This window comes from Pseudomonas sp. LAMO17WK12:I5 (assembly GCF_900215165.1).
GTDB classification, from domain to species: domain Bacteria; phylum Pseudomonadota; class Gammaproteobacteria; order Pseudomonadales; family Pseudomonadaceae; genus Aquipseudomonas; species Aquipseudomonas putida_A.
The window spans coordinates 1-56561 of record NZ_OBDS01000001.1 but is presented as its reverse complement, the minus strand read 5'-3'; the positions used below and the strand labels follow the sequence as shown (position 1 = coordinate 56561).

Annotated in this window: 50 protein-coding genes, 5 tRNA genes and 1 riboswitch (1 of these 56 running past the window's edge); of the genes, 38 read left to right on the top strand and 17 right to left on the bottom strand. The window is 59.0% G+C overall.

The window, feature by feature from the left end; all coding sequences use genetic code 11:
• Nucleotides 1-171, bottom strand: the 5' portion of a protein-coding gene (locus CRO59_RS00280; RefSeq protein ID WP_097085848.1) for a helix-turn-helix domain-containing protein. Its footprint begins 597 nt before the window's first position; the window shows 171 of its 768 coding nt (coding positions 1-171); the start codon lies at nt 169-171; its stop codon lies beyond the left edge, outside the window.
• A 112-nt stretch (nt 172-283) separates the two neighbouring features.
• Between CRO59_RS00280 and CRO59_RS00275 the strand changes: the two genes are divergently transcribed.
• Nucleotides 284-1099, top strand: coding sequence for a sulfite exporter TauE/SafE family protein (locus CRO59_RS00275; RefSeq protein WP_097085846.1), 816 nt, complete (start codon nt 284-286; stop codon nt 1097-1099).
• A gap of 63 nt (nt 1100-1162) precedes the next feature.
• On the top strand, nt 1163-2299 hold the full coding sequence (locus CRO59_RS00270; RefSeq protein WP_097085844.1) for a hypothetical protein: 1137 nt from the start codon (nt 1163-1165) through the stop codon (nt 2297-2299).
• Nucleotides 2300-2302: 3 nt separating this feature from the next.
• Here the strand turns inward: CRO59_RS00270 and CRO59_RS00265 are convergent, their stop codons facing one another.
• From CRO59_RS00265 to CRO59_RS00245, 5 genes are all read right to left on the bottom strand, one after another.
• The gene (locus CRO59_RS00265; protein ID WP_097085842.1) at nt 2303-3286 is read right to left on the bottom strand and encodes a hypothetical protein; all 984 of its coding nucleotides are present in this window, start codon (nt 3284-3286) and stop codon (nt 2303-2305) included.
• Nucleotides 3287-3599: 313 nt separating this feature from the next.
• Nucleotides 3600-4313 (bottom strand): HNH endonuclease, encoded by a 714-nt coding sequence (locus tag CRO59_RS00260; protein WP_097085841.1) that lies wholly within the window; start codon nt 4311-4313, stop codon nt 3600-3602.
• A gap of 113 nt (nt 4314-4426) precedes the next feature.
• Entirely contained in the window at nt 4427-4960 is a 534-nt protein-coding gene (locus tag CRO59_RS00255; RefSeq protein ID WP_097085839.1) for a Bro-N domain-containing protein, read from the bottom strand.
• A gap of 346 nt (nt 4961-5306) precedes the next feature.
• A complete protein-coding gene (locus tag CRO59_RS00250; protein ID WP_003227292.1) occupies nt 5307-6557 on the bottom strand; it encodes a ribonucleotide-diphosphate reductase subunit beta in 1251 nt (416 codons plus the stop codon).
• 553 nt (nt 6558-7110) lie between these two features.
• The gene (locus CRO59_RS00245; RefSeq protein ID WP_027612631.1) at nt 7111-7371 is read right to left on the bottom strand and encodes a DUF2790 domain-containing protein; all 261 of its coding nucleotides are present in this window, start codon (nt 7369-7371) and stop codon (nt 7111-7113) included.
• Between the two features lie 475 nt (nt 7372-7846).
• Between CRO59_RS00245 and acs the strand changes: the two genes are divergently transcribed.
• From acs to argR, 7 genes are all read left to right on the top strand, one after another.
• A complete protein-coding gene (gene acs / locus CRO59_RS00240; RefSeq protein ID WP_007963105.1) occupies nt 7847-9802 on the top strand; it encodes an acetate--CoA ligase in 1956 nt (651 codons plus the stop codon).
• A gap of 725 nt (nt 9803-10527) precedes the next feature.
• Nucleotides 10528-11301: an ABC transporter substrate-binding protein gene (locus CRO59_RS00235; protein ID WP_027612633.1), complete on the top strand. Its 774-nt coding sequence runs from the start codon at nt 10528-10530 to the stop codon at nt 11299-11301.
• A 91-nt stretch (nt 11302-11392) separates the two neighbouring features.
• Entirely contained in the window at nt 11393-12082 is a 690-nt protein-coding gene (locus CRO59_RS00230; RefSeq protein WP_003227287.1) for an ABC transporter permease, read from the top strand.
• The gene (locus tag CRO59_RS00225) at nt 12079-12777 is read left to right on the top strand and encodes an ABC transporter permease (protein WP_097085837.1); all 699 of its coding nucleotides are present in this window, start codon (nt 12079-12081) and stop codon (nt 12775-12777) included. The genes CRO59_RS00230 and CRO59_RS00225 overlap by 4 nt, the downstream gene beginning before the upstream one ends.
• A gap of 1 nt (nt 12778) precedes the next feature.
• Nucleotides 12779-13891, top strand: a complete 1113-nt coding sequence (locus CRO59_RS00220; protein WP_097085834.1) for a M14 family metallopeptidase — start codon at nt 12779-12781, stop codon at nt 13889-13891.
• A gap of 27 nt (nt 13892-13918) precedes the next feature.
• On the top strand, nt 13919-14683 hold the full coding sequence (locus tag CRO59_RS00215) for an ABC transporter ATP-binding protein (protein ID WP_003227281.1): 765 nt from the start codon (nt 13919-13921) through the stop codon (nt 14681-14683).
• Between the two features lie 243 nt (nt 14684-14926).
• Nucleotides 14927-15919 (top strand): transcriptional regulator ArgR, encoded by a 993-nt coding sequence (argR, locus tag CRO59_RS00210; RefSeq protein WP_027612635.1) that lies wholly within the window; start codon nt 14927-14929, stop codon nt 15917-15919.
• A gap of 26 nt (nt 15920-15945) precedes the next feature.
• On the opposite strand, the gene CRO59_RS00205 is transcribed toward argR, so the two are convergent.
• Nucleotides 15946-20991, bottom strand: a complete 5046-nt coding sequence (locus CRO59_RS00205) for a dermonecrotic toxin domain-containing protein (RefSeq protein WP_097085832.1) — start codon at nt 20989-20991, stop codon at nt 15946-15948.
• A gap of 309 nt (nt 20992-21300) precedes the next feature.
• On the opposite strand from CRO59_RS00205, the gene CRO59_RS00200 reads away from it, so the two are divergent.
• The 7 genes from CRO59_RS00200 to astE all read left to right on the top strand — a co-directional run bounded on the left by CRO59_RS00200 (nt 21301) and on the right by astE (nt 29141).
• On the top strand, nt 21301-22521 hold the full coding sequence (locus tag CRO59_RS00200) for an aspartate aminotransferase family protein (protein ID WP_097085830.1): 1221 nt from the start codon (nt 21301-21303) through the stop codon (nt 22519-22521).
• Between the two features lie 201 nt (nt 22522-22722).
• The gene (gene aruF, locus CRO59_RS00195) at nt 22723-23742 is read left to right on the top strand and encodes an arginine/ornithine succinyltransferase subunit alpha (RefSeq protein ID WP_025112905.1); all 1020 of its coding nucleotides are present in this window, start codon (nt 22723-22725) and stop codon (nt 23740-23742) included.
• 51 nt (nt 23743-23793) lie between these two features.
• Nucleotides 23794-24819 carry an arginine N-succinyltransferase gene (astA, locus tag CRO59_RS00190; protein ID WP_027612638.1) on the top strand — a complete coding sequence of 342 codons (1026 nt, stop codon included), beginning with the start codon at nt 23794-23796 and terminating at the stop codon, nt 24817-24819.
• Nucleotides 24816-26285, top strand: a complete 1470-nt coding sequence (astD, locus tag CRO59_RS00185) for a succinylglutamate-semialdehyde dehydrogenase (protein WP_177408926.1) — start codon at nt 24816-24818, stop codon at nt 26283-26285. The genes astA and astD overlap by 4 nt, the downstream gene beginning before the upstream one ends.
• Nucleotides 26286-26423: 138 nt before the next feature.
• The gene (gene astB, locus CRO59_RS00180) at nt 26424-27770 is read left to right on the top strand and encodes an N-succinylarginine dihydrolase (RefSeq protein ID WP_027612640.1); all 1347 of its coding nucleotides are present in this window, start codon (nt 26424-26426) and stop codon (nt 27768-27770) included.
• A 57-nt stretch (nt 27771-27827) separates the two neighbouring features.
• A complete protein-coding gene (locus CRO59_RS00175) occupies nt 27828-28118 on the top strand; it encodes a hypothetical protein (protein ID WP_027612641.1) in 291 nt (96 codons plus the stop codon).
• A 12-nt stretch (nt 28119-28130) separates the two neighbouring features.
• Nucleotides 28131-29141 carry a succinylglutamate desuccinylase gene (gene astE / locus CRO59_RS00170; RefSeq protein WP_097085825.1) on the top strand — a complete coding sequence of 337 codons (1011 nt, stop codon included), beginning with the start codon at nt 28131-28133 and terminating at the stop codon, nt 29139-29141.
• Between the two features lie 150 nt (nt 29142-29291).
• Here the strand turns inward: astE and CRO59_RS00165 are convergent, their stop codons facing one another.
• A complete protein-coding gene (locus tag CRO59_RS00165; protein ID WP_047599675.1) occupies nt 29292-29801 on the bottom strand; it encodes a 6,7-dimethyl-8-ribityllumazine synthase in 510 nt (169 codons plus the stop codon).
• 101 nt (nt 29802-29902) lie between these two features.
• Nucleotides 29903-30074, bottom strand: a riboswitch (FMN riboswitch).
• A gap of 275 nt (nt 30075-30349) precedes the next feature.
• On the opposite strand from CRO59_RS00165, the gene ltaE reads away from it, so the two are divergent.
• The 8 genes from ltaE (at nt 30350) to CRO59_RS00125 (ending at nt 36462) form a co-directional block, all read left to right on the top strand.
• Complete coding sequence (gene ltaE / locus CRO59_RS00160; protein WP_097085823.1) at nt 30350-31354, top strand: low-specificity L-threonine aldolase; 1005 nt, start codon at nt 30350-30352, stop codon at nt 31352-31354.
• Nucleotides 31355-31500: 146 nt separating this feature from the next.
• Nucleotides 31501-34119, top strand: a complete 2619-nt coding sequence (gene alaS / locus CRO59_RS00155) for an alanine--tRNA ligase (protein WP_097085821.1) — start codon at nt 31501-31503, stop codon at nt 34117-34119.
• 90 nt (nt 34120-34209) lie between these two features.
• On the top strand, nt 34210-35451 hold the full coding sequence (locus CRO59_RS00150; protein WP_025112914.1) for an aspartate kinase: 1242 nt from the start codon (nt 34210-34212) through the stop codon (nt 35449-35451).
• 188 nt (nt 35452-35639) lie between these two features.
• Entirely contained in the window at nt 35640-35828 is a 189-nt protein-coding gene (gene csrA / locus CRO59_RS00145) for a carbon storage regulator CsrA (RefSeq protein WP_002554426.1), read from the top strand.
• A gap of 62 nt (nt 35829-35890) precedes the next feature.
• Nucleotides 35891-35981 (top strand) — tRNA-Ser (locus CRO59_RS00140).
• Between the two features lie 107 nt (nt 35982-36088).
• A tRNA-Arg gene (locus CRO59_RS00135) sits at nt 36089-36165 on the top strand.
• A 71-nt stretch (nt 36166-36236) separates the two neighbouring features.
• Nucleotides 36237-36313 (top strand) — tRNA-Arg (locus CRO59_RS00130).
• Between the two features lie 72 nt (nt 36314-36385).
• Nucleotides 36386-36462: transfer RNA gene (locus tag CRO59_RS00125), tRNA-Arg, on the top strand.
• A gap of 18 nt (nt 36463-36480) precedes the next feature.
• Here CRO59_RS00125 and CRO59_RS00120 read toward each other — a convergent pair.
• Nucleotides 36481-36999 carry a cell envelope protein SmpA gene (locus CRO59_RS00120; protein ID WP_097085819.1) on the bottom strand — a complete coding sequence of 173 codons (519 nt, stop codon included), beginning with the start codon at nt 36997-36999 and terminating at the stop codon, nt 36481-36483.
• A 321-nt stretch (nt 37000-37320) separates the two neighbouring features.
• On the opposite strand from CRO59_RS00120, the gene mgtE reads away from it, so the two are divergent.
• Nucleotides 37321-38763, top strand: a complete 1443-nt coding sequence (gene mgtE / locus CRO59_RS00115; protein ID WP_027612263.1) for a magnesium transporter — start codon at nt 37321-37323, stop codon at nt 38761-38763.
• A 128-nt stretch (nt 38764-38891) separates the two neighbouring features.
• Here mgtE and CRO59_RS00110 read toward each other — a convergent pair whose 3' ends face one another.
• The gene (locus tag CRO59_RS00110; RefSeq protein WP_003178899.1) at nt 38892-39218 is read right to left on the bottom strand and encodes an Arc family DNA-binding protein; all 327 of its coding nucleotides are present in this window, start codon (nt 39216-39218) and stop codon (nt 38892-38894) included.
• A 388-nt stretch (nt 39219-39606) separates the two neighbouring features.
• Here CRO59_RS00110 and phnN point away from each other — a divergent pair, with 388 nt between their 5' ends.
• Complete coding sequence (gene phnN / locus CRO59_RS00105) at nt 39607-40176, top strand: phosphonate metabolism protein/1,5-bisphosphokinase (PRPP-forming) PhnN (RefSeq protein WP_097085817.1); 570 nt, start codon at nt 39607-39609, stop codon at nt 40174-40176.
• On the opposite strand, the gene CRO59_RS00100 is transcribed toward phnN, so the two are convergent.
• Nucleotides 40151-40330 (bottom strand): PA3371 family protein, encoded by a 180-nt coding sequence (locus tag CRO59_RS00100; protein ID WP_097085814.1) that lies wholly within the window; start codon nt 40328-40330, stop codon nt 40151-40153. The genes phnN and CRO59_RS00100 overlap by 26 nt on opposite strands.
• 20 nt (nt 40331-40350) lie before the next feature.
• Entirely contained in the window at nt 40351-40581 is a 231-nt protein-coding gene (locus CRO59_RS00095) for a hypothetical protein (RefSeq protein WP_097085812.1), read from the bottom strand.
• A gap of 294 nt (nt 40582-40875) precedes the next feature.
• Here CRO59_RS00095 and CRO59_RS00085 point away from each other — a divergent pair.
• Nucleotides 40876-40952: transfer RNA gene (locus CRO59_RS00085), tRNA-Arg, on the top strand.
• An 83-nt stretch (nt 40953-41035) separates the two neighbouring features.
• On the opposite strand, the gene CRO59_RS00080 is transcribed toward CRO59_RS00085, so the two are convergent.
• Nucleotides 41036-42379, bottom strand: a complete 1344-nt coding sequence (locus tag CRO59_RS00080) for a lysozyme inhibitor LprI family protein (RefSeq protein ID WP_256578324.1) — start codon at nt 42377-42379, stop codon at nt 41036-41038.
• 236 nt (nt 42380-42615) lie between these two features.
• On the opposite strand from CRO59_RS00080, the gene CRO59_RS00075 reads away from it, so the two are divergent.
• From CRO59_RS00075 to CRO59_RS00060, 4 genes are all read left to right on the top strand, one after another.
• Nucleotides 42616-44220 carry a tetratricopeptide repeat-containing response regulator gene (locus CRO59_RS00075; RefSeq protein ID WP_047295822.1) on the top strand — a complete coding sequence of 535 codons (1605 nt, stop codon included), beginning with the start codon at nt 42616-42618 and terminating at the stop codon, nt 44218-44220.
• Nucleotides 44217-44909 carry a sensor histidine kinase KdpD gene (locus CRO59_RS00070; RefSeq protein WP_097085806.1) on the top strand — a complete coding sequence of 231 codons (693 nt, stop codon included), beginning with the start codon at nt 44217-44219 and terminating at the stop codon, nt 44907-44909. The genes CRO59_RS00075 and CRO59_RS00070 overlap by 4 nt, the downstream gene beginning before the upstream one ends.
• A gap of 200 nt (nt 44910-45109) precedes the next feature.
• Nucleotides 45110-46351, top strand: coding sequence for a glutamine synthetase family protein (locus CRO59_RS00065; RefSeq protein ID WP_177408924.1), 1242 nt, complete (start codon nt 45110-45112; stop codon nt 46349-46351).
• Nucleotides 46352-46420: 69 nt separating this feature from the next.
• A complete protein-coding gene (locus CRO59_RS00060; RefSeq protein ID WP_097085801.1) occupies nt 46421-47797 on the top strand; it encodes an MFS transporter in 1377 nt (458 codons plus the stop codon).
• Nucleotides 47798-47975: 178 nt separating this feature from the next.
• On the opposite strand, the gene CRO59_RS00055 is transcribed toward CRO59_RS00060, so the two are convergent.
• From CRO59_RS00055 to flgA, 4 genes are all read right to left on the bottom strand, one after another.
• Nucleotides 47976-48722, bottom strand: coding sequence for a flagellar brake protein (locus CRO59_RS00055; protein ID WP_027612274.1), 747 nt, complete (start codon nt 48720-48722; stop codon nt 47976-47978).
• 92 nt (nt 48723-48814) lie between these two features.
• The gene (locus CRO59_RS00050) at nt 48815-49282 is read right to left on the bottom strand and encodes a flagella synthesis protein FlgN (protein ID WP_007963060.1); all 468 of its coding nucleotides are present in this window, start codon (nt 49280-49282) and stop codon (nt 48815-48817) included.
• 48 nt (nt 49283-49330) lie between these two features.
• Nucleotides 49331-49657: a flagellar biosynthesis anti-sigma factor FlgM gene (flgM, locus tag CRO59_RS00045; protein WP_007917589.1), complete on the bottom strand. Its 327-nt coding sequence runs from the start codon at nt 49655-49657 to the stop codon at nt 49331-49333.
• 160 nt (nt 49658-49817) lie between these two features.
• Nucleotides 49818-50579: a flagellar basal body P-ring formation chaperone FlgA gene (gene flgA, locus CRO59_RS00040; protein ID WP_027612276.1), complete on the bottom strand. Its 762-nt coding sequence runs from the start codon at nt 50577-50579 to the stop codon at nt 49818-49820.
• 82 nt (nt 50580-50661) lie between these two features.
• On the opposite strand from flgA, the gene CRO59_RS00035 reads away from it, so the two are divergent.
• The 7 genes from CRO59_RS00035 to CRO59_RS29095 form a co-directional block, all read left to right on the top strand.
• Nucleotides 50662-51594, top strand: a complete 933-nt coding sequence (locus CRO59_RS00035) for a chemotaxis protein CheV (protein ID WP_041074300.1) — start codon at nt 50662-50664, stop codon at nt 51592-51594.
• A 46-nt stretch (nt 51595-51640) separates the two neighbouring features.
• On the top strand, nt 51641-52468 hold the full coding sequence (gene cheR, locus CRO59_RS00030; RefSeq protein WP_007963053.1) for a protein-glutamate O-methyltransferase CheR: 828 nt from the start codon (nt 51641-51643) through the stop codon (nt 52466-52468).
• A gap of 366 nt (nt 52469-52834) precedes the next feature.
• Nucleotides 52835-53242: a flagellar basal body rod protein FlgB gene (flgB, locus tag CRO59_RS00025; protein ID WP_007917581.1), complete on the top strand. Its 408-nt coding sequence runs from the start codon at nt 52835-52837 to the stop codon at nt 53240-53242.
• Between the two features lie 3 nt (nt 53243-53245).
• Nucleotides 53246-53689, top strand: a complete 444-nt coding sequence (gene flgC, locus CRO59_RS00020; RefSeq protein WP_003227217.1) for a flagellar basal body rod protein FlgC — start codon at nt 53246-53248, stop codon at nt 53687-53689.
• A 15-nt stretch (nt 53690-53704) separates the two neighbouring features.
• Nucleotides 53705-54433, top strand: a complete 729-nt coding sequence (gene flgD / locus CRO59_RS00015) for a flagellar hook assembly protein FlgD (RefSeq protein ID WP_097085799.1) — start codon at nt 53705-53707, stop codon at nt 54431-54433.
• A gap of 30 nt (nt 54434-54463) precedes the next feature.
• A complete protein-coding gene (flgE, locus tag CRO59_RS00010; RefSeq protein ID WP_097085783.1) occupies nt 54464-55795 on the top strand; it encodes a flagellar hook protein FlgE in 1332 nt (443 codons plus the stop codon).
• Nucleotides 55796-56056: 261 nt separating this feature from the next.
• Nucleotides 56057-56561, top strand: a 505-nt coding sequence (locus CRO59_RS29095) for a calcium-binding protein (protein WP_143503294.1), incomplete at its 3' end; no start/stop codon positions are given.

Below are 56561 nucleotides of genomic sequence, written 5' to 3'. Positions count from 1 at the left end.
CACCCAGTTGCCGTCATGGGTACGAACCTGCATTACCCCGGTCGCGCCGTACAACAACTGCGCCCGCCGATGCGTATGAAATGGCAACAGATGGCCGTGGGAATAATCTGTACCGATCGCCACCACCGGGCGCGGCGTGTCATCCAGCAGATTGATCGAAACATTGCGCATCGAGCGTTTTCCGGTAGTTGGCGTAAACGCAAACATTATTGGCTGAGTTGCTGAAGCAGGCCAAGCCGCGTCGTTCTATCGTCGACCGCTCGCCACCACCGGAAGACGCGCCATGTTCTACCTCTTGTTGACCCTTTTCGGCTGTATGACCGGCATCACCGCCGTACTCTTCGGCTTCGGCGGCGGCTTCGTCGTCGTGCCGCTGCTCTACCGCATGCTCAGCGCCAGCCATGGCGCCGACGACCCCATCGGCCAATCGGCCATGCACATTGCCGTCGCCACCTCGACCTGCGTGATGATCGTCAACGCCCTGATCGCCACCGACAAACACCGCCGCGCCGGCAACCTGATCCGCCATTACCTGTGGCCCCTCGGCGGCTTCATCGCCCTGGGCGCGATCATCGGCGCGATCGCCGCGGTGTGGGTCAGCGGCGAGGTCATTCGCTACGCCTTCATTGCCTACCTCGGCGTGACCATCATCGACTGCTTGCTCAGACGCGGCTTCCTCACCCGCAGCGAAGGCGTCATTCCACGCCGATTGGATCGCAAGGAAATATCCGCTGGCGGTGTAGGGATCGGCGCCATCGCCACGTTCCTCGGTGTAGGAGGAAGCGTCATGACCGTGCCGCTCCTGCGCCGCTGCGGACTGAGCATGTCCCAGGCCACGTCCATGGCCAATCCGCTGAGCGTGGCGGTGGCGGTGGCCGGGACGCTGACCTACATGGCACTGGCCGGTTTCAGCGAGACGGATCTGGGCGCTTGGTTTGTCGGGTATGTGGATTTGCTGGCGTTTGCAGTGCTGACGCTGGGGTCGTTGGTCGGGATTCGAATGGCCACGCCGTGGATCGGGCGGATACCGGATCGGGTGCATGCGTGGGTGTATATCGGTCTGTTAATCGTCGTGATGCTGGGCATGCTGCTCAAGTAGAGCCTCGATTCCTGCGCGCATCCTCTGCATACTTCGCAGCCTCATTCATTCAGGGATCGATCCATGCTCAAGGGACTGCTGCGCCTGGCGCCATACGCTGCGGCGCTGTTCACACTGATTTCCACCGCCCATGCCGAAGATGGCCGGCGCGTGTTCACCGGTACGCTGGGCAAGATGCCGATTGTGGTGGAGCTCAACACCACGCAGCAGGACGAAGTCACCGGCCGCTACTTCTACGAGAAGTATCACCGCGACCTGGAACTCAGCGGCTCGCTGCAGGACAGCACATTAAATCTCGTTGAAGGCAACAACCGCTATGGCGACGACAAACCGCTGCCAACCCTGAAGTTGAAATCCACCGCCAATGGCTGGCAGGGCGAGTGGCAAAACCCCAAGGGCAAGAAGCTGCCGGTGCAACTGACCGAAGCCAAACTTCCTGCGCCGAGCGCAACTACGCTGCCCTTTATTGCCACTTTGCCGAAGAGCGATCCCTACGAGTATTTGCGCTTACAGGGACTCAAGCTCAAACCGGAGAAGAAAGAAAACTTCATGGGCTACGACCTGCAATGGTGGACGGAGCCTGAGTCGAAGGTTTCGTTGTTCAGTGTCGAGTCCGGCTATACGAAAGAAGAGCAGCAGCGGATTAATAACCACCTGCTCGGACGGCTCTGGACTGAAGTCATCGACTATCACCGCTGCATGATGGATGGCGGGGAATATGCCGAGTTCGATCAAGGGGCTGCCCCGGAGTTTCTCTCGCCGGATGTGGTCAGCCTGGACATTTCCATCGGTTACAGCTGCGGCGGTGCCCACCCGGATTTCGGCAGTTCGCCAATCAACCTCGACGTCCACACCGGCGAATTGTTGAAACTCAAAGATGTACTGTGGATTGGTGAACCGAATAGCGCGGCCACCGAATACGATCAGCTGAAAGTCATGGCGCCGTGGCTGGTCAAACAGTTCACCACGCTCTATCCCGAAGAGATGAAGAAGCCTGCCGAAGATGACGGCAGTTGCGATTACACCGATGAAAGCGTCTGGGGTTATTCCAACTGGCACTTCACACCGAAGGGGATTTACCTGGGCGCTTACTTCGCCCGCTACCAACGTAACTGCGACAACCCCGATTGGTCAGTGCTGCCGTACTCGCTGGTCAACCAGCACCGTGGCGCAGCCAAACTGCAGCTGCCCAAAGGCTAACCGTCACGCCAACCCCGGCGCTTCCCGCACAATGAAGTGATCCAGGTTCTCGATGTTGGCACTGAACACCCCGAACGTCTGTTCGGGGTTCTTCTTGCTAGGCACCTGCTTCAACTCCGGCGTCACGCCATAGAAGAAACAGAACAACTCCTTGTCGCTATCGATCGCGTGCTTGATCTCTTCCAGAAACGCCTTGCGCTTGCGGTAGTTGTCGATCAACTTCTTGCTCAAGTACACGTTCACCGAATACGGCTTCTTCTTCGCCTCATCCGCCTGCTTGAACCAGACTTTCTGCTCGAAATCGATGCGAAAACTCTGGGTGTAATCCTTGATCTCCTTGATCTTGCCCCAGTAAATCAGCCCCTTGTTGTCCGTCAGATACTCGATCTTCTTGAAGAACGAGCCATAAGGCGCCGTGTGCTCGCCGATCTTCAACGGCATGCGCTTGAGCAACTCCTTGTCGGCGAAGTTCGACACAAAACACTCCACCGGATGCGCAAACACACTGGTCTTGTCCGGCGCCGTCTCACGCCCCGGCGACTCCCTGGAACTCACCTGCGCCACCCGCACCGGATCATCCCGCAACACATCCGCCGCCCCCGCCGGCGCAGCAGGCTTGCGCACATACTCACGTCGCGTCAGCAACAACTCCGATGGGAAATGTTCCTCGCGAGCGTCATCCACCTCGCCATCCGCCGCCTCAACCCCCGACGCCGACGCCTTCAAACTCACATAGGGACAACCCGCCACATGCTGCGTCGTGGGCAGATTCTTGAAGTGCGGCGTGCGCACGTAATTCACGTTCTTGGCGTTGAAGGTGCCCAACTCGTTTGAGGCATCAAACGCCGAACGACAGGCATCGTTGGGGCACTGGAAGTGTTCCTTCGCAGAATCGAACGCCACCGTCTCATCGAAATTGAGATCGCGAACGTCATAGATCGACAACTTGTCGTCGAGGCTGAGGCAGTAGGCGAGATCGAATTTCATGGCGGGGCTCGGATCCTTGAGTGGGGGAGGGGTATTAATAGCGGGAGGCGCGGCGGGTTGCACTGATTGTTTTCAAGATGATGCGGAATCTGTGGGAGCCAGCCTGCTGGCGATCCCGGGCATCAACTCAGTCCTGCTGCCAGATACCCACTTTGCAGCAACACATCTCAATTGTGGTGAGGGGATTTATCCCCGATGGGCAGCGGAGCTGACCCAAGCCATTAAAAAGCGATCGTCAGGAAGTGTTAGTTTGGCGATCGCTTTGCAGTCGATCGGGGATGAATCCCCTCGCTACAGGTTCCATATAAACCAGTTACTCGCGCTTCAGTCGCTTCACTTTTTGATAAAGCGAATCTGTGAATTCCTTCCGATCGCTAGAATGGTGGCAGCGTCTATGGCAATTCGGACACAGTGCAACTGTGTTGCTTTTGCGATCTCTACCCTGCTGTGCCAAATGCTTAACGTGATGAACTTCAAGATATGGCTCTCCATCCATTTCGAACGGAGCCGGTTGCCCGCAGCCTTCGCAGATACCCTTAGCGTTATCGAGAATCCAACCTTTGATTTTGGAGTTTCGAACAAAGTATTTGGTTATGGTCACCCCTTGTTGAGGCGGTGCATCATTTTCCGGTTCGCTTACGAAGTTCGGTGTTCTAGTGGGCTTTATGTGGCGATTGCGAATTGCAGCCTCGTCAGAAGGAGAGCCGATACTCCGAGTCAGAATACCTTTTGACTCTAAAATTTTGGTTAGGCGCGCAGTGATACCTGAACCAAGGTTAACTTTTGGTTTGTAGTGAACAATCGTCTTCAGCCCCAGCTCATCAAACAATGCCGAGATGTTCTGCAGGCGATAGTCGATCGACTTGGTATTGCGATTAGCAAGTACACCGTCCTGCAGATGCTTGTGCTCCGCAGACTTGTTGAATTTTTCATCGTTTGGATATCTCACTTGAATCGAGAGATAGGCATCGACAGAGGCTTCCAATTCTTCATCGGTCCAGCCTTTTTGTTCCTTTTTCGTATCCATACAGTCGCCGAGGGTTGAAAACCCTCGGACGATACTGAGTGGCCATTACTGCTGTCTACGAAAATTCCTACAGAAAACAGCGACGGATCCCGCGCAATCCTACAAACCTCTCCCTAGCCCATCGAGTGCTTCGAGGACTGAAACACCTGCGTAACCCTCCGCCACCAGGGTTTCTCTAGAGAAGCTCGTCGTAGATTTTGATCATTTAACAGGTAAGGCATATCCCGAAGCCGAATCCAGCCCTCATCCTGCCAATGCAGCAAACTCAAAGACATCTCCGGCCAATCCAACAAGCTCAACATTGGCCGATTCGAATCTCCTGAATCCGCAGCATCGCGCAATGTCGGCACCACCTCATTGGTCAGCCATTCCCGCAACAACCGATTACCCGGAACGTAGTGATAGACCAGCAGCGCGTACACCCCGGACTCACTGAGCATCAGATGCTGTTCTGGTTCTCGAAAGTACTCAATCCACATGACGCGGCGCTGATCGCTATCTAGCTTGTTGACCACCCGATCATTCAGATGGAAACCCATCAAGCGGCCGACATCGCGAGCGGAGAACCAAGGCTGGTTTTCTAATAAAAGGGCATGGAGAGAAAGGTTGTGGCGAGAGAACACTATTACCGGGAGCGGATCAGACATATCTATGACCTCTACGTTAGATTTTGGGAGGGCCTGACCCCAACGTAGAGCGGACTTAAGAAATCCCAACGAGCAGAGCAGTTGTCACCGACGAATCACACGTCTGTGTCACTGACCAAGCTTTCTACGTTGGGCGTTTCTTAGGCACCTGCGATAGAGCTTAGTAGTGCTTGTAGCGGCCTTCAATGGGACGCGGCTGTAAGTGCTGTAGGAGATTGAGCGCTGTGACGTAGGCGTAAAAAACGATTACCAATCGTCCATAAAAAAGCCCCGATCAGATCGGGGCTTTTGCTTTCTCGACTTGGCGACTCAAGCAGCAATCGTCAAATCGTGGCGAGCGAGACCATTAGTCCCAGCTCAACGCACCACCAGTTTGGTATTCGATCACGCGAGTCTCAAAGAAATTCTTCTCTTTCTTCAAGTCCATAATCTCGCTCATCCAAGGGAACGGGTTAGTGGTCCCTGGGTACTCTTCTTTCAAACCGATCTGCGACAAACGACGGTTAGCGATGAACTTCAGGTAGTCCTCCATCATCGCCGCGTTCATGCCCAGTACGCCGCGAGGCATGGTGTCGCGGGCGTATTCGATTTCCAGCTGCGTACCCTGCAGGATCATTTGGGTCGCTTCTTCCTTCATCTCGGCATCCCACAGGTGTGGGTTTTCGATTTTGATCTGGTTGATCACGTCGATGCCGAAGTTCAGGTGCATGGATTCGTCGCGCAGGATGTACTGGAACTGCTCGGCGACGCCGGTCATTTTGTTGCGGCGGCCCATGGAGAGGATCTGGGTGAAGCCGCAGTAGAAGAAGATGCCTTCCAGAACGCAGTAGTAGGCGATCAGGTTGCGCAGCAGTTCTTTGTCGGTGTCCGGGGTGCCGGTTTCGAACTTCGGATCGGAGATCGAACGGGTGTATTTCAGGCCCCAGGCTGCCTTTTTGGCGACCGATGGGATCTCGTGGTACATGTTGAAGATCTCGCCTTCATCCATGGCCAGCGATTCGATGCAGTACTGGTAGGCGTGGGTGTGGATCGCCTCTTCAAACGCCTGGCGCAGGATGTACTGGCGGCATTCCGGGTTGGTGATCAGGCGGTACACGGCCAGGACCAGGTTGTTGGCAACCAGGGAGTCGGCGGTGGAGAAGAAGCCGAGGTTGCGCATCACGATGCGGCGCTCGTCGTCGGTCAGGCCTTCCGGGTTTTTCCAGAGGGCGATGTCGGCGGTCATGTTGACTTCTTGCGGCATCCAGTGGTTTGCGCAACCGTCCAGGTACTTCTGCCAAGCCCAGTCGTACTTGAAGGGTACGAGTTGGTTGAGGTCGGCGCGGCAGTTGATCATGCGCTTTTCGTCAACGGCGACACGGGCGGAGGCGCCTTCGAGTTCGGCGAGGCCTTCGGCGACGTCGAGGGAATCCAGTGCAGCCTTGGCGCGGGCCACGGCGGCCGAGTCGTCGGCGGTCACGGCGCGGGCTTCCAGCGCTGCGGCACCGCCGGCGCTGTCGAGGCGGTCCATGTTGGCTTCAGTAGCGTGGCCGGCGTTGGCGCCTTTCACGGTTGCTACTTCACTGTCTTCTTTGTCGAATTCGTCCCAGCTCAGCATGACGTGTCGTCTCCTGCGTGAGGGCCTGTCGCCCCGTGTGAAACCTGATTGGTTGGTTTTTCACACGGTCGTACAGACCGCGTTGGATCTTAAGGAATCGTTTTTTGCGGCAGCCAAGGCAGGCAATAAAACAGAATTTTGTACGGGTTTCCGAGAGCCTCTGACGGGCGCAGATCAGCGTTGACGCTGCTGCGGGGCTTCAGAATGGCTTTTGCTCCCTGTAAGGGAATATTGCTGACCCGATTAGGGCGGCATTATAGGGAAAAAAACACGGCTGTGCTGAGGCGAATCCGCGCATGGAGCGGTCGAGGAGGGTGGTTTTTCGATGAGAGTGCGGGTTTACAGGGCTTTGCCGGGGATAGATTTTTTTTCGTAAAAATCTCGCGATTGTGGATTTGCTCAAAAAACGAACAAAAAAACCGGTTTTTTACTACATCTAGTGTTTTGCAAGCATTTTTGACGACTCCAGACACAACTGAGCCCGACCGAAGCCGGGCTGGAATCGACCCTCAAATGAGGCGCTGAGCGGTCCGATTCGGTGCAGTCTCAATCATCAATTGGTGCAGCCATTACCCATGACGCTGTAACGCAGGATATGGCGCTGACCCTTGGAGTCGTCGTACTCCATTTTGGCCGGTACCACTTCGCAGACATTCGGCACTTCGCTCATCGATACAACTTTGGCGATGTCCAGGTGAGTGGAGTAAGTGTATTCCTCGATCACCGGTTGTTGCTGTGCGACATCAGTCGGGACCTCGTCTGCCATGGCGGTTGCGCACAGACTGCTGAGGGCCAGAACCAATAAAGCTTTCATTTCAGATTTACCTTTTTGAGGTCGAGTGGGGTCACGCAACCTTTTTAGGGTTGCGTGTGGAACTTCATCATTTGCAGTTATTACTTGAGAGCTGGATTAACGGCCTTCGTGGGGGCTGTAACGTTGTTAATCGCGTTTGCCTTGTCGGCGAGATGGATTTTAGGGAGGTGGGGTGGGGGTAAACAGGTGGGGTTTTGATAAACACTTTTCGCGGTTTTGGTAACAATCGGTCGAAATTGCTTGGGGCCAGGTTTGCCGGTGATGCGTTTTGCCTGAATATCCGAGTCGCCTGAATCGCTGGCAAGCCAGCTCCCACAGGGGTTGTGGGGTATTGGAACAAGCAGCGTAGGGCTTGCGTCAGGGGTAACTGGATGTTTTGTAGGGGCTTGTTACTACCATCGTCGAATGGTTCTATGGGCCCGGCCCGGCTACAACGGGGTCATACAAAAACAACTATTCCACCGAGGTAAGAAAGATGAGTGCGGCTTCTCTGTATCCCGTTCGTCCCGAGGTTCTGGCCAATACGCTGACTGACGAGGCGACCTACAAAGCCATGTACCAGCAGTCGGTCGTCAACCCTGACGGTTTCTGGCGCGAGCAAGCCAAGCGCCTCGACTGGATCAAGCCTTTCACCACGGTGAAGCAGACTTCCTTCGACGATCACCATGTCGACATCAAATGGTTCGCCGACGGCACCCTGAACGTTTCCTACAACTGCCTCGACCGTCATCTGGCCGAGCGCGGCGACCAAGTCGCAATCATCTGGGAAGGCGACGATCCTTCCGAAAGCCGTAACATCACCTACCGCGAACTGCACGAGCAAGTGTGCAAACTGGCCAACGCCCTGCGTGGTCAGGACGTGCACCGCGGCGACGTGGTGACTATCTATATGCCGATGATCCCTGAAGCCGTGGTCGCCATGCTGGCCTGCACCCGGATCGGCGCGATTCATTCGGTGGTGTTCGGTGGTTTCTCGCCGGAGGCGCTGGCGGGGCGGATCATCGACTGCAAATCGAAAGTGGTCATCACCGCTGACGAAGGCATCCGTGCCGGCAAGAAGATCTCGCTGAAGGCCAACGTCGACGACGCGCTGACCAACCCGGAAACCAGCAGCATCCAGAAAGTCATCGTGTGTAAGCGCACCGGTGGCGACATCAAGTGGAACCAGCATCGCGACATCTGGTACGAAGACCTGATGAAAGTGGCGGGCACCGTCTGCGCGCCAAAAGAGATGGGCGCCGAAGAAGCGCTGTTCATCCTTTATACCTCTGGCTCGACCGGCAAACCGAAGGGCGTGCAGCACACCACCGGCGGTTATCTGCTGTACGCGGCGATGACCCACGAGCGTGTGTTCGACTACCGTCCGGGCGAAATCTACTGGTGCACCGCCGACGTCGGCTGGGTCACCGGCCACAGCTACATCGTCTACGGCCCGCTGGCCAATGGCGCGACCACGCTGCTGTTCGAAGGCGTGCCGAACTACCCGGACATCACCCGGGTGGCGAAGATCGTCGACAAGCACAAGGTCAACATCCTCTACACAGCGCCGACCGCGATCCGCGCGATGATGGCGTCCGGCACCGCCGCCGTTGAAGGCGCGGATGGCAGCAGCCTGCGTCTGCTCGGTTCGGTCGGCGAGCCGATCAACCCGGAAGCCTGGGACTGGTACTACAAGAATGTCGGCAAGTCGCGTTGCCCGATCGTTGATACCTGGTGGCAGACCGAAACCGGCGGCAACATGATGAGCCCACTGCCGGGGGCGCATGCACTGAAGCCGGGGTCGGCGGCACGTCCGTTCTTCGGTGTGGTGCCGGCGCTGGTCGACAACCTCGGCAACATCATCGAGGGCGAGGCCGAGGGCAATCTGGTGATTCTCGATTCGTGGCCGGGTCAGGCGCGCACGCTGTATGGCGACCATGACCGCTTCGTCGACACCTACTTCAAGACTTTCCGTGGCATGTACTTCACCGGTGACGGTGCGCGGCGTGATGCCGATGGTTACTACTGGATCACCGGGCGCGTGGACGACGTGCTCAACGTCTCCGGCCACCGCATGGGCACCGCCGAGATCGAAAGCGCGATGGTCGCCCACCCGAAAGTCGCCGAAGCGGCGGTGGTCGGTGTGCCGCATGACATCAAGGGGCAGGGCATTTATGTCTATGTCACCTTGAAGAATGGTGAAGAGCCGAGCGAGCAACTGCGTCTGGAACTGAAGAACTGGGTGCGCAAAGAGATCGGCCCGATCGCTTCGCCGGACGTGATCCAGTGGGCGCCGGGGCTGCCGAAGACCCGTTCGGGCAAGATCATGCGGCGGATTCTGCGCAAGATTGCTACGGCTGAGTACGATGGGTTGGGGGATATCTCGACCCTGGCGGATCCGGGTGTGGTGCAGCATTTGATTGATACGCACAAGACGATGAATGTGGCTTAAGCCTGTCTGATGCATTGAAAAGCCCTGTCCGGTGATGCCGGGTGGGGTTTTTTTGTGTCTGGAGGTTTTTGGGGTGGCAGGGCTGGCCCCTTCGCGAGCAAGCTCGCTCCCACGGTGGGCCTGCATTCTTTCAGACAGAATGCGATCAACCTGTGGGAGCGGGCTTGCTCGCGAAGGCAATCTGTCAGATGCCGCAGTAATCCCCTGTCAGAAACCCAACACATCCAACCAATAATTATCGATTTCCTGTGCAAGCCATTTCCCGCTGTTACCCATGCCTGCCCGAGTAACCAAATGTGTAACCGCCCGCCCCGCAGCGGGGCGAAGGGAAACGCAATGCCCCGTTTTAGAGCCTCAAAACCCCCGGTGAAAAATAAGACACAACGCTGCGCTTGCCGGATTAGAAGGGTTTGCGAATAATAGGCCCGCAATTTGCAGCATAGATCGGTTCACTGTCTTTCGCTCTTGCATGAATTTGCAAGGCTGTCAATGTGCTCAAGCGGGTTTCTCTGTGCATCTGTAATTAGTTGTCGCATTGAAGAAATATCGGCTTCGGGCCTGTCGTTAGAATGCCGATCACTCGCTCATCGTGGCTGACGTTGAAACCCCGAGGGTTTCAATGGGAAATTTCCCACCGATGCTGCACCGCTTTCCCGATTCACCCATTCGCATATTGGGCTGTCGCTCACTCTGCCGTTTTTGCCCTTTACCGATGGAGTCCCAAGATGAAGAAACTTGTGCTGCTTGGCGCCCTGGCACTGTCCGTGCTGTCGCTGAATTCCTTCGCTGATGAAAAACCTCTGAAGATCGGTATCGAAGCGGCTTACCCTCCGTTCGCTTCGAAAGCGCCGGATGGCAGCATCGTCGGTTTCGACTACGACATCGGCAACGCCCTGTGTGAAGAGATGAAGGTCAAGTGCCAGTGGGTCGAGCAAGAGTTCGACGGTCTGATCCCGGCACTGAAAGTGCGCAAGATCGACGCGATCCTGTCGTCGATGTCTATCACCGAAGACCGCAAGAAGTCCGTGGACTTCACCAACAAGTATTACAACACCCCGGCCCGTCTGGTCATGAAGCAAGGCACCGTTGTCAGCGACAACCTGTCTGAGCTCAAAGGCAAGAACATCGGCGTGCAACGTGGTTCGATCCACGAGCGTTTCGCTCGCGAAGTCCTGGCCCCGCTGGGTGCCGAGATCAAGCCATATGGTTCGCAGAACGAAATCTACCTCGACGTGGCCGCCGGTCGCCTCGACGGTACTGTGGCTGACGCCACCCTGCTGCAAGACGGCTTCCTGAACACTGATTCCGGCAAAGGCTTCGCCTTCGTTGGCCCGCAGTTCACCGACGTCAAATACTTCGGCGACGGCGTAGGCATCGCAGTGCGCAAGGGCGACGCGCTGAAAGACAAGATCAACGCTGCGATTGCGGCCATCCGTGAAAACGGTAAATACAAAGCCATCCAGGACAAGTACTTCGCCTTCGATATCTACGGCAAGTAACACGTCTCTGCGACAAGTCAGAAATGGCGCAAGCAACAGGATCTCTGCGGTTTGCGCCATTTTTTCATCCCAACTTTCGAGGACCTGAATCATGTTGAAAGGCTACGGGGCTGTCATCCTCGATGGCGCATGGCTGACGCTTCAGCTCGCCTTGTCGTCCATGGCCCTGGCCATCGTTCTCGGGCTGATCGGGGTCGCTTTGCGCCTGTCGCCGATTCGCTGGCTGGCGTGGCTGGGCGATCTGTATTCCACGGTGATCCGCGGGATTCCCGACCTGGTGCTGATCCTGCTGATCTTCTACGGCGGCCAGGATTTGCTCAACCGCGTTGCGCCGATGCTCGGCTATGACGACTACATCGACCTGAACCCGCTGGCCGCCGGTATCGGCACCCTCGGTTTCATCTTCGGTGCGTACCTGTCCGAGACGTTCCGTGGTGCGTTCATGGCGATCCCCAAGGGCCAGGCCGAAGCGGGCATGGCGTACGGCATGAGCAGTTTTCAGGTGTTCTTCCGGGTGATGGTGCCGCAGATGATTCGCCTGGCGATTCCCGGCTTCACCAACAACTGGCTGGTGCTGACCAAGGCCACTGCGCTGATTTCGGTGGTCGGTCTGCAAGACATGATGTTCAAGGCCAAGCAGGCGGCAGATGCCACCCGCGAGCCTTTCACCTTCTTCCTCGCAGTGGCGGCGATGTACCTGGTGATCACCAGTGTCTCGTTGCTGGCGCTGCGTCACCTTGAGAAGCGCTACTCGGTAGGCGTAAGGGCGGCTGATCTATGATCTTCGACTACAACGTCATTTGGGAGGCCATGCCGCTGTACCTCGGCGGCCTGCTGACCACCCTCAAATTGCTCGCGCTGTCGCTGCTGTTCGGTCTGTTGGCGGCACTGCCGCTGGGCCTGATGCGCGTCTCGAAGAACCCGATCGTCAACGGCGCCGCGTGGCTCTACACCTACGTGATCCGCGGCACGCCGATGCTGGTGCAGCTGTTTTTGATCTACTACGGTCTGGCGCAATTCGAAGCGGTACGTGAAAGCTTCTTGTGGCCGTGGCTGTCCAGCGCGACGTTCTGTGCGTGCCTGGCTTTCGCGATCAACACCAGCGCCTACACCGCCGAGATCATCGCCGGCAGCCTCAAGGCCACGCCGAACGGCGAGATCGAAGCCGCCAAGGCCATGGGCATGTCGCGCTTCAAACTGTACAAGCGCATCCTGCTGCCATCGGCCCTGCGTCGGGCGCTGCCGCAGTACAGCAACGAAGTGATCATGATGCTGCAGACCACCAGTCTGGCGTCCATCGTGACCCTGATCGACATCACTGGCGCGGCCCGTACCGTCAACGCGCAGTACTACCTGCCGTTCGAGGCGTACATCACCGCCGGCGTGTTCTACCTGTGCCTGACCTTTATTCTGGTGCGCCTGTTCAAGCTGGCCGAGCGTCGCTGGCTGAGCTATCTGGCCCCACGGAAGCACTGATATGGAACGCATCGACCACGTATTGCCGTGGAGCCATCTGGGCAGCGAGCGCAAGATTTCGGTCTTCCGCTTCGGCAGCGGCGAGCGCAAGGCCTACATCCAGGCCAGCCTGCACGCTGACGAACTGCCGGGCATGCGCACCGCCTGGGAGCTGAAAAAGCGCCTCGGCGAACTCGAAGCCCAAGGCCTGCTCAACGGTGTGATCGAGCTGGTGCCGGTCGCCAACCCGCTGGGCCTCGGCCAGTTGCTGCAAGGCAATCATCAGGGGCGTTTCGAGGCGGGCAGCGGCAAGAATTTCAACCGCGATTTCGTCGAGCTGAGCGCACCGGTGGCGGCGGCACTGGCTGACAGCCTCGGTGACGATCCGCACGCCAACATTCGCCTGATCCGCCAGGCCATGGCGGATCATCTGGCGGCGTTGCCCGAGGCGAATAGCCAGTTGCAAGGCATGCAGCGCATTTTGCTCAGCCACGCCTGCACTGCCGATGTGGTGCTCGACTTGCACTGCGACGCTGAAGCCGCGCTGCACATGTATGCACTGCCGCAGCACTGGCCGCAGTGGCGTTCGCTGGCCGCACATCTGAATGTGAAGGTCGGTTTGCTCGCGGAAGATTCCGGCGGCAGCTCCTTCGATGAAGCATGCTCGTTGCCGTGGTTGCGACTGTCGCGGCAGTTCCCGGACGCGCAGATCCCTCTGGCGTGCCTGGCGACCACCGTCGAGCTCGGCGGTCAGGCCAATACCGACCGCGCGGATGCGGTGGCGTGGGCCGAAGGCATTCTGGCATTCCTCGCCGAGCAAGGCCTGATCACGGGCGAGTGGCCGAAGCCGGCCAGCGAGCCGTGCGAAGGCATGCCGTTCGAAGGCACTGAATTACTGTTGGCGCCGCACCCCGGTGTGGTGAGTTTTCTGCGTAAACCCGGCGAGTGGGTTGACGCCGGGGATGAGATTTTCGAAGTGATCGACCCTGTGTCCGATCGGGTCAGCACGGTGTGTGCTGGTACGTCCGGGGTGCTGTTTGCCATTGAACGGCTGCGCTATGCCCAACCCGGTTTCTGGCTGGCCAAGGTGGCGGGGCGCGAAGCGCTGCGTCACGGGCGCTTGCTCAACGACTGACTGACTGTTTTTGTGAGAACCGACCGCATGTACAAACTTGAAGTCCAAGACCTGCATAAACGCTATGGCAGTCACGAAGTGCTCAAGGGCGTGTCCCTGAAGGCGGCAGCCGGCGATGTGATCAGCATCATCGGCTCCAGTGGCTCCGGCAAAAGTACTTTCCTGCGCTGCATCAACCTGCTTGAGCAGCCGCACGCGGGCAAGATCCTGCTCAACAACGAAGAGTTGAAACTGGTAGCGAACAAGGACGGCGCGCTGAAAGCCGCTGATCCGAAACAGCTGCAGCGCATGCGTTCGCGCCTGTCGATGGTGTTCCAGCATTTCAACCTGTGGTCGCACATGACTGCGCTGGAAAACATCATGGAAGCGCCGGTCCACGTGCTGGGCGTGTCCAAGGCTGAAGCGCGCGAGAAAGCCGAGCACTACCTGAACAAGGTTGGCGTGGCCCATCGTAAAGATGCGTTCCCGGGGCACATGTCCGGTGGCGAGCAGCAGCGTGTGGCGATTGCCCGTGCGCTGGCGATGGAGCCGGAAGTGATGCTGTTCGACGAACCGACTTCGGCGCTCGACCCGGAACTGGTCGGCGACGTGCTCAAAGTCATGCAGGCCCTCGCTCAGGAAGGCCGCACCATGGTTGTGGTCACGCACGAAATGGGTTTCGCCCGTGAAGTGTCGAACCAGTTGGTGTTCCTGCACAAAGGTGTCGTGGAAGAGAGCGGCAACCCGCGCGAAGTGCTGGTCAATCCGCAATCCGAGCGCTTGCAGCAATTCCTCTCAGGTAGCCTCAAGTAATCGCTGCCGTTATGCACCAGATTAGGTCATGCTTCGCGACCTGAAGACTGGCTACAATCCCTGTGGGAGCTGGCTTGCCAGCGATAGCGGTGGGCCAGTTGGCATTTCTGGTACAGATTCACCGCCATCGCTGGCAAGCCAGCTCCCACAGTGGATCGGTGCAGGTTTCGAGATTTGCGTTCATTTACGGGCTAGCATTGGCCCATGCCTTCATCACCGTTCTTCGTTTCGGATTGCCCGCCCATGACTGCCCATCGAATTGGTTTCCTGATTTGGCCCAGCACTAAAGCTTTGACGCTGGCGCTGGCGGAGGAGGCCTTGCGTGTTGCTCAGCGGGTGCATCCGGAGGTGGTTTACGAACTGTCGTTCCTCCAGGCCGAAACCGTGACAGACGTTGCGGCCGAGGGGGCGTGGCAACTGCCGGGCGAGGCGTGGACCGGCAAGCTGGAAAACTTCCAGAAACTGTTCCTGCTCGCCGACGAGCCGCCGACCACTCTGGCCCCGGCCCTCAGCAGCGCACTCAAGCAACTGGTGCGTGCCGGATGCGTGATCGGTGGTTTGTCGGCCGGTGTCTATCCGCTGGCGCAGCTCGGTCTGCTCGACGGTTACCGCGCGGCTGTGCACTGGCGCTGGCAGGACGATTTCGCCGAGCGCTTTCCGAAAGTCATCGCCACCAGTCACCTGTTCGACTGGGATCGCGATCGCCTGACCGCGTGCGGTGGCATGTCGGTGCTCGACCTGCTGCTGGCGGTGCTGGCCCGTGATCATGGCGCAGAACTGGCCGGTGCGGTGTCCGAAGAACTGGTGGTCGAGCGCATCCGCGAGGGCGGTGAACGCCAGCGCATTCCACTGCAGAACCGCCTCGGTTCCAGCCATCCGAAGCTCACCCAAGCGGTGTTGCTGATGGAAGCCAACATCGAAGAGCCGCTGACCACCGACGAAATCGCCCAGCACGTGTGCGTGTCCCGTCGACAGCTGGAGCGGATCTTCAAGCAATACCTCAACCGCGTGCCGAGCCAGTACTACCTGGAGTTGCGCCTGAACAAGGCCCGGCAGATGTTGATGCAAACCAGCAAGTCGATCATCCAGATCGGCCTGTCCTGCGGTTTCTCCTCCGGGCCGCATTTCTCCAGCGCCTACCGCAACTTCTTCGGCGCCACGCCGCGTGAAGATCGCAACCAGCGGCGCAGCAGCAGTCCGTTCGAACTGTCGTCAGTGCCGCCGGAGCGCGGTTGACGCACCCCGGCAGAACCCGCTGAGCGTCACTCATCGACCCCCGAATCTTCAGACGTGGACACCTCCATTTCCGCCCGTTCGATGACAGCTTCCACGCCAAAATCGATGCGGTGCTTTTTGAAGTAGGCGATCAGCCGTTGCAGGCTCAGCTCAGAGAGCGGATTGCTCCGCAGGCTGAATTTGTCCGCACGCTCTTCTGGCAACTCCAGGATATCGCTGGGAACCTGAGTGATCGCGTTGTCGCTCAGGTCGGCGATTTCCAGATGTTCGAGTTGCAGCAAGCCCGGCGGCAGGCTGGTGATGCCGCTGTTGTCCAGCATCAGCGTTTGCAGATGGGTCATCTGGCTGACATCCGGGGTCTCGCCCAACGGGTTGTCACTCAGGTCCAGGTGATCGAGGCGCTCCATTTGCGCAAGCTCAAGGGCGGTTTGAGGCGTGAGCGTCAGCTCGCAGTGTGAAAGCGACAAATAGGTCAGCTTGGCCATGCGAAACACCGCCGGCGGAATGTGTTCAAGCCGATATTGATAAATCGTCAGTCCTCTGAGGCTGGCAAACGTCTCGACAAACCTGTCAATTCCAAACGTCTGACCCGGCAGGCTTCTGAGGTACAGATGCGTGACATGGCTGAAATCGGCATTGAGTACGGGCAAGTCGCCGCGGATGATCGTCGCCAGGTTCAAGTCATGCAGTGGCTGGAGGTTCTGATCCGGTTCGTCCTGCTCGGTTTCCCGGCGCCAGCACTGTTCAATGAGCGATTTGAATTCGTGACGTGCGGCGTGCTCGTTCAGCACTTGCTCAATCGTGAAGGGCTCGCCACTGATCGGGTGCAGGGCCGGGTGGTCGTTCGCCCAGTTGGCGAGGTTGCCACTCAAGTCGCTGTATTCACGCTCAAGCCGTGCAAGTTCGATTCGACCCTCGGCCAGGGTGCCGGGTAGCAGATAGAAAAATTCACTGGCCTGTTCCAGATCCATGTGTGTGTACAGCGCCTGTACGCGCAGCAGATCAGCCTGTTCGGCCATTACGCCGAAGTCCTGTCGGGTGTCGTTGAAGTGGCGTTTGATGCGCTCCCGGTCTGCGTTGGCAATCGGATTGCCGCTCAGATCGAAGCCTTCCGGAACGTTGTTGGGCAGCTCGAAAAGGGCGGGCGACAACGACCGGATCTGGTTGTCGTTGAGCAGTGCGGTGCGCAATAGCGGGCGCGTGAGCAGGCCGGGCGGCAGTTCGGAAATGCCGGTCTCCGACACATCGATGTAATTGAGTCGGGGCATTTTTTCGACGTTGGGGGTGAGCCCGAGCGGGTTCCTGAACAGGTCCAGGGTTCTCAGATGAGTCAAGGCCGCCAGTGTGGTTTGGCTCTCGGCTGTCAGGGTGATGCTGCAGTCGCTGAGAATCAGCTCGCGCAGTTGCGGTGACCGGCTGATCGATTCCGGCAGGTTGCCCAGCTGGAAATTGCGCAGCGCCAGACGACGCAAGCCGGAGAAGCAGTTCAGAAAACCGTGTATACCCTGAGTGCTGCCGACCCCTTCGATGGTCAGGTAGTCCACGTGACTGAAGTTCACCTCAAGTTGTGGGAGCTCTCCGATGATTGACTGTGACAGCCGCAGATCGATGGTCTGCTCGGTGTTCTCCGGCAAGGAAACCTGCTGCTTCCAGCAGTCCAGAATGTCGACCCGCATCTGCCGTCGGCGATGACGCTGGATCGCGTATTGCTCGGTGGTGAGGCGGGCGCCGGTCTGCGGATGAACGAGGGGAATGCCCTCAGTCCACGGACTCAGCACCGCGTCGAGGCGGTTGCGTTCAGCGATCAAGCGGCTCAGCTCCGCTCGCGGGCCGTCCGGATGACGTTGCAGGCGCTCGACGAACGCGTTGAGCTCTTCAGGCAGCAAGTGCGGCAGCAGCCAGTGGGCATGAGCGTGCAGCGTCGGCGTATTGGTAGGCATGCGCCGATAGCCACTGGTACCGCCACGCAGGCGCATCACGGTGGGGTCGTAAGCGGGTTTGCGAATCGGATTTTGCGACAGCAGGTTCAGCAACGCTTGACGGTCGAGCGCGTGGTCACGAATCAGCTGCTTGAGCGGCAGGTCTTGTGTGATATGGATGTTCAGCGCCGAACGTTCTGCGTCGGGCAGGGCATGCAGCAGGCTTGAATACAGTGACCCCGGCGCGCTGAGCGACTCGCCGGTAGCGTCGAACGGCTGATAGTCGCCCTGTTCGGTCAGTACCAGCACCTTGCGAATGAGCGCGTCCTGCGCGCCGAGGCTGTCGATCAGTTGCCCGCTATGGCTGTAGTGCCTGAGCTCCATTCGTATCGACGGCGACCAGCCCGGCAAGTGTGGCAGCGAGTGGAGGGCCAGCCGATCCGTATCCAGATTATTGACTGTCGCTTGCAGCTCCAGCCCTTCAAAGGCTCGGGTTACGCGCACTTGCAGAACCGTTTCCTGAGTCAAAACCACCAGTCTTGCGGAGAGTGTTCCACGCTGTAATTGCAGGTATTCAGCATCACTTGCCGTTTCCAGTATCGATTGCGCCAACGCCTTCGGCAGGCCGGGTTCGGCATCCATCAGTACCTGTACCAGCGGGCTGGCGCCGCGCTGTAACTGACGATATCGATCCTCGAACAGGCTTTGGCGCTTGCGCTGTGCCAGCTCGGCGACGCTGCGCCGCAGGCTAGTTGCGCGGGCCTCGGCCGAGGGGGCGGGCGTATGCAGGGCTTCGCTCAATAGCCGCCTTCGTTGCGATTCTGTCAGGCGTTGCAGACAGGTCTTGAGCAGGTCGCCATCGTCCAGTCGTGAGCCCTCGATTTGTATGAAGGGCACATCGGCGACGGGGCTGCGCCACAGGGTTCTGCCTTGACGGTCGATCAGTTGCAGGCCTCGGTCGGCAGGCCAGTCGCCGTTGTCGAAAAGCAGTTGCAGTTGGGTGGCCGGGTCGGCCTTTAGGTAATCCTCGGCATTCGAGCTGCCAATCTGCGCGATGAACAATTGAATGTCCTGATCGATCTGCCAGCGCTGCAGCGTGTCACTGAGTAAGGGTGGCAATTGATCGCGCTCGACGTGCATCTGGCGCAGGGTGTTTTCCTCGCAGCCACTGATATTCAGCAGGCGCTCCCGCAGAGCGGCGGGAAGGCGCTGCATCTGCGCACTGCTGCGGCTCAGCACGGTGGCGCGATCCCAAGCCAGTGGCTGGTCAATTTCGGTTTGCCAGGCGCCTGCGGTGTTGTGCCTGAGTGCGGGTTTGTAAGCCTCGGGGCGCGTCGGATGGTCGATGCGATGGGCGCCCGTTTCGGGGTCAAGGCTGACGGCATACAACTTGTCTTCCAGAGCCAGCAGGCTCTTGCCCTGGTGGGTTTGCAGGCCCAGTGCATCGGTTCTGGCGTCTTTGGGCAGCGTGCCAGACCACTCGTAAGGGCGCAGGTCGGGTTTCCAGTAGCGGGTCTTGCCATTGGCCGTCTTCACCGGAATGAAGCGGTCGATGAAGTGCACGACATCGGCAGGCAACAGCGCGCGAAACTCGCTGACGGCGATAGCGCCGCCGGCGGCGAAAGTGCCGACCTGCACCATGGACTCCACGACGCCGATCAAATGCGCGAACGCTTCGCGGGGTTGTCCTTCGGCCCAGTCGACGATGCTTTCGAACGTCTCGTCGAGCAGTTGGTAGGCCGTGTAGGCAAGCATCAGCTCGCCGAGAAATGGCACGAATGGCAAGGCGACGAACACGACGAGGTTGAGCAACGACTGTGCGATGTCCGTGAAGGAATCCCAGAGTGCCCAGCGCGCCTTGCGATCGACCATGGCCGTCGAGACGGCGATGACGCGGGCATCGTTGAGCATCTTGTCGAGCTTGCGCTGGTAGAGGTAAACCCACAGCTCACCCCGGATCGGGGTCGCGACGATCTGCATAAAAGGCCGCACGGCCGGATGCTCGCGCCAGGTGGGGCGTGGATCGCCGGCCGGTACGGGTTGCCAGGTGACGGGGCTGAGCAAGGCCCGCAACTGACCGAAGAAAGCGCCGCGCTCGGCGTGGTCGATAAAACGGCTGAAGAAGACCTGATAGTCCGGATCGCGCAGGCGTTGCGCCAGCTCCTCAGCGAAGGCAGCGGAACTGGCGTATTCCTTGACTGGGTGTTGTGGGTCATCGGGAATGTAAACCACGACTCTCGCTGTTGCGTTTGCAGCTTCAAGATTCGGCGCGAACAGCACGATGCCGGTCAGGCTGACTTTCATCATCGTCAGCGCATGGCAATGCCACGCCTGACGATTGAGGCGCAAATGCTGCAAGCCATCGAGCAGCCCGAGGATCAGGCGATGGACATCGGCCCCCAGCAGCTTTTGCATGTAGGCCATTTGCAGGGCGGCGACCAGGGCGGCTTTGTCACTCGTGCAAACCTGTGGTTGCAGCACGGCTGCGACCAGCGGATTGCTGACGCCCAAATTGTCTTGCAGATAAGTGTTGTAGCGGCGGCCGATATCCAGCTCGCGACACAGGCGGGTGAAGGCAGGGATCGGCATCGCCTTGAGGATGTTCGGCAACACGCTGAACTGGCCGTCAGGTGAGGGCTGACTGACATAACCCGAGGCGGACTCAAAGGCGTCAGCGCTGGTCTCGCTGCTTTCAAAATTGTGCAGCGCGGCGTCCAGCAGCGAGACAGTCCAGGTGCGTGCGGCGCCGGATTTGATGCGCAGCCACGGAACATGGTCGGGCAGATACAGGCGCAGGAAGGTCTGTCGTACATCCAGATTCAAGCCGAAGCGCTCTGCCAGTTCGGCGCGCAGCAGCGGTTCGGCGAACGCTTTGGCGTCCTGCAACCGGGCAAGGCTTCGTTCGACGCGGTTGTGTGCGGTCCAGTGCGCGGCATTCAGTGCGCGCAGTTTTGCATGCTCGGTGCGTGATGCCCGTTTGAGGTTGGCGGGCAGTAGCGGACTGGCCCGTTTCAATGCCGCGCGTTTGTGTGCTGCAGCCTGACTCAGCCATGTCGGGATGGCCTGGAGCAGCGGTTGATAGTGTGCGTCCTGCCGGGGTAGCAGCAGTGGGTCGGGCAGAGTCGCGAGGGCGGGTGTGGTTTCTTGAATCATGGGGTGAGGCCGTTTGCCTGGAGAAAGGTCCCTAGCAAACACCGGCCGTTGATTCGATGTGCGGTACATATATACCGCACGCCACAAAACTCTCTTGATTAAGATCCCGGTACGTCTGCGCAAATGGCGGCGTGCAGTTTAAACTGCGCCTTTGCGACGCTATATGTCGCATTGCCGTAAACCCGGGAAAATCCGGGGTTTGCGCTATAAGAAGTTGTCGCTTGGCGGCAAGGCCGGGCTGAAAACTGTCCTTACAATCCCCCCATCGCTCGCCAGTTTCAGGCGGGTGTTCCTCTTCAGGAGACTCCGATGTCCGTTGAGCACGCTGCGGTACAACGCGCCGATTTCGACCAGGTAATGGTTCCCAACTACGCGCCTGCCGCTTTCATTCCGGTGCGTGGCGCCGGTTCCCGCGTCTGGGACCAGAGCGGTCGCGAGCTGATCGACTTCGCCGGCGGGATTGCCGTAAACGTATTGGGCCACGCGCATCCGGCGCTGGTCGGTGCCTTGACCGAGCAAGCGAACAAGCTGTGGCACGTGTCTAACGTGTTCACCAATGAGCCGGCCCTGCGCCTGGCGCACAAGCTGATCGACGCCACGTTCGCCGAGCGCGTGTTCTTCTGCAACTCGGGCGCCGAAGCCAACGAGGCCGCGTTCAAGCTGGCCCGTCGCGTAGCGTTCGACCGTTTCGGCAGCGAAAAATACGAGATCATCGCCGCGCTCAACAGCTTCCACGGTCGTACCCTGTTCACCGTCAACGTCGGTGGCCAGTCGAAGTACTCCGACGGTTTCGGTCCGAAAATCACCGGCATCACTCACGTTCCTTACAACGATCTGGCCGCGCTGAAAGCGGCGGTGTCCGACAAGACCTGTGCGGTCGTGCTCGAACCGATCCAGGGCGAGGGCGGTGTACTGCCGGCCGAACTGGCTTACCTGCAAGGTGCCCGCGAACTGTGCGACGCGCACAACGCGCTGCTGGTGTTCGACGAAGTGCAGACCGGCATGGGCCGTACCGGTCACCTGTTCGCCTACCAGCATTACGGCGTGACCCCGGACATCCTGACCAGCGCCAAGAGCCTGGGCGGTGGTTTCCCGATCGCCGCGATGCTGACCACTGAAGCGCTGGCCAAACATCTGGTCGTCGGCACCCACGGCACCACCTACGGCGGCAACCCGCTGGCGTGCGCCGTTGCCGAGGCAGTGATCGACGTGATCAACACCCCTGAGGTGCTGAGCGGCGTCAACGCCAAGCACGACAAATTCAAGACCCGCCTGCAGCAGATCGGCGAGAAGTACGGCCTGTTCACTCAGGTGCGTGGCCTCGGTCTGTTGATTGGTTGTGTGCTGAGCGACGCCTGGAAAGGCAAGGCCAAGGACATCTTCAACGCCGCTGAAAAAGAAGGCCTGATGATTCTGCAGGCTGGCCCGGACGTGATCCGTTTCGCCCCGAGCCTGGTGGTGGAAGACGCCGATATCGACGCCGGTCTCGACCGCTTCGAACGCGCGGCAGCAGCACTGACGCAAGCCTGATAGACCCTTCGGCGCCCGAGGATTCGGGCGTCGATCAAAATTTTATGCCGAACCCGATCCACTGTAGGAGTGAGCCTGCTCGCGATTGCGGTATGTCAGTCGACTCATTGGTTTCTGACAGACCGCAATCGCGAGCAGGCTCACTCCTACAAGGTCCGGTGTTTTTTCTTCTGTAAATTTATAAGAGAAAGGAGTGACACCATGCTGGTGATGCGCCCTGCGCAAATGGCTGATCTGGGCGAGGTACAGCGTCTGGCTGCGGACAGTCCGATTGGTGTCACTTCCTTGCCGGATGACGTGGAACGTCTGAGCGACAAGATCGCCGCGAGCGAAGCCTCGTTCGCTGCCGAAGTGAGTTTCAACGGCGAGGAGAGCTACTTTTTCGTCCTCGAAGACACCGCCACCGGCAAACTGGTCGGCTGCTCGGCCATCGTTGCTTCGGCCGGTTACTCGGAGCCGTTCTACAGCTTCCGCAACGAGACCTTCGTCCACGCCTCCCGCGAGCTGAAGATCCACAACAAGATCCACGTCCTTTCGCAATGCCACGACCTGACCGGCAACAGCTTGCTGACCAGTTTCTACGTGCAGCGTGAGCTGGTCGGTTCGCCGTGGGCCGAGCTCAACTCCCGTGGCCGCCTGCTGTTCGTCGCCAGCCACCCGGAGCGTTTCGCTGATTCGGTGGTGACCGAGATCGTCGGTTACAGCGACGAGAACGGCGATTCGCCATTCTGGGACGCGATCGGGCGCAACTTCTTCGACCTCAACTACGCCGAGGCCGAACGGCTGTGTGGCCTGAAGAGCCGCACGTTCCTCGCCGAACTGATGCCGCATTACCCGATCTACGTGCCGCTGCTGCCGGATTCCGCTCAAGAAGCGATGGGCCAGGTGCACCCGCGTGCGCAGATCACTTTCGACATCCTGATGCGCGAAGGCTTCGAGACCGATCACTACATCGACATTTTCGACGGTGGCCCGACCCTGCATGCGCGTGTTTCGGGGATCCGTTCGATCGCTCAGAGCCGTGTGGTGCCAGTGAAGATCGGCGAGCCGGTGAAAGGCGCCGGGCGCCAGTATCTGGTGGCCAACGCGCAGTTGCAGGATTACCGCGCGGTGCTGCTGGAACTCGATTACGCGCCGGGCAAACCGGTGACCCTGGATCTGGAAGCAGCCGAAGCCTTGGGCGTCGGTGAAGGTGCCAGCGTGCGCCTGGTGGCGGTTTAACGCCTTAGCGAGTTTCACGGGTGGCGAAGGCGGCCCGTTTGAGGAGATAGCATGATTGTTCGTCCCGTACGCAGCAGCGATTTATCCGCGCTGATCGACCTGGCCCGCAGCACCGGCACCGGCCTGACCACCTTGCCGGCCAACGAAGAGCGCCTGACCCATCGGGTCGGCTGGGCCGAGAAGACCTTTCGCGGCGAAGCCGGCCGTGGCGATGCGGACTACCTGTTCGTGCTCGAAGACGACAACGGTCGCGTGGTGGGGATTTCCGCCATCGCTGGCGCGGTCGGTCTGCGTGAGCCGTGGTACAACTTCCGCGTCGGCCTGACCGTCAGCGCCTCGCAAGAGCTGAACATCTATCGCGAGATTCCGACGCTGTTCCTCGCCAACGACCTGACCGGCAACTCCGAGCTGTGCTCGCTGTTCCTGCATGCCGATTACCGCACTGGTCTGAACGGCCGCATGCTGTCCAAGGCGCGCATGCTGTTCATCGCCGAGTTCCCTGAGCTGTTCGGCAACAAGATCATCGCCGAGATGCGCGGCGTCTCCGACGAAGCCGGTCGTTCGCCGTTCTGGGAAAGCCTGGGTCGGCACTTCTTCAAGATGGAATTCAGCCAGGCCGATTACCTGACCGGTGTTGGCAACAAGGCGTTCATTGCCGAACTGATGCCGAAATTCCCGCTGTACACCTGCTTCCTGTCGCCGGATGCGCGCAACGTCATCGGTCAGGTACACCCGGACACTGAGCCGGCGCTGGCGATGCTCAAGAGCGAAGGTTTCAGCTATCAGGGTTACGTCGATATCTTCGACGCCGGCCCGGCGATCGAATGCGAAACCAGCAAGATCCGCGCGGTGCGTGACAGCGAAGCGCTGGTGCTGGCGATCGGTACGCCGGGTGACGACGCCACGCCGTTCATCATCCACAACCGCAAGCGCGAAGACTGCCGCATCACCGCTGCCCCGGCCCGTCTGGCCGCCGGCACGCTAGTGGTCGATCCGCTGACCGCCAAACGTCTTCAACTCAACGCCGGCGATCAAGTGCGCGCCGTGGCGTTGTCTGCTGCTCGGGAGTCGAAATAATGAATTCGCTATACATCGCAGGTGAATGGCTCGCCGGTCAGGGTGAAGCCTTTCAGTCGCTGAACCCGGTGACCCAGCAAGTGCTGTGGTCGGGGGAGGGCGCCACCGCCGCTCAGGTCGAGTCCGCTGTGCAGGCTGCACGTCAGGCCTTTCCGGGCTGGGCGCGGCGTTCGCTGGACGAGCGCATCAGCGTGCTCGAGGCCTTCGCCGCTGCCCTGAAAAACCACAGTGACGAACTGGCCCGCACCATCGGTGAGGAAACCGGCAAGCCCCTGTGGGAGGCCGCGACCGAAGTCACCAGCATGGTCAACAAGATCGCGATCTCGGTGCAGAGCTACCGCGAACGTACCGGCGAGAAGAGCGGCCCGCTGGGCGACGCAACCGCCGTGCTGCGCCACAAGCCACACGGTGTGGTGGCGGTGTTTGGTCCTTACAACTTCCCCGGCCATTTGCCGAACGGGCACATCGTGCCGGCGCTGCTGGCCGGTAACAGCGTGCTGTTCAAGCCAAGCGAGCTGACGCCGAAAGTCGCCGAGCTGACGGTCAAGTGCTGGATCGAAGCCGGTCTTCCAGCCGGCGTGTTGAACCTGCTGCAAGGCGCTCGCGAAACCGGCATCGCGCTGGCGGCGAACCCGGGCATCGACGGTCTGTTCTTCACCGGTTCGAGCCGTACCGGCAATCACCTGCACCAGCAGTTCGCCGGGCGTCCGGACAAGATCCTCGCGCTGGAAATGGGAGGCAACAACCCACTGGTGGTCGATCAGGTGGCTGATCTGGACGCGGCGGTGTACACGATCATTCAGTCGGCGTTCATCTCCGCCGGTCAGCGTTGCACCTGTGCGCGTCGTCTGCTGGTGCCGCAAGGCGCGTGGGGCGACAGCCTGCTCAAGCGTCTGGTGGAAGTCAGCGCGACCATCGAGGTCGGTGCGTTCGATCAGCAACCCGCGCCGTTCATGGGCTCGGTGATTTCCCTTGGCGCGGCGAAAGCGCTGATGGATGCCCAGCAACACCTGCTGGCCAATGGCGCGGTGTCGCTGCTGGCGATGACTCAGCCGCAAGCGCAATCGGCGTTGCTGACTCCGGGCATTCTGGATGTGACCGCCGTGGCTGAGCGTCCAGACGAAGAACTGTTCGGCCCGTTGCTGCAAGTGATTCGCTACGCCGATTTCGCTGCGGCGATCGCTGAGGCCAACGACACCGCTTATGGCCTGGCGGCTGGTTTGCTGTCGGATTCCGAAGATCGTTATCAGCAGTTCTGGCTGGAAAGCCGCGCCGGTATCGTCAACTGGAACAAACAGCTGACCGGTGCCGCGAGCAGCGCGCCGTTCGGCGGCGTCGGGGCTTCGGGCAATCATCGCGCCAGCGCCTACTACGCGGCGGATTACTGCGCGTACCCGGTGGCGTCGCTGGAAACACCGAGCCTGGTGTTGCCTGCGGCCCTGACGCCTGGCATCAAAATGGTGTGATGCCTATTCGCGAGCAGGCTCGCTCCCACAGGAAGTTGCATTCCAAAGTGGGAGCGAGCCTGCTCGCGAAGGCCGCGCCGCGGTCTTAAAGAATAGTTACTGAAGCCTATAACAACAGATTCTCGTGGAGCCTCGCTGATGAAATCCTATGAAGTCAATTTTGACGGTCTAGTGGGGCCGACCCATAACTACGGTGGTCTGTCCTACGGCAACGTTGCGTCCCAGAGCAACAGCCAGCAATCCTCGAATCCGAAGGAAGCGGCGCTGCAAGGTCTGGCGAAAATGAAAGCGCTGATGGAAATGGGCTTTCAGCAAGGCGTGCTGGCGCCGCAGGAGCGTCCGGACGTGGCCGCGTTGCGCCGTCTGGGTTTCAGCGGCACCGACGCGCAAGTGATCGAGCGCGCCGCCAAAGAAGCCATGCCGTTGCTGGTCGCCAGTTGCTCGGCATCGAGCATGTGGGTGGCCAACGCTGCCACTGTCAGCCCGAGTGCCGACACCGCTGATGGTCGCGTGCATTTCACCGCCGCCAACCTCAATTGCAAATACCACCGCAGCATCGAACACCCGACCACCAGCCGCGTGCTCGGCGCGATGTTCGCCGATCAGCAGCACTTCGCCCACCACGCCGCGTTGCCGGCAGTGGCGCAGTTCGGTGACGAAGGCGCAGCCAACCACACGCGTTTCTGCCGTGAGTACGGCGAGGCCGGTGTCGAGTTCTTCGTGTTCGGTCGCAGTGCCTTCGACACCCGCTACCCAGCGCCGCAGAAGTACCCGGCGCGCCAGACTCTGGAAGCCTCGCAAGCGGTAGCGCGTCTGCACGGTCTGCGTGACGAGGGCGTGGTCTACGCGCAGCAGAACCCGGCGGTGATCGACCAGGGCGTATTCCACAACGACGTGATCGCGGTGGGTAACGGCGAGGTGCTGTTCTATCACGAGGACGCGTTCCTCGACACCGAGCAGATGCTGGCCGAGTTGCAGGGCAAGCTGGCCAAGGTCGGCGGCCAGTTCCAGTCGGTCTGCGTGCCGCGTTCGGCGGTCACCGTGGACGATGCGGTGCGCTCCTACCTGTTCAACAGCCAGTTGCTGTCGCGTCCGGATGGCTCGATGCTGCTGATCGTGCCGGAAGAATGCCGTGGCAACGAGCGCGTGTGGAACTACCTGCAAGGTCTGACCAGCTCCGGCGGGCTGATCCGCGAAGTCAAAGTCTTCGACCTCAAGCAAAGCATGCAGAACGGCGGTGGCCCGGCGTGCCTGCGACTGCGCGTCGCGCTCAACGAAACCGAGCTGGCGGCGGTCAACCCAGGGGTTATCATGACGGCCCCGTTGTACGGTTCGTTGACCGCATGGGTTGAAAAGCACTACCGCGACCGCCTGAGCGAAACCGATCTGGCGGACCCGCAGTTGCTGCTTGAATGCCGGACGGCACTGGATGAACTGACGCAAATCCTTAAACTGGGCGCGGTTTATCCATTCCAGATCAATTGATGGCCGGCGCGTCGCCTGAACACGACGCGCGGCTTGTCTCCCCAAGAGAGTAAAAACATGAGCGATTCCCTGCAGCTGATCCTTGAAGACACCGACGGCACGCAACTGCAAACCTCGTGCACCCGCGTCGCGGTCATGTGGCAAGGCAAAGAGCTGTGGATCCAGCAGGACGGCCGTGGCCAACTGCTGATCGGCGTGGACGTCGAGGAAGGTGACGAAGAGTACGCCAACCTGCTGCTGCGCCCATTGGCAACTAATCTGGTAAGTCTGCAACTGGAAATGGAACCGGCTGACGTCGGCGACGACGAAGACCACGTGCACGGCCCGGATTGCAACCACGATCACTAAGGAAACCGCTCTATGCTCGCCCTCGGCAAACTGCTTGAACTGACCCTCGCCGGCCGCGAACCGGCGGAGAAGACTCAACTGACTGTCGAAGGCGTGCGCATGCGCTGGTTGAGCGAGGGTGCGCTGGAAGTCCGGCCTCCCGAAGCGCGTGACAATGGCCTGGACCTGCTGCTGTCGGCAGGCATCCACGGCAATGAAACAGCGCCGATCGAGTTGCTCGATCGGCTGCTGCATGACATCGCTCGCGGCGATCTGAAGCCGCGTGCACGCATTCTGTTCCTGTTCGGCAACCCGGAAGCGATTCGCAAAGGCGAGCGCTTCATCGAGCAGGACGTCAATCGGCTGTTCAACGGCCGGCATGAACAAACCAGCGGTTCCGAAGCCATCCGCGCCTGCGAGCTGGAACGGCTGGCGGCGAGCTTCTTCAGCCTGCCGGATCGGCAGCGCCTGCACTACGACCTGCACACCGCGATTCGTGGTTCGAAGATCGAGCAGTTCGCGCTGTATCCGTGGAAGGAAGGTCGCCAGCATTCGCGCCGCGAACTGGCGCGTCTGCGTGCCGCCGGGATGGAAGCGGTGCTGCTGCAGAACAAGCCGTCGATCGTGTTCAGTTCCTACACCTACGACAAGCTTGGGGCCGAGGCTTTCACCCTGGAACTGGGCAAGGCGCGGCCATTCGGGCAGAACGAAGGGGTGGATGTTTCACGTCTGGAAACTCGTCTGAAGCAGATCATCGAAGGCAATGAGCCGGATCTGGCTGCGGAAGGACTGGATGGTTTGCAGCTGTTCAGCGTCGCCCGGGAAATCATCAAGCACAGCGATGCGTTCCGCCTGAACCTGCCGGCGGACATCGAGAACTTTTCTGAATTGGATGTGGGTTATGTGCTGGCCGAAGATCTGGCCAATACCCGCTGGGTCATCGAGGAAGAGGGCGCGCGGATCATCTTCCCTAATCCCAAGGTCAAGAACGGCTTGCGTGCCGGCATCCTGATCGTGCCGACCACCGACGAACACTTATCCTGAGAACACCTCAGACCCCATGTGGGAGCGGGCTTGCTCGCGAAAGCGGTGTGTCAGTACACAGATTCGTCACTGACACGCCGCTTCGCGAGCAAGCCCGCTCCCACATTTAGATTTGAGTGAGGTTTGGGGCCGCGCTCGACCCAGACAGACTCAGACCGCTACAGCACGCGGCTCACTGCGACGCAGCGCACGAACCTTCTGCAGCGTATCCGCGCAAGTCCGCGCCGCTTCCTGGCCCTTGTGCACGAAATGCTCGAAGAAGAATTTCTGATGTTCTTCACCGGCATGGAAGTGGTGCGGGGTCAGGGACACCGAGAACACCGGTACTTCGGTTTCCAACTGCACTTGCATCAGGCCGCTGACCACTGACTGGGCAACGAATTCGTGACGATAGATGCCGCCGTCCACGACCAGAGCGGCCGCGACGATGCCGGCATAACGGCCAGTTTTGGCCAGCAACTTGGCGTGCAGGGGCATTTCAAAGGCGCCGCCGACTTCGAAGAAGTCGATGTCCGATTCCTGATAACCCTGAGCCAGCATTTCGGCGACGAAGCCTTTACGGCTCTGGTCGACGATTTCCTTGTGCCAGCAGGCCTGGATGAACGCAACGCGCTCGCCGTGAGGGTGTTTGGTTTTGCTGTCGATAGCGGTGGGTTGCATGTTCTGACTCCTGTTTGTGTGAAAAACAGGGCGTTATGAATTGAAAGGGATTCAAGGGTACGCACGAGCACACAAGCGCGCGGGCGGCCCATTGGCGTCAATCCCGTTCTCTCTTCATCCGGACTATGACCGTCGGCCCCGGAATCACACCGGGTCTGCTGACCTTGTCGCCGATCACAGCCTTTGCCGTGTTCGTCGCCAAGCGCTCGCGGGCTATGCGCATTGCGCGCAATTACCGCCGGTGGGGAATTGCACCCCGCCCTGAGAACGTTTTTGCCGCCCTTTTTCGGGCGGCGCAGCGTTTTTATCACATATTTTCCGGCCGTGCACAGAACCTGTGGGAGCGGGCTTGCTCGCGAAGGCGGTGTGTCAGTCAGCAGATGTGTCATTGACAGACCGCCTTCGCGAGCAAGCCCGCTCCCACATTGGGTTGCGTCCTTTCAAGGAGTAATGTGCTTTTTCTCATTCAAGGGTTGATTAATCGGCGCCATGACCGCAGTAATTCACCTTCGAAAAGGGATTTCCCCTGCTGACCAGAGGCCAGGTTCATGAGCGTTATCGATCTTCGCAGCGACACCGTCACTCAACCGACTCCAGCCATGCTCGACGCGATGACTGCGGCGGCTACCGGTGACGACGTGTACGGCGAAGATCCGACGGTCAATCGTCTGGAGGCCGAATTGGCGAAAAGGCTGGGTTTCGCGGCTGCGCTGTTCGTGCCGACCGGCACCATGAGCAACCTGCTCGGGCTGATGGCGCATTGCGAACGTGGCGACGAATACATCGTCGGCCAGCAGGCGCACACCTATAAGTACGAGGGCGGCGGCGCGGCGGTGCTCGGTTCGATCCAGCCGCAGCCGCTGGAAGTGCAGGCCGACGGTTCGCTGGATCTGGATCAGGTAGCAGCGGCGATCAAGCCCGATGACTTTCACTTCGCCCGTACCCGGCTGCTGGCGCTGGAAAACACCATGCAGGGCAAAGTGTTACCGCTGGAGTATCTGGCCCGCGCGCGCCAATTCACGCGGGAGCACGGCCTGGCCCTGCATCTGGACGGCGCGCGGCTGTACAACGCGGCAGTCAAGCTTGGGGTGGATGCCCGCGAGATCACGCAACATTTCGATTCGGTGTCGGTGTGCCTGTCCAAAGGCCTCGGCGCGCCGGTCGGTTCAGTGCTGTGTGCCACTGAGCAGCTGATCGGCAAGGCCCGCCGCCTGCGCAAAATGGTCGGCGGTGGCATGCGTCAGGCCGGATTGCTGGCGGCGGCGGGGCTGTATGCGCTGGATCACAATGTCGAGCGTCTGGCGGATGACCATGCCAATGCGCAATTTCTGGCTGAAGGCCTGCGCGAGGCCGGGTTCAGCGTCGAGCCGGTGCAGACCAACATGGTTTACGTGCAAATGGGCGATCAGGCTGAAGCGCTCAAGGCGTTTGCCGCCGAACGCGGGATCAAGTTGAGCGCCGCCGCGCGCTTGCGCATGGTCACGCACATGGACGTCAATCGCTCGCAAATCGAACAAGTGATCGCGACATTCGTCGAGTTTTCGCGCAAGTGACAGCGTTAGCCGTCCAATTGACCGTTACTATCGTATAAACACGCTGTACCCCGCGCGAAGGGCCGATATAATGCGGCCCTTTGCCGTCGTTTCGTCTGTTGACGTTTCGTACAGGCCTTTGGCCGCAGCCTCCGTGGAAGAACCTAATGAAAAGCGCAGAAATCCGTGAAGCCTTCCTTCGCTTCTTCGAAGAACAAGGCCACACCCGTGTAGCCTCCAGCTCTTTGATTCCGGGCAACGACCCAACCCTGCTGTTCACCAACGCGGGGATGAACCAGTTCAAGGACTGCTTCCTGGGCCAGGAAAAGCGCGCGTACACCCGCGCAACCAGCAGCCAGAAGTGCGTGCGTGCCGGTGGCAAGAACAGCGATCTGGAAAACGTCGGTTATACCGCTCGTCACCACACCTTCTTCGAAATGCTCGGTAACTTCAGCTTCGGTGACTATTTCAAGCACGACGCGATTACCTTCGCCTGGACCTTCCTGACCGGCGTTCTGAAACTGCCGAAGGAAAAGCTCTGGGTCACCGTCTACGCCTCCGACGACGAAGCGTATGACATCTGGACCAAAGAGATCGGTGTGCCGGTCGAGCGCATGATCCGCATCGGCGACAACAAAGGCGCGCCGTACGCGTCCGACAACTTCTGGACCATGGGCGATACCGGCCCGTGCGGCCCGTGCACCGAGATTTTCTACGATCACGGCGAGCACATCTGGGGCGGCCCACCGGGTTCGCCGGAAGAAGACGGCGACCGTTACATCGAGATCTGGAACAACGTGTTCATGCAGTTCAACCGCACCGCCGATGGCGTGTTGCATCCGTTGCCAGCGCCGTCGGTCGACACCGGCATGGGCCTGGAGCGGATCAGTGCGGTGATGCAGCACGTCAATTCCAACTACGACATCGACCTGTTCAAGAACCTGCTCAAAGCCTCGGCTGAAGCCATCGGCTGCGAGAATGGTGACCAGTCGTCGCTGAAAGTGGTGTCCGACCACATCCGTTCCTGCGGTTTCCTGATCGCCGACGGCGTGCTGCCGTCCAACGAAGGTCGCGGCTACGTGCTGCGTCGGATCATTCGTCGCGCCTGCCGTCACGGCAACAAGCTCGGCGCTACTGGCAGCTTCTTCTACAAGATCGTCGCTGCGCTGGTCGCCGAGATGGGTGAAGCCTTCCCGGAACTGAAGAAGCAGCAGAGCAACATCGAGCGCGTACTCAAGGCCGAAGAAGAGCAGTTCTCCAAGACCCTGGAGCACGGCTTGAAGATTCTCGAACAGGATCTGCTGGAACTCAAAGGCACCGTGGTGCCGGGCGACGTGGTGTTCAAACTCTACGACACCTACGGTTTCCCGATGGACCTGACGGCCGACATCGCTCGCGAGCGCGGCCTGACCGTCGACGAAGTCGGCTTCGAGCGTGAAATGGAAGCCCAGCGTGTTCGTGCGCGTTCCGCCAGCTCGTTCGGTCTGGACTACAACACCCTGGTCAAGGTTGATGTGGCCACCGAGTTCACCGGTTACAAAGACACCAGCGGTTCGGCAAAAATCGTCGCTATCTATAAAGATGGCCAGTCGGTCGACGTCTTGAGTGAAGGCGAAGAGGCGGTGATCGTGCTGAACCAGACGCCGTTCTACGCTGAATCCGGCGGCCAGATCGGCGACTGCGGTTTCCTCCAGGCGGGTAACGCGCGTTTCGACGTCCGTGACACCACCAAGACCGGCGGTGCATTCCTGCACCACGGCGTGCTGGATTCCGGCAGCCTGACCATCGGCGCGCCAGTGGAAACCCATGTCGATGCCGAGGTGCGTCACGCGACTTCGTTGAACCACTCCGCGACTCACTTGCTGCACGCTGCATTGCGTCAGGTGTTGGGCGAGCACGTTCAGCAGAAGGGTTCGTTGGTGGATAGCCAGCGTCTGCGCTTCGACTTCAGCCACTTTGAAGCGATCAAGCCGGAGCAGATCAAAGTGCTGGAAGACATCGTCAACGCCGAGATCCGCAAGAACTCTGCAGTTGAAACCGAAGAAACCGACATCGAAACCGCCAAGCAGAAAGGCGCGATGGCGCTGTTCGGCGAGAAGTACGGCGACAACGTGCGCGTGCTGAGCATGGGCGGCGATTTCTCTGTCGAGCTGTGTGGCGGTATCCACGCCAACCGTACCGGCGACATCGGCCTGCTGAAGATCATCAGCGAAGGCGGTGTGGCATCGGGTGTGCGTCGTATCGAGGCAGTCACCGGTGCTGCGGCACTGGCCTACTTGAACGCTGCAGAAGAACAACTCAAGGAAGCGGCCAACCTGGTCAAGGGCAGCCGCGACAATCTGATCGACAAGCTGTCGGCCGTGCTGGAGCGCAACCGCGCGCTGGAAAAGCAACTCGAGCAGTTGCAGGCCAAGGCTGCCAGCGCCGCGGGCGACGATCTGTCGAACTCGGCAGTCGACGTCAAGGGCGTGAAGGTTCTGGCCGCACGTCTGGATGGTCAGGATGGCAAGGCGCTGCTGGCGCTGGTCGATCAGCTGAAAAACAAACTCGGCCGCGCAGTGATCCTGCTCGGCAGTGTCCATGAGGAAAAGGTCGTACTGGTTGCAGGCGTAACCAAAGACCTGACTGGCCAACTCAAAGCCGGTGATTTGATGAAACAGGCTGCTGCGGCAGTGGGCGGGAAGGGCGGTGGTCGTCCGGACATGGCGCAGGGCGGCGGTGTTGACGCCGGCGCACTGGATGGCGCACTGGCGCTGACCGTTCCATTCGTCGAGCAGGGTTTATAAGACGGCCCGCCGGGTCCGCAGTCTAGTGGCGGGTCCGGCGGCTGTTCGAGTGATTATTGGGCGCCCTTCATGGGCAGAGGCGGCTTTGAAATGGCTTTGATCGTACAGAAATTTGGAGGCACCTCGGTCGGCACTGTCGAGAGAATCGAGCAGGTCGCCGACAAGGTTAAGAAATTCCGCGATGCCGGCGATGACCTGGTGGTTGTGCTGTCTGCAATGAGCGGCGAAACCAACCGTCTGATCGATCTGGCCAAGCAAATCAGTGGCGACGTGCAACCGGTTCCGCGTGAGCTGGACGTGATCGTCTCCACCGGTGAGCAGGTGACGATTGCCCTGTTGGCCATGGCGCTGATCAAGCGCGGTGTGCCGGCGGTGTCGTACACCGGTAATCAGGTGCGGATCCTGACGGACAGTGCGCACAATAAAGCGCGTATCTTGCAGATTGATGACCAGAAGATTCGCGGTGATCTGAAAGCAGGTCGCGTGGTGGTTGTCGCCGGTTTCCAGGGCGTCGACGAGCACGGCAACATTACCACCCTCGGCCGTGGCGGTTCCGACACCACAGGCGTGGCACTGGCGGCTGCCTTGAAGGCTGACGAGTGCCAGATCTACACCGACGTCGATGGTGTCTACACCACTGACCCGCGCGTGGTGCCGGTCGCTCAGCGTCTGGACAAGATCACCTTCGAAGAGATGCTGGAAATGGCCAGCCTCGGTTCCAAGGTGCTGCAGATCCGTGCGGTGGAATTCGCCGGCAAGTACAACGTTCCGCTGCGCGTACTGCACAGCTTCAAGGAGGGTCCGGGCACCCTCATTACTATTGATGAAGAGGAAACCATGGAACAGCCGATCATTTCCGGCATCGCTTTCAACCGCGATGAAGCCAAGCTGACCATCCGTGGCGTGCCAGACACCCCGGGCGTAGCGTTCAAGATTCTCGGCCCGATCAGTGCCGCGAACATCGAAGTCGACATGATCGTGCAGAACGTTGCGCACGATAACACCACCGACTTCACCTTCACCGTGCACCGCAACGACTACCAGGCCGCACAGACCGTGCTGGAAAACACCGCTCGCGAGATCGGTGCCCGGGAAGTGGTGGGCGACACCAAGATTGCCAAGGTCTCGATCGTCGGCGTCGGCATGCGTTCCCACGCAGGCGTGGCCAGCCGCATGTTCGAATCCCTGGCCAAGGAAAGCATCAACATCCAGATGATCTCGACGTCGGAAATCAAGGTTTCCGTGGTGATCGAAGAGAAGTATCTGGAGCTGGCCGTGCGCGCCCTGCACACGGCTTTCGAACTGGACGCGCCGGCCCGTCAGGGCGAGTAAATCCGGTCACCTGAAGGGCGCGGTCTGACCGCGCCCTTTATTTTTTGAATGGCGCGAGCCCTGAACTGTTCTTTTGCTCGCGCTGGTCAATACTCAGGCATGTAGGGCTACGATCGCTCCGGTTGTAGGTCGGGTGCCTTTTTTTTGCAGACTGTTGTCCCTGAAATGAAATGCGTGAGGAGAAAGGTATGCTGATTCTGACTCGTCGGTGCGCAGAAAGCCTGATTATCGGTGATGGCGAAATCACCGTGACCGTGCTCGGCGTCAAAGGAAATCAAGTGCGCATCGGCGTCAACGCCCCGAAAGAGGTTGCCGTGCACCGTGAGGAAATTTACCTGCGTATAAAGAAAGAGAAGGACGAAGAACCAAGCCATTAATTTTTATCGATTTTTATGTTTGCAAACGGGGAAGAAGGTGGTTAATATACGCCCCGTGTTGCGGAGAGCTGGCCGAGTGGCCGAAGGCGCTCCCCTGCTAAGGGAGTACACCTCAAAAGGGTGTCGGGGGTTCGAATCCCCCGTTCTCCGCCATTATTTGCTTAGTACGTTGTAATCTGGCTTTTTCTGTAAGTTGTTGAATTTATTAGAAAAAGTGGTTGGAATAGAGATTAGACGGGCTATAATGCGGCGCAACAAATGCACTCGTAGCTCAGCTGGATAGAGTACTCGGCTACGAACCGAGCGGTCACAGGTTCGAATCCTGTCGAGTGCACCATTTAAGAGTTGTTTATAGCGATATAAAGAACTCGGCTTCAGCCAGTTGTGGTCTGGTTTAAAAACACAAATGCACTCGTAGCTCAGCTGGATAGAGTACTCGGCTACGAACCGAGCGGTCACAGGTTCGAATCCTGTCGAGTGCACCATTTAAGAGTCGTTTGTAGCAATACAGGCAACTCGGCTTCAACCAGTTGTGATCTGGTCTAAAAACACAAAATGCACTCGTAGCTCAGCTGGATAGAGTACTCGGCTACGAACCGAGCGGTCACAGGTTCGAATCCTGTCGAGTGCACCATATTCAAGAAGCCCGCGTTTAACGCGGGCTTTTTGTTGCCTGCGATTTGGCTTTTCCTTTCACGCATCCCTTCTCGTCAAAATCGACTTGAGCACTTCGGCCTCTTTTCAGGTCATAGCGATAGCTAGTCGTCGACGTTCGAATATTCACCTTGTCCGGTTTGCCGAGCGCGCTCTCGACATCCTGTTGGCTCATGCCGGCAATCACTCGTTGATTGATGATTGCTGCGCGGCGCTGCCTGGCATCGATCAGGTTGCCGCATTTGTCCTCCAGGCGGCCAACGATGCCCGGTTCACGTCCCCTGATTGTCATACCGGATATTTCCTCATGGTTGTGTTCCGGCATGATCGGTACGACGGATCCGGGCGAGTAGGGGTGAACCTGTTGCTCTGAAAGCTGCTCGTCGCTCGCACAGCTCAGGGTCGTGAAGGTGATGCCGCCGTCGGCAGCCTCGCAGCGGTGAAGGGTGGTGGCGGCTCCGGCGGGTGGCAGGCAGAGCAGGCTGGCGACTACAAAAAGGCATGTTCTGGATAGCATTCGACGTCCTCCATGACGGTCTACGCTCAAGGGTAGTCGCTACATTTTTCAACGCCGGTGTGTTTTCTTTTCAAGATGAGTCGTCGCATCTGCACGGGTCAGGACAGCGCTCAACTTTGTCGCGCAAGCACTTGTTTCGACCGCGATTTTTTAACGTTTAAAACCGTCAGGCGGTGTATCATTGCGCCCGTCAGCCCCGCCGGGGCTTATGGAAAACCTCCATGGACTTACCCAGTAGTTACTCAGTAGCCCGTTTCACCAATCATGAATTGACTGATTGATCCTTCCGGCGTGCCCCGCTGCTGGGAGTGGAGTTCGCCTATGTCCGAAATCGAAGTAAAGAAAACCCAGGAAAGCCTGCAGGATCGCCTGGCTCAGGTCGTTGAGCTGCTGCAGCGCCAGAAGGTCGTCGAAGACCTGACTCATCGCCAGGAAGGCGCGCACCACGACCGGGTCGAGAACCTGGTTCACCGGCAGAACCTCGTCGAGCTGCAACGCAAACTCGATGATCTGCACTCCGCCGACGTTGCCTACATCCTTGAAGCCTTGCCGCTGGACGACCGTCTGACGCTCTGGCAACTGGTCAAGGCTGATCGAGACGGCGACATTCTTCTCGAAGTATCCGATTCCGTTCGTGAAACGCTGATCGCCGACATGGACGATCACGAGCTCCTGGCTGCGGCCAAGGACATGGACGCCGACGAACTTGCTGACTTGGCCTCCGAGCTGCCGCGAGACGTCGTCCATGAGCTGATGGAGACGCTCGACCAGCAGCAACGCGAGCGCGTGCGTTCGGCCCTGTCCTATGACGAGGAGCAGGTCGGTGCGCTGATGGACTTCGAGATGGTGACGATCCGTGAGGATGTCAGCCTCGAAGTGGTTCTGCGTTACCTGCGTCGGCTCAAAGAGCTGCCGGGCCACACCGACAAACTGTTCGTGGTCGATTACGACGGCGTGCTCAAGGGCGTGCTGCCGATCAAGCGTCTGTTGGTCAACGACCCGGAGAAGCAGGTTTCTGAAGTCATGGCCAGCGATCCGGTGAGTTTTCACCCGGACGAAGACGCCTATGACGCGGCTCAGGCGTTCGAGCGTTACGACTTGATTTCGGCCCCGGTGGTCGACAAGAACGGCAAGCTGATCGGCCGTCTGACCATCGACGAAATGGTCGACCTGATTCGTGAGGAGAGTGAAAGCGAAGTCCTCAACATGGCGGGTCTGCGCGAAGAGGAAGACATCTTCGCCTCCGTCTGGAAATCCCTGCGCAACCGTTGGGCGTGGCTGGCGATCAACCTGATTACGGCATTTGTCGCGTCGCGGGTGATCGGTCTGTTCGAAGGCTCGATCGAGAAGCTGGTGGCGCTGGCGGCGCTGATGCCGATCGTGGCGGGTATCGGCGGTAACTCCGGTAACCAGACGATCACCATGATCGTGCGTGCCATGGCGCTCGACCAGGTCAGCACCGGCAACACCTCGCGTCTGATGCGCAAGGAGCTGGCGGTGGCGTTGATCAATGGTCTGGTCTGGGGTGGGGTGATCGGTGTGGTCGCCTACCTGCTTTACGGCAGTTGGTCGCTGGGTGTGGTGATGACGGCGGCGATGACCCTCAACCTGCTGCTCGCGGCGCTGATGGGGGTGTTGATCCCGATGACGCTGGCCAAGATGGGCCGCGACCCGGCGATGGGCGCCAGCGTGATGATCACGGCCATGACCGACAGTGGTGGCTTCTTCATCTTTCTGGGGTTGGCGACGATCTTCCTGCTCTGATTCGCTGCCATACAAAAGCCCGCCGAAATGGCGGGCTTTTTTGTGCCTGTGTCTTTATTTGTAGTGAGGGTCAGATTTCAAACAAAAAAAAGCCAGCACTTAAGCTGGCTTGAGATGTTCGGCACGACTCAGGACGCGTCTGCGGCCATCTCGGCGTCGTGAGCGATCAGCGACACCAGTGCGTTCTGTTGACGGTGCGACAGCTGACGGAAGCGTTGCAGCAGCTCACGCTCATGCAGCGAAAGCTCCGGGCTGTCCAGGCGCATGCTCAACTCTTCGCCCAGTGCACCTTCCTGAATAAGACTCTGCTCAAGGCGCGCAATGATTTCGGAGTTCATGCTGCGATGATGATTGCGAGCCACCTCGGCAATGCGTTCACGCATCCCGTCTGGCAGACGTACGACGAACTTGTCAGCCGTACGGCTGGAATAAATTGCCTGTTTCAATGGGCGCATATATTTAACCGGTTAGTTCAGGGGAGCGGTTCTCGGGATTGGCCGCAGGATGTGTGGTAGGACAAGCATCCGCGCCAAATGGTTCAACCTGAATTGTTAAGAGGCCCGCATCATGCCTCAAAATTGCCAGATCATTGGCGTCAATTCTGTGACAAATATTGAGCTGGGTAAAGGCGTAATGCCAGCACCAATTATCAGAAATGCGGACTGGTTTGAAAACTTTGCCTTGGTCCGCATCAATGACCGCTTCCGGGTGCACATCTGTTGATGTCCGAAGACGTCAGAACGTGCATGCTATGCGGCTTTCAATCCTTGTTCCTTACCTGTACAGGATAGTGGCAATTTGCCGATTTACTAGGGCAAACACCCGTTGGAGGGCGTTTTCAGGATGGATGGCAGGCTTATTTATCTGATGGGACCTTCCGGCTCAGGCAAGGACAGCCTGATCGAGGCTGCGCGAGAGCCTTTGCGCGAGTTGAACTGCGAAATCATCCGCAGAGTGATTACCCGATCAGCGGAATCGGTGGGTGAGGATGCCATCAGCGTGACGCCCGAAGAGTTCGAGCGACGCCAGCAAGCCGGGGATTTTTCGCTGTCCTGGCAGGCCAATGGGCTGGCTTATGGTATCCCGGCAGAAATCGACGAATGGTTGCGCGCTGGACGATCTGTACTGGTGAACGGCTCACGCGCTAACCTGCGTCAGGCGCTTGAGCGCTATCCGACGCTGCTGCCGGTACTGCTGACGGTCAAGGATGAGGTCTTGCGTGAACGCCTGCTCAGACGAGGGCGGGAGACGCCTGAGCAGATCGATGCGAGGCTGGCGCGCAATTCGCTGTTCAAGGACAGAAGGGCAACTGATTTGCCCGTGCATCTGATCGACAACTCGGGCGACCTGGCGGACGCCGTCAAGCAACTGCTGGGCTTGATCCGTCTTAACGCAGCACCGGATCAAACTTGATCCTGCGCCCGGCCACCAGGGCCAGCACAAACAACACCGCAAACACGCCGCAGCCAATCAGGGGCAGGGTGACTGAGGTTTCCTCGAACAGCGAAAAATGCACAACGCCACTCAATAAGGCGAGGATCAGAAATCCTGCGGCTGATTTGGACATGCTGTACTCCTGAAGATATTTCAAAAAACCAGACGTTCGGTGTCACGCGTCGGCAGTGCTTGCTCAGGCTCATTGACTGCCTGCGCCGCGAAGTCGCCCTGATCGCTCAGCACCGCCAACTGCGGCGCTTTCTGCACCTGCAAATAATGCGGCATACGCTGAGCCACCGGCTCAGCACGCTCTGGAACAAAATGAAAACCCACCAAAACCGCGAGGGCGATTGCATTTGCGAGCAGGAGAGTGCTGTTCATGGGGCGGACTCCGTTTGTTCTGTTATACGAACAGACAAAGCACCCGGCGTGCCAACAGTCTAACCGCTGTGAAGTCCTTTAAAAACAAGCATTTGGAAGGGTTTTTAGCAAGTGTCGGGTTGCAATCTGCAATGATGGCTTTTTGCGGTAGTGCAAATTGCACGGTAAATGTTCCCGCAGTATTGCAAGGCGCCTGCCTACACTTAAAAAGCCCACGGACGACATGACAAATCAGGGGCTGGCCGTTAACATGCACGCCGTCCGTCGCGCCGAGTCCGGCCGCGACAACTCAGTGTCTCAGTAGCTCAATTGGATAGAGCATCCCCCTCCTAAGGGGAAGGTTGGCAGTTCGAACCTGCCCTGGGACACCATTATTCAGAGCCTCGCCAAGGCTCGCAAAAAAGCCCCGCACAGAATGATCTGTCGGGGCTTTTTCATGCTCGTAATAAGTGGCTCAGTTCAGTGCTCCGCCGTCGGCCTTGCCAATTGAGGTGCTGACTTCGATCACATGCCGGCGCCCGTTGACCTCGTAACTGCGCCCATCTGCATCAACGTCCGGTTTGCGCAGTGCCAGTTGTGCAAACAAGCCGTGTTTCTCGTCGTAGCTGCCAAACCAGTCAACCAGTTTTCCGATGTAGCATTCGTTACCGATAATCACCGGCAGGTCGAAAACATCTTCCACCGAGTAATGCACCGGGCCGTAGCTGTAGTAATCGCTCTCGCCTGCGCCTGTTGCAGGAATCGGGCAAAGAGACGTGCGCTGAGTGTCCGGTTTACGGGGGCGTGCTTCGTTCGCCTTGGTGATTGCCTGATTGAGCGTAAGCCGCAGATCAGGTTCCAACTCAAAGGTGCTGGCGCCGTCATCCTTGTGTTGGGTGGTGGGCACGTTTAAGTAGTAGCCATATCGCACCGTCACGGTAGGCACTTCACGGTTGATCTTCAACGGATTGAGCAAGTAGATGTGATCAACGCCGTAGGCACCGTTGCGGTAGGCGAGGTAAATATTGCCCCGAGCCTTGATCCAGTACGCCGATTGGTTGGCTCCGCGATCATTGGTATAGAACAGCGCGCTTTCAGGCTCAGGAGACCTTTTGACAAAATGGTCACCGTCTCGGCGCCAGGTTTCCACGTAGGTAAACATGCCGGTGCCACCGGCGTAAGTCTGGACGATCAGGTCTCGTTGCCCGTCGCCGTCCATGTCCAGCAACGAGTAGGAGGTTTGACCGGTTTCTGCTGCCGCATCGATTTCGGTGGCGGTCAATGCCTTCCATTCATCCGGTGTAACGTCTTTGGGAATCGAAGCTGGAAAGTGCGTTTGCTCGCTGGGGTTTTCTTTGTCGGAGTCGCCTGAAAACGATGCCTCTTCAGAGTTGAAAGCCAGTGAAGCCAGCACTCGTTCAACCGCCACCTCGCGATTGCCGCCCTCGCTGGCCGCCTGAATGCTGCGTTGCAGATCTTCCAGAACCTGTTTGTCGATGTCGGTCGGTCTGTGCGCAACGGCATCCATCTGCTGCGCCTGTAATAACTTCAACCGGCCACGATAACTTTGTTCAAGGCAAGCAATATCCGCTTCGCACTGATTACGTGTCTTGAGCCACAACCGTTGTGTGCGCTTAAGTTCAGATTGCTCATCACCGGAGATCTTCATCAGCTCCCGATAAGCCGCACCCATCTGCGCATCCAGCGCATACAACCCTTTATCCGCACAGACAGCCTTCTCCACGGCACTCGCCGCTTTCGCACAATCCATTCCGCCCGCCATCGCCTGCTGGAAAAACAGCAGCGCACAGGCGGACATGATGCAACGTCCTTTGATGTACACGAGATAAACCTTGTAGGGGGAAAAGGTGAGTCGGTGCGCAGGTTAATCGCTGCGCGAGGAATCTTGAAGTGTCCGCTTCAGAGAACGTCACTTGTGGCCGATAACCCACTCGGTGACTTAAAAGTCGCGTGAAATCGCTTGATAGCATTTGGCCGGCAGCTATCATCTGCGCGCCTGAAATTGCCCTCACTTCAATTGCCTGGAAATCCTCGATGCTGTCGTATCACCAAAAGAGTTTTCTGATCGTCGATGATTTCTCGGATTTCCGCAGTTCCGTACGCTCGATGCTGCGTGAACTGGGGGTCAAGGATGTGGATACCGCCGATACCGGCGAGCAGGCGCTGAAGATGTGTGCGCAGAAGTCCTACGATTTCATCCTGCAGGATTTCCACCTCGGCGACGGCAAGAAGAACGGCCAGCAGGTGCTGGAAGACTTGATGTCGGAAAAGCTCATCAGCCATGAAGCGGTGTTTGTCATGGTCACGGCCGAGACCAGTCAGGCGATGGTGCTCAGTGCCCTGGAGCATGAGCCGGATGCTTACCTGACCAAGCCGTTCAATCGCTCCGGTCTGGCGCAGCGCCTGGAGCGTCTGGAGCAGCGCAAGACGTTGCTCAAACCGATTCTGCAAGCCCTTGATCGCGGTAAGCCGGTCGAGGTGCTCAATGCCTGTATTGCGCTGTGCAAGCAGGACATCCGTTATTCGCCGCTGTGCCTGCGTTATCGCGCCGATGCGCTGCGCGACATGAACCAGAACGAAGCCCTTGAACGCCTCTACGACAGCATCATTGCTGATCGGCCGTTGCCGTGGGCGTTTGCCGGGCTGGGCAAGTTGCTGTTCAAGCGTGGGCAAGTGGCGCAGGCCAAAGATGTTTACGAAAAGGCGCTGAAAGTGTTCCCGATGATGCCGGCGCTGTACGACGGCATGGCCGATGTGCTGGTCGCCGAGGGCGATACCAAAGGCGCGCAGCGGGTGCTGGAAGAGGCGATTCGTTTGTCGCCGCTGGCGGTGCGCCGGCAGGCGTTGCTCGGCAAACTGGCGATGGCCAACGAGGATTTCGACACCGCGTCCCGGGCCTATCGTCAGGCGGTGGCGCAGGGCGCGCAGTCGCGTTTCAAGGACCCGGAAAGCAACCTCGGTCTGGCCCATGCCCTGATCAGCAAGGGCAGTGAGCGCGGGCTCGACACGCGCACGCGGCTGGAGATCAACACCACGCTCAGCGCCGTCGCCAAAGAGAACCCGTCTGACCCCGGCCTGCAGATTCGTGCGCGGCTGATGAAGGCCACCAGTCTGCTGCTCAACGATGCCGAGACCGCCGACAAGCTTACCGAGCAAGCACTGATGCGCCTCGACGGTATGGAACAGTTCATGAGCCCTGAAGCGGCGCTGCTGGTCGCCAAGCAATTGCAGATGCTCGGTCAGGCCGAGGCGGGCACTTCGATGCTCAAGAGCTGTGCGGAGATCTACGGTGACGATCCGGCGGTGATGAAAGACATCGCCAAGCTCACCGACGACCCGACTATCCTCAGTTCGAGCAACGCCGCCGCCGACCTCAACCGTCAGGGCGTGCGCGTGTACAAGACCGGCAATCTGGTGGAGGCCCGCGAGGTGTTCCGCAAGGCGCTGAAGATGCAACCGAAGAACATCAGTATCGCGCTGAACATGGCCCAGTCGCTGCTGCACGGCACCGACACCAGTGTGCCGTCGGCGGAGCTGGAAGAATGTCGGGCCTGCCTGAAAATGGTCGGCCTGATGCCCGACACCGACGCGCGTTATGCGCGTTATCAGAAGCTGAAAAGCAAGGCGTTTGGCGAATGAACCAAGACGAGCAGGCGCTGGATTTCTCCACGGTGATCGCCTCCACCGTTCACGACATGAAGAACTCGCTGGCGATGCTGATGCAAGCCCACAGCCAGTGGCTGGCGCGCTTGCCCGAAGCGCAACGCGGTGGGGCGGAGCAGGGTGTGATCGACTTCGAGTTCGCCCACCTCAACGGCATGCTGGTGCAACTGCTTGGACTGTACAAGCTCGGCGTCAACCAGTTGCCGCTGCAACCGGCATATCACGAGCTGGATGATTTCATTGAGGCGCAACTGGCCGCGCATCAAGAGGTGTTCGCCAGTCGCGGGATCATTGCTACCTACGAAGTTGATCCGCTGAGCCCGCTGGGTTTCTTCGATCGCGAATTGGTGGCGTCGGTATTGGGCAACTGCATCAACAACGCGATTCGTTATGCCCGCGAGTCGCTGCTGATTACCGTCAGCGACGAGGCCGGGCAACTGGTGTTGAGCATCAACGATGACGGCGACGGTTACCCGGCCGAGATGCTCGAGCGTCAAGCCGATTACGTGCAGGGCATCAATCACGGCAGCGGCAGCACCGGCCTGGGCCTGTATTTCGCCAACCGGATTGCTGCTTTGCATCAGCGCAATGGCGTGGTCGGGCACACCGAAATTCGCAATGGCGGGCCGTTGGGTGGCGGGGTGTTCAGCCTTTATCTGCCGTGACTCGGGTTTTTGTTTGACGCTGCTTGATATTCCGAACAGCCGGAGCCTATTTTGTACGGGTCGCCGCTTGCGGCTCGCACAATAACAAGGATTGCGTCATGACAACCGATGGCCAGCGTTCACTCGCGCAGCGACTGACCGGCATTGATGAGATTGAATGTGTCACGCCGGATTTGAACGGCGTGCCGCGCGGCAAGGTGATGACCGCCGAGGGTTTTCTCGAAGGGCGGCGTTTGCAGATGGCGCGGGGTGTGCTGCTGCAATGCATCATGGGCGGTTATCCGCCGGCGCGGTTTTACGGCAGCGATGACGGCGACCTCGCGCTGGTGGCCGAGCCGAGCATGATCCATCCCCTGCCATGGAGCGACGAGCCACGTGCCCTGGCCATCTGCGATGCCGACGAACTGAGCGGCGAAAGCTCCAACCTGTCGACCCGTGGCCAACTCAAGAAAGTCATCGCCCGTTACGCCGCACGCGGTCTGGCCCCGGTAGTGGCGACCGAGCTGGAATTCTTCGTCTTCGCGCCGAACACCGATCCGACTCAGCCGTTCCGTCCGCCAGTCGGCCTCGACGGGCGTCGCGAGGATGGGCAGTCGGCGTTCAGTGTCAGCTCCAACAATGGCCTGCGGCCATTCTTCAGCGAAGTCTATAAATGCATGGCTGCCCTCGGTCTGCCGCGCGATACCTTCATGCATGAAATGGGCGTCAGCCAGTTCGAGATCAACTTGCTGCACGGTGATCCGCTGTTGCTCGCCGATCAGACCTTCCTGTTCAAACACCTGCTCAAGGAAGTCGCGCTCAAGCATGGTCTGAGCGTAGTGTGCATGGCCAAGCCGCTGGCGCACACGCCGGGCAGTTCGATGCACATTCACCAGAGCCTGGTCGAGATCGCCACCGGCAAGAATGTGTTCAGCGACGAGAGCGGCCAGCCGACGGCGCTGTTCCGCCATTTCATCGGTGGGCAGCAGGCGGGCATGTCCGATTTCACCGCGCTGTTTGCGCCGAACGTGAACTCCTATCAGCGTCTGTGTCACCCCTATGCGTCGCCGAACAATGCCTGCTGGTCGCACGACAACCGCGCCGCAGGGCTTCGGATTCCGGCCAGTTCGCCGGTGGCTCGACGCGTGGAAAACCGTTTGCCTGGCGCCGATGCCAACCCGTATCTGGCGATTGCCGCGAGTCTGGCCGCCGGCTTGCATGGCATCGAGCATGAGCTGGAACCGACTGCGGCGATTCAGGGCGAATTCGAAGTGCCGGACAATCTTTCGCTGCCGTGTACCTTGCATGCCGCGCTCGAGCGTCTGAAACGTAGCCAATTGGCCAGGGAACTGTTCGGACAGGAGTTCATCGAAGGCTACATCGCTTCGAAGACCATGGAGTTGACCAGCTTCTTTGATGAAATCACTCCCTGGGAACGGCGTGTTCTAGCAGCCCAGGCCTGACTAACTGTCGCCGTCGGGCTATCGTCTTGATAGTCCGATACTCACTGCAAGGAGCCGCTCGGAACGCCGATGCGCCAAATCTGGAAATCCTTTCGAGCGCTGTATTTCGCCTCGCTGATGATGTTGATCGGCTCGGGCCTTCTATCTACTTACCTGGCATTGCGCCTGGCCGCTGACCATGTCGATGGGCTGTGGGTCGGTGCGCTGATGGCGGCCAACTATTTCGGCCTGGTACTGGGCGGCAAGATCGGTCACCGCTTGATTGCCCGGGTCGGCCACATTCGCGCTTATTCGGCGTGTGCCGGGATCGTCGGCGCGGCGGTGCTCGGGCATGGCCTGGTCGACTGGCTGCCGGCGTGGCTGGTGCTGCGGACCATCGTCGGTCTGGGCATGATGTGCCAATACATGGTGATCGAGAGCTGGCTCAACGAGCAGGCCGACGCCAACCAGCGCGGGCTGGTGTTCAGCGGCTACATGATCGCTTCGTATCTGGGGCTGGTGCTCGGTCAGTTGATTCTGGTCATGCATCCGGGCCTCGGCCTGGAGCTGCTGATGCTGGTCGCGCTGTGTTTTGCCCTGTGTCTGGTGCCGGTGGCGCTGACCCGGCGAATTCACCCGGCGCCACTGCATCCGGCACCGATGGAGCCGCGCTTCTTTATCAAGCGCGTGCCGCAGTCGTTGAGCACGGTGCTGGGGGCCGGTCTGATCATCGGCTCGTTCTACGGTCTGGCACCGCTGTATGCCTCGCAGCAGGGGCTGTCGACCGAGCAGGTCGGTCTGTTCATGGGTAGCTGCATTTTTGCCGGGCTGCTGGTGCAGTGGCCGTTGGGCTGGTTGTCCGACCGTTATGACCGGGCGCTGCTGATCCGCTGTTTTGCCGGGTTCCTGGCGGTAGCGGCATTGCCGTTGGCGATCCTGCCGCAGGTGCCGCTGGAAGTTCTGTTTGTCGTCGGGTTCATGTGTTCGCTGGTGCAGTTCTGCCTGTACCCGCTGGCGGTGGCGTTTTCCAACGACCACGTCGAGGGCGATCGCCGGGTGTCGCTGACGGCGATGCTGCTGGTGACCTACGGTGTCGGCGCGAGCATCGGCCCGCTGCTGGCAGGTGTGCTGATGAAGCTGTTCGGCAGTCAGAGCCTGTACGCGTTTTTCAGTTTCTTCGCGCTGGTGCTGGTGTGGCGCATCCGCCCGAAAGCGGTGACCAATCTGCATCAGGTCGACGACGCGCCGCTGCATCACGTGGCGATGCCGGACAGCATGTCCAGCTCGCCGTTGGTGGCAGCACTCGATCCACGAGTGGATGAGCAGGTGGTGCAGGAGCAGATGCAGACCACGGTTACGCCAGAACCGGAGCCAGAACCCGAAGTGCAGCCTGAAGCGGCGGTGGAAACTGATCCGGCTGATGAGGGCGATAAACCAGCACCGGACATCAGTGGTGCCAGACCCTGAAATGTGGGAGCGGGCTTGCTCGCGAAGGCGGCGTGTCAGCCAGCATCAATTTTTAATGTCGGGCCGTATTCGCGAGCAAGCCCGCTCCCACAATGGATCTCCAGTCGCCGCGAGATTCAATCGCGCATAAAAAAGGGCAGTCCCGCCAAGGACTGCCCTTTCTATTTGCCTGTAGGAATTACAGATCGTCTTTATCGAACCGGCGTGCTTCACGCTGCAACTGATAGACGAAGCGTTCGACGTTGCGCGCCGCCTGGCCGCTGATGTTGTGGAAACGCAGGCCGGCGAAGGTGATGTTGAGCTTTTCTTCGAAGTGCAGATAACGCAGTTCGACCGAGATCGGTTGATTGCCGAACAGCGGGGTGGCGATCATGCGGTCGTAGACCTGGCCCAGTTGCAGGCGGTCGGTGATGTCGCCTTCAAAGCGCAGCTTGCAACCGGTGGCGGAAATATCCAGCAGTTTGCCGTTGATCGGCGCCTTGAGCTTTTCGCCGCCGAGTTCGACGCTGACCAGGTCAGTCAGCTTCAGGGCTGCACGAAAGGCGTTGCGGCGCTGGTGGTAAACGACTTCGGTCGGCAGTTCGCCGGTGTAGAAGCGATCGCCCTCGGACTCTTCAATGTTCAGCTTACCGGTGCATTCCCAGGCGATGCGCACGCCCTCGTGGAAGCCTTCGACCTTGAACGGTTCGCCCGCCTGCAGAAAGCGCTCGCCATCGCGCGGGATCATTTCGTCCAGGGCAATCGTCGCGGTTTCCCGGTCGACCTTGATCAAGTAGCTCTGGAAACGCTGGCTGCGCTCGTGGAACGTGATGATCAGCGGATCGTGGCTTTCTTGCAGCTGGCGCAGGTTGCTGGAGATTTCCAGGGGCGTGGTCAGCACCTTTGGTGGCTGCGGACTATCATCCGCGCTTAGGGCGTTTGGCACGTTTTCTCAATCTCCAGACAAAATTTGACTACGACTAGCCAGCATTTTGCCAGCATGTTTCGCGGGTTGATAGTGCAGGCACATCGAATGGCTCACGCCTGGCTGAGCGTACGCGGCTTGGTGGGTTTGGCGAAAGTGCCCGAGGCGTCATACAACGCTGGCGGCTCGCCCCCGGTGAGGATTTTCAGCTGATTGGCCGTGGCGGCCTGCTGAATCTGGATCGACTGGCCGTTCTTGACGTTGGCCGCCTGGCACTGGGCAATCAGGTCGGTCAACACGTCGCTCTGGGCCAGCAACTGGTCGCCAATGCTCGAGTGGCTGGCCAGTTGCTCCAGGCCCTGACGGTCGAGCGGCAGGTTGAGGCTGGCGAGGATTTCGCTGCGCTTGCGGCCATGCTGTTCAAGCAAAATGATCAATGCCTGTTTGCGCGCCAGAATATCTTCGAGCAAAGGCATGTCGCGACCGTGCAAAGCGAGGGACTCGGTTTGCAGCAACTCCAGCAATTGTTGAGCTGGAGCAAAGTCGTCGGTGATCAGTTGCAATAAATTAGTGTCGTGCATGGCTGGCCTTGGGTTTTAAGCGTCCAAAAGCCTGGCGCCGGCAAAAGCCTAGCGCTGGGCTTCGAAGTTGAGCAGTTTGCTGGCTACACGGTTGCTGTCGACTTTATAGCTGCCATCGGCAATCGCTGCTTTCAACTCGGCCACCCGGGCTTTGTCGACGGCAGGCTGATCGCGCAGCTTGTCAGTGACCTTCTGCAACTGTTGAGCCTCATTGCTGAGGTGTACCGATTCCCCGCTTTTTGCGGTACTGGCCGTTTCGGCCTGGGTATTCAGCGGCGCGGAGGTGCCGGATTCGGCGGTTTCCTTGGCGTTGCTGGTACGTGTACTGCCCGTAAGTGACGAGGAGCTGTTCAAACGGCTGAAATCGATGACCATGTTAAAAACCTCTGGGAATTTGGACGCTTGCCATGTTCTCGGCCATTCCCTGGAAAACTTTAGGCTCACTTTGCAATGAGCTGCATGTGCCGAAGCGTGTTCTTCTGCGGCACAGTTTAGGGAAGCATCGAGGCCGGCGCCAGTTTTCTGCCTGAGCGTTTTACATGGCCACTTCCACCTGGCCCGGCGCGATGACCTGCGCCTTGATCACCCGGTTGGAATTGAGGTTTTTCACCCGAATCTGTTCTTTCAAACCGCCATTGGCCAGGGCTTCGCCGGGCATGCGCACAGCGAGCGTACCGCTGCGGGCGATGATGACCACCTGATCACCCTTGCGCACCACTTCAGCCTGTTCCAGATGCACCAGGGTAATCACCTGATCGGCGACCGTTGGTCGGGTCAATTTCTGCCCGATGGCTTCATCCACCGACGTCAGGAAACCCTGATTGATCTGGCTGATGTCGCGTTCACGCAAGGTCACGTCCTGCGGCTCGATAATTCCGGCGCGTTTCAGCGGGCGAGTGGTGGTGACAATCTCGCGAAACAGGCGGACTTGAGCGGGCACGAACACCGTCCACGGCGAGCTTCCCTCGCACCGGACCTTGACCGTAACCCGGCCCAGCGGACGGGCCGGACTCTCCAGCGACGCTGTCAATTCCTTGTCGCACATAGGCATGCGCATACGCGGGTCGAGCTGGTTGACCTCGATTTCGTAGCGGCCTTCCGTTTGACTGGTAGCCAGATAGTCTTCTACGGTGAACTCAAGAAAGCCCTGGGTGACGCCGATAAGCATGTCAGGCAAGGTAACCGTATCAGCACCGGCAGGGCTGCCAGCGAAGAAGAAGCAGACGGCAGACACCGCGCACAGCGCTTTGCGGGTGCGGGAGGTCAGGCGTCGGAAAAATGTCGTTTGAGCGTTCATACGAGTTAAAAAGCAAGCGCCGTGCCGTTTAGCAATGAATGTGCGTCGCAACAACACTTGGCGTTGGTGTAGGAGTCTGGGCATGGCTGGTGTAATGGATTCGGTGAACCAGCGCACGCAACTGGTAGGGCAGAATCGCCTGGAGCTGTTGTTGTTCCGTCTCGACGGTCAACAGCTCTACGGCATCAACGTGTTCAAGGTGCGGGAAGTGCTGCAATGCCCGTCGCTGACGTTGATGCCCAAGTCCAGTCCTGTCGTGTGCGGGGTGGCGAATATCCGGGGGGCGACCATTCCGATCCTTGATCTGGCAATGGCGACCGGTTCCGGGGCGTTGAAAGACAAGAACAGTCCGTTCGTGATCATCACGGAGTACAACACCAAGACCCAGGGTTTCCTGGTTCGCTCGGTGGAGCGCATCGTCAACATGAACTGGGAAGAGATCCATCCGCCGCCCAAGGGCACGGGTCGCGATCACTACCTGACCGCTGTGACTCGGGTCGACAATCAGTTAGTCGAAATCATCGATGTCGAGAAGGTGCTGGCGGAAGTGGCGCCGACGCCCGAGGCGATTTCGGTCGGTGTGGTCGATGTCGAAACCCAGAGCAAGGCGTTGTCGCTGCGGGTGCTGACGGTCGATGACTCGTCGGTGGCGCGCAAGCAGGTCACGCGTTGCCTGCAGACGGTCGGGGTCGAAGTGGTGGCGCTGAACGACGGCAAGCAGGCACTGGATTACCTGCGCAAGCTGGTCGATGAGGGCAAGAAGCCGGAAGAAGAGTTCCTGATGATGATTTCCGACATCGAGATGCCGGAGATGGACGGGTACACCCTGACGGCGGAGATCCGCAGCGACCCGCGCATGCAAAAGCTTCATATCATCCTGCATACTTCGTTGTCGGGGGTATTCAATCAGGCGATGGTCAAGAAAGTCGGTGCCGATGACTTCCTGGCCAAATTCCGTCCTGATGACCTGGCATCCCGGGTAGTCGACCGGATCAAAGCAGCAGATATCAGCTAGGGACCTTTTGTCCCTGGCGGTCAACACGATTTAAGAGGCGGCATCATTGTCTACGGGTAATTTGGATTTCGAACAATTCCGGGTCTTCCTGGAAAAAGCCTGTGGCATTTTGCTCGGTGAAAACAAGCAGTACCTGGTCTCGAGCCGTCTCAACAAACTGATGGAGCAGCAAGGCATCAAGTCCCTGGGTGAGCTGGTACAGCGCATCCAGACCCAGCCGCGCAGCGGTTTGCGCGAGCAGGTGGTCGATGCCATGACGACCAACGAAACCCTGTGGTTTCGGGACACCTATCCGTTTGAAGTCTTGAAGAACAAGGTGCTGCCCGAGGCGATCAAGGCCAGTCCCAACCAGCGTCTGCGGATCTGGTCGGCGGCGTGCTCGTCGGGTCAGGAACCGTATTCGCTGTCGATGTCGATCGATGAGTTCGAGCGCAGCAACCTCGGTCAGTTGAAGATGGGCGTGCAGATTGTTGCCACGGACTTGTCCGGCAGCATGCTGACCAACTGCAAGACCGGCGAGTACGACAGCCTGGCAATCGGTCGCGGTTTGTCCGCCGATCGTCTGCAGCGCTACTTCGACCCGAAAGGGCCGGGGCGCTGGGTGATCAAGGCGCCGATCAAGAACCGGGTGGAATTCCGTTCGTTCAACCTGCTCGACAGCTACGCGAGTCTGGGCAAGTTCGACATCGTGTTCTGCCGCAACGTGCTGATCTACTTCTCCGCCGAGGTGAAGAAAGACATCCTGTTGCGCATTCACAGCACGCTGAAGCCGGGCGGGTATCTGTTCCTTGGCGCTTCCGAAGCGCTGAACGGTTTGCCGGATCATTACCAGATGGTCCAGTGCAGCCCGGGGATCATTTACCAGGCGAAGTGATTCAAAAGCGGCAGGCATAAAAAAAACGGGAGTCCTTAGGGGGCTCCCGTTTTTTTATGCCTGATGATTTCCCTGAGCCTACAACAATCCAATGTGGGAGCGGGCTTGCTCGCGAATGCGGTATGCCAGTCAAAGCAAATGTCGACTGACACGACGCCTTCGCGAGCAAGCCCGCTCCCACATTGGATAGTCGTTGCCAGTTACAAGCGGCAGAAAAGCGGCAGCCAGCGGAAACCGGTTGCCGCTTTTCTGGCATTGCCGCTTTGCCGGCTCCTCGCAAAGCCCCGGTTTATGGGGGTTGTTCTGTTTGGCACGGCGCTTGCTAAAGCTCAGGTACGAAAAACCGGTCACCCGAAGGTTCCCGACATGAGCATCAGCTTCGATAAAGCGCTCGGCATTCACGAAAAGGCATTGGGCTTCCGCGCCCAGCGCGCTGAAGTGCTGGCCAACAACATCGCCAACGCCGATACCCCGAACTACAAGGCTCGGGATCTGGACTTCTCCAAAGTGCTTGAAGCACAGACCCAGAAGAACGCCAACGGCACCATTGCCCTGAACATGACCAACAGCCGTCACATCGAAGCTGAAGGCCTGGGCAATGGCGACGAGTCGCTGATGTATCGCACGCCGATGCAGCCTTCGATCGACCAGAACACCGTGGACGCTCAGCTTGAACAGTCGAACTACGCGGAAAACGCGGTCGGCTTCCAGGCCAGCTTCACCCTGCTCAACAGCAAATTCAAAGGGCTGGTGTCAGCCCTGCGCGGAGAGTAATCCATGTCCCTGTCCAGCGTTTTCAACATTGCCGGCAGCGGCATGAGCGCACAAACCACGCGTCTGAACACCGTGGCTTCGAACATCGCCAACGCCGAAACCGTTTCGTCGAGCATCGACCAGACCTACCGCGCCCGTCACCCGGTGTTCGCCACCATGTTCCAGGGTGGCCAGAACAGCGGCAGCAACTCGCTGTTCCAGAGCCAGGACGCCGCAGGGCAGGGCGTGCAGGTACTTGGCGTGGTCGAAGACCAGAGCAACCTCGAAGCGCGTTACGAGCCGAACCATCCGGCCGCTGACGCCAAAGGCTACGTCTACTACCCGAACGTCAACGTGGTGGAAGAAATGGCTGACATGATTTCCGCGAGCCGTTCGTTCCAGACCAACGCCGAAATGATGAACACCGCCAAAACCATGATGCAGAAGGTGCTGACCCTCGGTCAGTAATAAGGGGCGACTGCCATGAGTGTTTCCGATACCACCAGCAGCCTGAGCATGAATGACATCCTGGCGAACTCCTCGAAGAAAACGAGCAGTTCGACCACCGGTGGCATTGCTTCGGCCACCAACAGCGCCACTGGCGGCAAAGCCCTGGGCAAGGATGCGTTCCTGCAACTGCTGGTCACCCAGCTGAAAAACCAGAACCCGCTTGATCCGCAGGACAACAGCGCCTTCGTAGCACAGTTGGCGCAGTTCAGCAGTCTTGAGGGCATCACCACCCTCAACAGCACCGTCAGTTCGCTGGCCGGCAACTACAGCTCCTCGCAAGCCCTGCAGGCGTCGTCGCTGGTTGGTCGTAACGTGATCGTGCAGACCAACACCGTGCAATTGGACGACCCAAGCAAAGGCATGACCGGTTCGGTCACCGTGCCGTCGTCGATTGCCGGTGGCACGGTCAGCATTACCGACAGCAGCGGCACGGTGGTTCGCACCATCGATCTGGGCAGTCGCGCCGCAGGCAGCGCAAGCTTCACCTGGGACGGCAAGGACAAGGACGGCAATCTGGTGAAGACCGGTACCTATACGGTCAAAGCCAACGCCTCGATCAATGGCACCGCGACCGATATGGCGACCTACCTGCCAGCCACGGTCAACAGCGTGACCATCAGCCAGACCGGTGGCGAGCTGATGCTCAACCTGTCCGGCAAGGGCACCGTCGCCCTGTCCAAAGTACAAACCATTGGTATATAGAGCCGACTAACCGGCACAAAGGAGTGGAATATGTCTTTCAATATCGGCCTTAGCGGTCTCTATGCAGCCAACAAACAACTGGACGTGACCGGCAACAACATCGCCAACGTCGCGACCGCCGGTTTCAAATCGTCCCGTGCAGAATTCGAAGACGTCTACTCGGCCACTCGCCTGGGTAGCGGCAGCAAGGTCATCGGCAACGGCGTGCGCCTGGCCAACGTGTCCCAGCAGTTCACCCAGGGTGACATCAACAACACCGGTAACGTGCTGGACATGGGCATCAACGGTTCCGGCTTCTTCACCATGAGCAACAATGGCTCGATCACCTACACCCGTGCCGGTACGTTCAAGGTCGACAATGCCGGTTTCATCACCAACACCGACTACACCTCGCGTCTGCAGGGTTACGGTGTGGACGCCAACGGCAAGATCATCAACGGCGTGTTGACCGACCTGAAGATCGACACCTCGAACCTGGCGCCGAAGTCGACTTCGTTGGTGACTTCGAGCATCAACCTGAACTCGTCGGCACCCGTGATCGACGACACAGCGGCGGCAGGCAAGTTCGACCCGGCAAAACTTGAAACCTACACCAAGTCCTTCAGCACGCCTATCTATGACTCTCAGGGCAACTCGCACGTCATGGATCAGTACATGGTGAAAACCGGCCAAAACACCTGGAAAGTCTACACCCTGGTGGACGGGCGCAATCCAGATGCAACCGGCAGCGATCCAACCAAGACCGCCCCGACTGCTTCGACACTGACGTTCGACAGTTCGGGCAATCTCACTCAGGTCAGCACGCCTAACCCGGCAGATCCGACCAAGCCGATCATCAGCAGCGACCTGAAGCTGACCGGCTGGGTACCGGGTACCGTGACCAACGGCACCTTCACGCCAAACGGCGCGTCTGCCAACACCAATGGCGTGACCATATCCATGGCCAAGACCACTCAGTTCAACGCTGACACCGCCCGTTCGATCCCGACTCAGGATGGTTACGCCACTGGTCAGATCACCAACCTGACCATCGACGGCACAGGCACGTTGTTCGCCAACTTCAGCAACAACCAGAGCAAGGCCATCGGCCAGGTTGCGCTGGCCAGCTTCACCAACGAACAAGGCTTGCAGGCGGTCGGCGGTACCAGCTGGAAAGAGACTTTTGCCTCGGGTATCCCGGGTTACGATGCGCCGGAAACCGGTACGCTGGGTTCGATCGCGTCCAACTCGCTGGAAGAGTCCAACGTTAACCTGACCAACGAGCTGGTGGATCTGATCAAGGGCCAGAGCAACTATCAGGCGAACGCCAAGACCATTTCGACCCAGAGCACTATCATGCAGACCATCATTCAGATGACCTGATTGGGTTTACCCGCTTCATGAAAAAGCCGACGCCTTGAGCGTCGGTTTTTTTATGCTTGTGGTTAAACATATTCACGATCGTACCGTTTGTCTGAATTTATGGTGTGGAAGTTGCAGCCCTGCCCGGTAAGGGACCTTGGCGTCAAAACTTCGCACAACCTGCTTCATTGAGCCAGGACACTGTACGGCGATATGGAAATCAGGAAGCTCCTACCAGGTTTTTCAACGTAGTTTCCAACACAAAAACACAAGGACGATGTAATGGCGATAATCAACGGGACCGCTGGTGCCGATAATCTGATCGGTTCTGCGGGCGATGATCAGATACGCGGGTTGGCGGGAAATGATGTTTTGAATGGTGGCGATGGTAATGATCTGTTGATCGGCGGCGATGGCGCCGATCAACTGATTGGCGGCGCAGGTTTCGATATTGCCAGCTATGAAGACGTACCCAACAGCGTTGCGGTAACCCTGAACCTGAAGACGGGTGTGCATACCGGGTATGCAGCGGGCGATACGTTTGTCGGGATCGAGAGTTTCCGTGGTTCAAATTATGACGATACGTTCTTTGCCAGCGCTGCTGCCGACAATCTCGATGGCTACAACGGCAACGACCGGCTGAGCTACTCGCAGTCGGAGCAAGGCGTCAACATCACCATGACCGCTGCACGTTCGGGTACCGGTCTGGGCGGCGACGCTCAGGGCGATACGTTCTCCGATTTCGAAACCATCATCGGCTCGAACTACAACGACGTGTTCACGGCAT

Excerpts from the sequence above, each read along its gene's own strand:
- CRO59_RS00275 (WP_097085846.1), top strand. The coding sequence starts at position 284 with ATGTTCTACCTCTTGTTGACCCTTTTCGGCTGTATGACCGGCATCACC.
- CRO59_RS00270 (WP_097085844.1), top strand. The coding sequence starts at position 1,163 with ATGCTCAAGGGACTGCTGCGCCTGGCGCCATACGCTGCGGCGCTGTTC.
- CRO59_RS00265 (WP_097085842.1), bottom strand. The coding sequence starts at position 3,286 with ATGAAATTCGATCTCGCCTACTGCCTCAGCCTCGACGACAAGTTGTCG.
- CRO59_RS00260 (WP_097085841.1), bottom strand. The coding sequence starts at position 4,313 with ATGGATACGAAAAAGGAACAAAAAGGCTGGACCGATGAAGAATTGGAA.
- CRO59_RS00255 (WP_097085839.1), bottom strand. The coding sequence starts at position 4,960 with ATGTCTGATCCGCTCCCGGTAATAGTGTTCTCTCGCCACAACCTTTCT.
- CRO59_RS00250 (WP_003227292.1), bottom strand. The coding sequence starts at position 6,557 with ATGCTGAGCTGGGACGAATTCGACAAAGAAGACAGTGAAGTAGCAACC.
- CRO59_RS00245 (WP_027612631.1), bottom strand. The coding sequence starts at position 7,371 with ATGAAAGCTTTATTGGTTCTGGCCCTCAGCAGTCTGTGCGCAACCGCC.
- acs (WP_007963105.1), top strand. The coding sequence starts at position 7,847 with ATGAGTGCGGCTTCTCTGTATCCCGTTCGTCCCGAGGTTCTGGCCAAT.
- CRO59_RS00235 (WP_027612633.1), top strand. The coding sequence starts at position 10,528 with ATGAAGAAACTTGTGCTGCTTGGCGCCCTGGCACTGTCCGTGCTGTCG.
- CRO59_RS00230 (WP_003227287.1), top strand. The coding sequence starts at position 11,393 with ATGTTGAAAGGCTACGGGGCTGTCATCCTCGATGGCGCATGGCTGACG.
- CRO59_RS00225 (WP_097085837.1), top strand. The coding sequence starts at position 12,079 with ATGATCTTCGACTACAACGTCATTTGGGAGGCCATGCCGCTGTACCTC.
- CRO59_RS00220 (WP_097085834.1), top strand. The coding sequence starts at position 12,779 with ATGGAACGCATCGACCACGTATTGCCGTGGAGCCATCTGGGCAGCGAG.
- CRO59_RS00215 (WP_003227281.1), top strand. The coding sequence starts at position 13,919 with ATGTACAAACTTGAAGTCCAAGACCTGCATAAACGCTATGGCAGTCAC.
- argR (WP_027612635.1), top strand. The coding sequence starts at position 14,927 with ATGACTGCCCATCGAATTGGTTTCCTGATTTGGCCCAGCACTAAAGCT.
- CRO59_RS00205 (WP_097085832.1), bottom strand. The coding sequence starts at position 20,991 with ATGATTCAAGAAACCACACCCGCCCTCGCGACTCTGCCCGACCCACTG.
- CRO59_RS00200 (WP_097085830.1), top strand. The coding sequence starts at position 21,301 with ATGTCCGTTGAGCACGCTGCGGTACAACGCGCCGATTTCGACCAGGTA.
- aruF (WP_025112905.1), top strand. The coding sequence starts at position 22,723 with ATGCTGGTGATGCGCCCTGCGCAAATGGCTGATCTGGGCGAGGTACAG.
- astA (WP_027612638.1), top strand. The coding sequence starts at position 23,794 with ATGATTGTTCGTCCCGTACGCAGCAGCGATTTATCCGCGCTGATCGAC.
- astB (WP_027612640.1), top strand. The coding sequence starts at position 26,424 with ATGAAATCCTATGAAGTCAATTTTGACGGTCTAGTGGGGCCGACCCAT.
- CRO59_RS00175 (WP_027612641.1), top strand. The coding sequence starts at position 27,828 with ATGAGCGATTCCCTGCAGCTGATCCTTGAAGACACCGACGGCACGCAA.
- astE (WP_097085825.1), top strand. The coding sequence starts at position 28,131 with ATGCTCGCCCTCGGCAAACTGCTTGAACTGACCCTCGCCGGCCGCGAA.
- CRO59_RS00165 (WP_047599675.1), bottom strand. The coding sequence starts at position 29,801 with ATGCAACCCACCGCTATCGACAGCAAAACCAAACACCCTCACGGCGAG.
- ltaE (WP_097085823.1), top strand. The coding sequence starts at position 30,350 with ATGAGCGTTATCGATCTTCGCAGCGACACCGTCACTCAACCGACTCCA.
- alaS (WP_097085821.1), top strand. The coding sequence starts at position 31,501 with ATGAAAAGCGCAGAAATCCGTGAAGCCTTCCTTCGCTTCTTCGAAGAA.
- CRO59_RS00150 (WP_025112914.1), top strand. The coding sequence starts at position 34,210 with ATGGCTTTGATCGTACAGAAATTTGGAGGCACCTCGGTCGGCACTGTC.
- csrA (WP_002554426.1), top strand. The coding sequence starts at position 35,640 with ATGCTGATTCTGACTCGTCGGTGCGCAGAAAGCCTGATTATCGGTGAT.
- CRO59_RS00120 (WP_097085819.1), bottom strand. The coding sequence starts at position 36,999 with ATGCTATCCAGAACATGCCTTTTTGTAGTCGCCAGCCTGCTCTGCCTG.
- mgtE (WP_027612263.1), top strand. The coding sequence starts at position 37,321 with ATGTCCGAAATCGAAGTAAAGAAAACCCAGGAAAGCCTGCAGGATCGC.
- CRO59_RS00110 (WP_003178899.1), bottom strand. The coding sequence starts at position 39,218 with ATGCGCCCATTGAAACAGGCAATTTATTCCAGCCGTACGGCTGACAAG.
- phnN (WP_097085817.1), top strand. The coding sequence starts at position 39,607 with ATGGATGGCAGGCTTATTTATCTGATGGGACCTTCCGGCTCAGGCAAG.
- CRO59_RS00100 (WP_097085814.1), bottom strand. The coding sequence starts at position 40,330 with ATGTCCAAATCAGCCGCAGGATTTCTGATCCTCGCCTTATTGAGTGGC.
- CRO59_RS00095 (WP_097085812.1), bottom strand. The coding sequence starts at position 40,581 with ATGAACAGCACTCTCCTGCTCGCAAATGCAATCGCCCTCGCGGTTTTG.
- CRO59_RS00080 (WP_256578324.1), bottom strand. The coding sequence starts at position 42,379 with ATGTCCGCCTGTGCGCTGCTGTTTTTCCAGCAGGCGATGGCGGGCGGA.
- CRO59_RS00075 (WP_047295822.1), top strand. The coding sequence starts at position 42,616 with ATGCTGTCGTATCACCAAAAGAGTTTTCTGATCGTCGATGATTTCTCG.
- CRO59_RS00070 (WP_097085806.1), top strand. The coding sequence starts at position 44,217 with ATGAACCAAGACGAGCAGGCGCTGGATTTCTCCACGGTGATCGCCTCC.
- CRO59_RS00065 (WP_177408924.1), top strand. The coding sequence starts at position 45,110 with ATGACCGCCGAGGGTTTTCTCGAAGGGCGGCGTTTGCAGATGGCGCGG.
- CRO59_RS00060 (WP_097085801.1), top strand. The coding sequence starts at position 46,421 with ATGCGCCAAATCTGGAAATCCTTTCGAGCGCTGTATTTCGCCTCGCTG.
- CRO59_RS00050 (WP_007963060.1), bottom strand. The coding sequence starts at position 49,282 with ATGCACGACACTAATTTATTGCAACTGATCACCGACGACTTTGCTCCA.
- flgM (WP_007917589.1), bottom strand. The coding sequence starts at position 49,657 with ATGGTCATCGATTTCAGCCGTTTGAACAGCTCCTCGTCACTTACGGGC.
- flgA (WP_027612276.1), bottom strand. The coding sequence starts at position 50,579 with ATGAACGCTCAAACGACATTTTTCCGACGCCTGACCTCCCGCACCCGC.
- CRO59_RS00035 (WP_041074300.1), top strand. The coding sequence starts at position 50,662 with ATGGCTGGTGTAATGGATTCGGTGAACCAGCGCACGCAACTGGTAGGG.
- flgB (WP_007917581.1), top strand. The coding sequence starts at position 52,835 with ATGAGCATCAGCTTCGATAAAGCGCTCGGCATTCACGAAAAGGCATTG.
- flgC (WP_003227217.1), top strand. The coding sequence starts at position 53,246 with ATGTCCCTGTCCAGCGTTTTCAACATTGCCGGCAGCGGCATGAGCGCA.
- flgD (WP_097085799.1), top strand. The coding sequence starts at position 53,705 with ATGAGTGTTTCCGATACCACCAGCAGCCTGAGCATGAATGACATCCTG.
- flgE (WP_097085783.1), top strand. The coding sequence starts at position 54,464 with ATGTCTTTCAATATCGGCCTTAGCGGTCTCTATGCAGCCAACAAACAA.